This window comes from Halothiobacillus diazotrophicus (assembly GCF_001663815.1).
In the GTDB taxonomy this organism is placed as follows: Bacteria; Pseudomonadota; Gammaproteobacteria; order Halothiobacillales; family Halothiobacillaceae; genus Halothiobacillus; species Halothiobacillus diazotrophicus.
Map to the genome: position 1 here is coordinate 688,748 of NZ_CP016027.1, position 57,671 is coordinate 746,418.

Annotated in this window: 45 protein-coding genes and 1 pseudogene (1 of these 46 cut by a window edge); 26 read left to right on the top strand and 20 right to left on the bottom strand. The window is 60.5% G+C overall.

What is annotated here, in order from left to right; translation table 11 throughout:
* Positions 1-1,075, top strand: the 3' portion of a protein-coding gene (locus A9404_RS03140; protein ID WP_066098586.1) for an Nramp family divalent metal transporter. The gene continues 158 nt to the left of window position 1, outside the view; the window shows 1,075 of its 1,233 coding nt (coding positions 159-1,233); its start codon lies beyond the left edge, outside the window; it ends in the stop codon at positions 1,073-1,075.
* 82 nt (positions 1,076-1,157) lie between these two features.
* Here the strand turns inward: A9404_RS03140 and A9404_RS03145 are convergent, their stop codons facing one another.
* Positions 1,158-1,970 (bottom strand): rhodanese-like domain-containing protein, encoded by an 813-nt coding sequence (locus A9404_RS03145; RefSeq protein WP_197490412.1) that lies wholly within the window; start codon positions 1,968-1,970, stop codon positions 1,158-1,160.
* Between the two features lie 211 nt (positions 1,971-2,181).
* Here A9404_RS03145 and A9404_RS03150 point away from each other — a divergent pair, with 211 nt between their 5' ends.
* Positions 2,182-2,817 carry a hypothetical protein gene (locus A9404_RS03150; RefSeq protein WP_156521216.1) on the top strand — a complete coding sequence of 212 codons (636 nt, stop codon included), beginning with the start codon at positions 2,182-2,184 and terminating at the stop codon, positions 2,815-2,817.
* A gap of 75 nt (positions 2,818-2,892) precedes the next feature.
* Here A9404_RS03150 and A9404_RS03155 read toward each other — a convergent pair whose 3' ends face one another.
* The gene (locus A9404_RS03155; protein ID WP_197490413.1) at positions 2,893-4,506 is read right to left on the bottom strand and encodes a peptide chain release factor 3; all 1,614 of its coding nucleotides are present in this window, start codon (positions 4,504-4,506) and stop codon (positions 2,893-2,895) included.
* A 151-nt stretch (positions 4,507-4,657) separates the two neighbouring features.
* On the opposite strand from A9404_RS03155, the gene A9404_RS03160 reads away from it, so the two are divergent.
* Positions 4,658-5,302: a pyridoxamine 5'-phosphate oxidase family protein gene (locus tag A9404_RS03160; protein ID WP_066098590.1), complete on the top strand. Its 645-nt coding sequence runs from the start codon at positions 4,658-4,660 to the stop codon at positions 5,300-5,302.
* 36 nt (positions 5,303-5,338) lie between these two features.
* Here the strand turns inward: A9404_RS03160 and A9404_RS03165 are convergent, their stop codons facing one another.
* Together A9404_RS03165 and A9404_RS03170 are read right to left on the bottom strand one after the other, a co-directional pair.
* The gene (locus tag A9404_RS03165; protein WP_066098594.1) at positions 5,339-6,703 is read right to left on the bottom strand and encodes an MFS transporter; all 1,365 of its coding nucleotides are present in this window, start codon (positions 6,701-6,703) and stop codon (positions 5,339-5,341) included.
* Between the two features lie 185 nt (positions 6,704-6,888).
* A complete protein-coding gene (locus tag A9404_RS03170; protein ID WP_066098596.1) occupies positions 6,889-7,548 on the bottom strand; it encodes a mechanosensitive ion channel family protein in 660 nt (219 codons plus the stop codon).
* A 236-nt stretch (positions 7,549-7,784) separates the two neighbouring features.
* Here A9404_RS03170 and A9404_RS03175 point away from each other — a divergent pair, with 236 nt between their 5' ends.
* The 4 genes from A9404_RS03175 to A9404_RS03190 are packed head-to-tail and all read left to right on the top strand — an operon-like array spanning position 7,785 to position 12,951.
* Positions 7,785-8,822 (top strand): efflux RND transporter periplasmic adaptor subunit, encoded by a 1,038-nt coding sequence (locus tag A9404_RS03175; RefSeq protein WP_066098598.1) that lies wholly within the window; start codon positions 7,785-7,787, stop codon positions 8,820-8,822.
* Between the two features lie 13 nt (positions 8,823-8,835).
* Complete coding sequence (locus A9404_RS03180) at positions 8,836-10,659, top strand: ATP-binding cassette domain-containing protein (protein WP_066098600.1); 1,824 nt, start codon at positions 8,836-8,838, stop codon at positions 10,657-10,659.
* Positions 10,652-11,836 carry an ABC transporter permease gene (locus tag A9404_RS03185; RefSeq protein ID WP_082922698.1) on the top strand — a complete coding sequence of 395 codons (1,185 nt, stop codon included), beginning with the start codon at positions 10,652-10,654 and terminating at the stop codon, positions 11,834-11,836. The genes A9404_RS03180 and A9404_RS03185 overlap by 8 nt, the downstream gene beginning before the upstream one ends.
* 5 nt (positions 11,837-11,841) lie before the next feature.
* Positions 11,842-12,951, top strand: coding sequence for an ABC transporter permease (locus tag A9404_RS03190; protein WP_066098602.1), 1,110 nt, complete (start codon positions 11,842-11,844; stop codon positions 12,949-12,951).
* A 16-nt stretch (positions 12,952-12,967) separates the two neighbouring features.
* Here the strand turns inward: A9404_RS03190 and A9404_RS03195 are convergent, their stop codons facing one another.
* The 4 genes from A9404_RS03195 to rsmI form a co-directional block, all read right to left on the bottom strand.
* Complete coding sequence (locus A9404_RS03195) at positions 12,968-13,420, bottom strand: YaiI/YqxD family protein (protein ID WP_066098604.1); 453 nt, start codon at positions 13,418-13,420, stop codon at positions 12,968-12,970.
* A 109-nt stretch (positions 13,421-13,529) separates the two neighbouring features.
* A complete protein-coding gene (gene bamC, locus A9404_RS03200) occupies positions 13,530-14,660 on the bottom strand; it encodes an outer membrane protein assembly factor BamC (RefSeq protein ID WP_066098606.1) in 1,131 nt (376 codons plus the stop codon).
* Between the two features lie 71 nt (positions 14,661-14,731).
* Positions 14,732-15,634 carry a 4-hydroxy-tetrahydrodipicolinate synthase gene (gene dapA / locus A9404_RS03205; protein WP_066098608.1) on the bottom strand — a complete coding sequence of 301 codons (903 nt, stop codon included), beginning with the start codon at positions 15,632-15,634 and terminating at the stop codon, positions 14,732-14,734.
* Positions 15,635-15,786: 152 nt separating this feature from the next.
* Positions 15,787-16,770 (bottom strand): 16S rRNA (cytidine(1402)-2'-O)-methyltransferase, encoded by a 984-nt coding sequence (gene rsmI / locus A9404_RS03210; RefSeq protein ID WP_231880938.1) that lies wholly within the window; start codon positions 16,768-16,770, stop codon positions 15,787-15,789.
* Positions 16,771-17,027: 257 nt separating this feature from the next.
* Between rsmI and A9404_RS03215 the strand changes: the two genes are divergently transcribed.
* From A9404_RS03215 to A9404_RS03235, 5 genes are all read left to right on the top strand, one after another.
* Positions 17,028-18,980: a penicillin-binding protein activator gene (locus A9404_RS03215; protein WP_197490414.1), complete on the top strand. Its 1,953-nt coding sequence runs from the start codon at positions 17,028-17,030 to the stop codon at positions 18,978-18,980.
* Entirely contained in the window at positions 18,943-19,416 is a 474-nt protein-coding gene (locus tag A9404_RS03220) for a YraN family protein (protein ID WP_082922701.1), read from the top strand. Before A9404_RS03215 ends, A9404_RS03220 begins: the two co-directional genes overlap by 38 nt.
* 178 nt (positions 19,417-19,594) lie before the next feature.
* A complete protein-coding gene (locus A9404_RS03225; protein ID WP_066098615.1) occupies positions 19,595-20,158 on the top strand; it encodes an SIS domain-containing protein in 564 nt (187 codons plus the stop codon).
* Positions 20,155-21,645 carry an FAD-binding oxidoreductase gene (locus A9404_RS03230; RefSeq protein ID WP_066098617.1) on the top strand — a complete coding sequence of 497 codons (1,491 nt, stop codon included), beginning with the start codon at positions 20,155-20,157 and terminating at the stop codon, positions 21,643-21,645. The genes A9404_RS03225 and A9404_RS03230 overlap by 4 nt, the downstream gene beginning before the upstream one ends.
* Positions 21,646-21,783: 138 nt before the next feature.
* The gene (locus A9404_RS03235; RefSeq protein ID WP_066098618.1) at positions 21,784-22,593 is read left to right on the top strand and encodes a cytochrome C assembly family protein; all 810 of its coding nucleotides are present in this window, start codon (positions 21,784-21,786) and stop codon (positions 22,591-22,593) included.
* 56 nt (positions 22,594-22,649) lie between these two features.
* On the opposite strand, the gene A9404_RS03240 is transcribed toward A9404_RS03235, so the two are convergent.
* Together A9404_RS03240 and A9404_RS03245 are read right to left on the bottom strand one after the other, a co-directional pair.
* A complete protein-coding gene (locus A9404_RS03240) occupies positions 22,650-23,156 on the bottom strand; it encodes a HugZ family pyridoxamine 5'-phosphate oxidase (protein WP_066098620.1) in 507 nt (168 codons plus the stop codon).
* Between the two features lie 155 nt (positions 23,157-23,311).
* Entirely contained in the window at positions 23,312-24,493 is a 1,182-nt protein-coding gene (locus tag A9404_RS03245; protein ID WP_066098622.1) for a methyl-accepting chemotaxis protein, read from the bottom strand.
* Positions 24,494-24,701: 208 nt separating this feature from the next.
* Here A9404_RS03245 and A9404_RS03250 point away from each other — a divergent pair, with 208 nt between their 5' ends.
* The 10 genes from A9404_RS03250 (at position 24,702) to A9404_RS03295 (ending at position 36,397) form a co-directional block, all read left to right on the top strand.
* Positions 24,702-25,616 (top strand): phytoene/squalene synthase family protein, encoded by a 915-nt coding sequence (locus tag A9404_RS03250; protein ID WP_066098624.1) that lies wholly within the window; start codon positions 24,702-24,704, stop codon positions 25,614-25,616.
* 5 nt (positions 25,617-25,621) lie between these two features.
* Positions 25,622-26,389, top strand: a complete 768-nt coding sequence (locus tag A9404_RS03255) for an SDR family NAD(P)-dependent oxidoreductase (RefSeq protein WP_197490416.1) — start codon at positions 25,622-25,624, stop codon at positions 26,387-26,389.
* A gap of 53 nt (positions 26,390-26,442) precedes the next feature.
* On the top strand, positions 26,443-26,745 hold the full coding sequence (locus A9404_RS13745) for a PLDc N-terminal domain-containing protein (RefSeq protein WP_456064522.1): 303 nt from the start codon (positions 26,443-26,445) through the stop codon (positions 26,743-26,745).
* Between the two features lie 90 nt (positions 26,746-26,835).
* The gene (locus A9404_RS03265; RefSeq protein ID WP_066098630.1) at positions 26,836-28,317 is read left to right on the top strand and encodes a helicase HerA-like domain-containing protein; all 1,482 of its coding nucleotides are present in this window, start codon (positions 26,836-26,838) and stop codon (positions 28,315-28,317) included.
* 316 nt (positions 28,318-28,633) lie between these two features.
* Positions 28,634-31,291, top strand: a complete 2,658-nt coding sequence (aceE, locus tag A9404_RS03270; RefSeq protein ID WP_066098632.1) for a pyruvate dehydrogenase (acetyl-transferring), homodimeric type — start codon at positions 28,634-28,636, stop codon at positions 31,289-31,291.
* Between the two features lie 60 nt (positions 31,292-31,351).
* The gene (gene aceF / locus A9404_RS03275) at positions 31,352-32,701 is read left to right on the top strand and encodes a dihydrolipoyllysine-residue acetyltransferase (RefSeq protein ID WP_082922702.1); all 1,350 of its coding nucleotides are present in this window, start codon (positions 31,352-31,354) and stop codon (positions 32,699-32,701) included.
* 15 nt (positions 32,702-32,716) lie between these two features.
* Positions 32,717-34,480 (top strand): dihydrolipoyl dehydrogenase, encoded by a 1,764-nt coding sequence (gene lpdA, locus A9404_RS03280; protein ID WP_066098635.1) that lies wholly within the window; start codon positions 32,717-32,719, stop codon positions 34,478-34,480.
* Between the two features lie 156 nt (positions 34,481-34,636).
* A complete protein-coding gene (locus A9404_RS03285) occupies positions 34,637-35,428 on the top strand; it encodes a sulfite exporter TauE/SafE family protein (protein ID WP_066098637.1) in 792 nt (263 codons plus the stop codon).
* Positions 35,428-35,907, top strand: coding sequence for a pantetheine-phosphate adenylyltransferase (gene coaD / locus A9404_RS03290; protein ID WP_066098639.1), 480 nt, complete (start codon positions 35,428-35,430; stop codon positions 35,905-35,907). Before A9404_RS03285 ends, coaD begins: the two co-directional genes overlap by 1 nt.
* A 244-nt stretch (positions 35,908-36,151) precedes the next feature.
* The gene (locus A9404_RS03295) at positions 36,152-36,397 is read left to right on the top strand and encodes a YfhL family 4Fe-4S dicluster ferredoxin (RefSeq protein WP_066098640.1); all 246 of its coding nucleotides are present in this window, start codon (positions 36,152-36,154) and stop codon (positions 36,395-36,397) included.
* 85 nt (positions 36,398-36,482) lie between these two features.
* On the opposite strand, the gene A9404_RS03300 is transcribed toward A9404_RS03295, so the two are convergent.
* The 6 genes from A9404_RS03300 to dapB form a co-directional block, all read right to left on the bottom strand.
* Positions 36,483-36,761: an acyl carrier protein gene (locus A9404_RS03300; protein ID WP_066098642.1), complete on the bottom strand. Its 279-nt coding sequence runs from the start codon at positions 36,759-36,761 to the stop codon at positions 36,483-36,485.
* Positions 36,758-38,056, bottom strand: a complete 1,299-nt coding sequence (gene serS / locus A9404_RS03305) for a serine--tRNA ligase (RefSeq protein ID WP_066098644.1) — start codon at positions 38,054-38,056, stop codon at positions 36,758-36,760. Before serS ends, A9404_RS03300 begins: the two co-directional genes overlap by 4 nt.
* Before the next feature lie 35 nt (positions 38,057-38,091).
* On the bottom strand, positions 38,092-38,571 hold the full coding sequence (greA, locus tag A9404_RS03310; protein WP_066102709.1) for a transcription elongation factor GreA: 480 nt from the start codon (positions 38,569-38,571) through the stop codon (positions 38,092-38,094).
* Complete coding sequence (gene carB / locus A9404_RS03315; RefSeq protein WP_066098645.1) at positions 38,568-41,801, bottom strand: carbamoyl-phosphate synthase large subunit; 3,234 nt, start codon at positions 41,799-41,801, stop codon at positions 38,568-38,570. Before carB ends, greA begins: the two co-directional genes overlap by 4 nt.
* A 59-nt stretch (positions 41,802-41,860) precedes the next feature.
* A complete protein-coding gene (carA, locus tag A9404_RS03320; RefSeq protein ID WP_066098647.1) occupies positions 41,861-42,994 on the bottom strand; it encodes a glutamine-hydrolyzing carbamoyl-phosphate synthase small subunit in 1,134 nt (377 codons plus the stop codon).
* 186 nt (positions 42,995-43,180) lie between these two features.
* Entirely contained in the window at positions 43,181-43,987 is an 807-nt protein-coding gene (dapB, locus tag A9404_RS03325; protein ID WP_066098648.1) for a 4-hydroxy-tetrahydrodipicolinate reductase, read from the bottom strand.
* Between the two features lie 224 nt (positions 43,988-44,211).
* On the opposite strand from dapB, the gene A9404_RS03330 reads away from it, so the two are divergent.
* Entirely contained in the window at positions 44,212-45,060 is an 849-nt protein-coding gene (locus tag A9404_RS03330) for a sulfurtransferase (protein WP_066098650.1), read from the top strand.
* Between the two features lie 48 nt (positions 45,061-45,108).
* Here A9404_RS03330 and orn read toward each other — a convergent pair whose 3' ends face one another.
* A complete protein-coding gene (gene orn, locus A9404_RS03335) occupies positions 45,109-45,660 on the bottom strand; it encodes an oligoribonuclease (protein WP_066098652.1) in 552 nt (183 codons plus the stop codon).
* 97 nt (positions 45,661-45,757) lie between these two features.
* Here orn and A9404_RS03340 point away from each other — a divergent pair.
* From A9404_RS03340 to rsgA, 3 genes and pseudogenes are all read left to right on the top strand, one after another.
* Positions 45,758-46,024 (top strand): annotated as a pseudogene (locus tag A9404_RS03340) (4a-hydroxytetrahydrobiopterin dehydratase); the annotation flags it as partial.
* 84 nt (positions 46,025-46,108) lie between these two features.
* Positions 46,109-47,554 carry a magnesium transporter gene (gene mgtE, locus A9404_RS03345; protein WP_066098656.1) on the top strand — a complete coding sequence of 482 codons (1,446 nt, stop codon included), beginning with the start codon at positions 46,109-46,111 and terminating at the stop codon, positions 47,552-47,554.
* Between the two features lie 12 nt (positions 47,555-47,566).
* Complete coding sequence (gene rsgA / locus A9404_RS03350) at positions 47,567-48,532, top strand: ribosome small subunit-dependent GTPase A (protein ID WP_066098658.1); 966 nt, start codon at positions 47,567-47,569, stop codon at positions 48,530-48,532.
* Between the two features lie 13 nt (positions 48,533-48,545).
* Here rsgA and A9404_RS03355 read toward each other — a convergent pair whose 3' ends face one another.
* From A9404_RS03355 to A9404_RS03365, 3 genes are all read right to left on the bottom strand, one after another.
* Entirely contained in the window at positions 48,546-48,890 is a 345-nt protein-coding gene (locus A9404_RS03355) for a histidine triad nucleotide-binding protein (RefSeq protein WP_066098660.1), read from the bottom strand.
* Positions 48,891-49,038: 148 nt separating this feature from the next.
* A complete protein-coding gene (gene pbpC / locus A9404_RS03360; protein ID WP_231880939.1) occupies positions 49,039-51,399 on the bottom strand; it encodes a penicillin-binding protein 1C in 2,361 nt (786 codons plus the stop codon).
* A 95-nt stretch (positions 51,400-51,494) separates the two neighbouring features.
* Positions 51,495-57,605 carry an alpha-2-macroglobulin gene (locus A9404_RS03365; RefSeq protein ID WP_082922703.1) on the bottom strand — a complete coding sequence of 2,037 codons (6,111 nt, stop codon included), beginning with the start codon at positions 57,603-57,605 and terminating at the stop codon, positions 51,495-51,497.
* Positions 57,606-57,671: the final 66 nt, after the last annotated feature.

A 57,671-nucleotide genomic window follows, 5' to 3' on the forward strand; every position in this document is an offset into this window, starting at 1 on the left:
CGTCGTCTGGGCCAATCTGATGGCGGCGCTGATCCAGTTGCTGTCCGCCAAGCTTGGGCTCGCTTCAAACGAGTCCCTGGCATCGCTGCTTGGCAAGCGTCTCCCACGCTGGGCGGTTTACCCCTACTGGATCCAGGCGGAAATCCTGGCCATGGCTACAGACATCGCCGAGTTTATCGGTGCCGCGCTGGGCTTCAAGCTCCTATTCGGATTCACGCTAATGGAAGGGGCCGTGATCACGGCCATCATCAGCTGGGCGGTGCTTAGCCTGGAGACCCGCAACCTGAAGACCCTTCAGATGGTGATTGGTGCCATGCTTCTTTCCGTGGCATTCATCTACGTCATCGAACTGATCTTTAGTCACCCGCACCCCGTGTCCGTATTCGAAGGCGCATTGATCCCTGGATTCAGCGATCGGGACAGCGTGTTCCTCGCCGCCGGCATCCTGGGGGCGACCGTGATGCCGCACGTGATTTATCTCCACTCGGCCCTGAGCAAGGCGGATCTCGTTAAATACGGCAAGATCCATCGGAAGACCATGTTTCGCAGTACAAAATGGGACGTGGCGTTGGCCATGACGATTGCCGGCTTTGTGAATCTGTCCATGCTGGCCATGGCCGCCGCCGTGTTCTATGGCGACCCGCGGGCCGACTCAGGCAGTATCGAAACGGCTTATGAGACTCTGACACCGCTGTTGGGACAACTCGCCGCTCAAATCTTCGGCGCGAGCCTCCTGATTGCCGGGCTTGCTTCGACCATTGTCGGCACCTTGGCCGGACAGGAAATCATGAGTGGCTTTGTGCGTTTTCGGATTCCCCTGGCACTACGCCGACTCATTACGATGGCGCCTTCGTTCGTCATCATTGCGATGGGGCTGAACGTGACAGAAGTCCTCGTATTCAGTCAGGTCGTCCTTTCCTTCGGTATCGCACTGGCGCTCGTTCCGCTGATTCTGTTTACAAGCGACCGGAAGCTCATGCGTGGCTACGTCAATCCGACGTGGGTCAACTGGTTGGGCTGGACCACGGTCGTCATTGTCGTATCCCTCAATGGGTACCTGCTGATCACGAGCTGACCGGTGTCGCATCATCCTGAATGGCACCTTATCAGACTTCGGAAAGGTGACGGTGAACGCCCTACCCCGAGGGACGCAACCTTCACATGCTGGATTCGAAGGCCTTCGCGCCCCCCTTCATGAACCAGTACAGCCGAACGCCCTGAGCCTCGAGAAAGTACTGAAGCCAACGCACCTGATGGCCGGTAGCGTCGACGAAATACAAGGGCCTGCTCTCGGATTTCGCCTTGTCGACCCAGACCTTCAATTGGTCATTGTCCAGGGGCACGTGAATATCGCGCATCTGGAACAGCGAGATCCCGGCACGCTGTGCCGGATCGCGGATATCGATGACCAGCGCCTTGCTGTTCCCCATCACTTCCTCGTAGAACGTCCGGGGATTGAGCATGTGCGACTCGAAACGCGGCTCCGAGATCAATTGCATGGGCGATTTCATCGGATCACCGAGCAATACGGTCTTGGTCGGCTCTGCTTCTGCCCAGGCAAAAATACCCGCGTCATAGGCCAGCGTATGCTTCATGTCCTGCTGCAACGTCTTGACGACGGCCTTGTAGGATTTTGCACAAGTCGTTCCATTGCAGTAGAACACCACCGGTTTGTTGGCCTCCTTCGCCAATGCGCGGACCTGCTCCACAAAATTGGGACTGGATAAGGGAATGCTATGGGCAGCAACGATATGCAGTGTCTGATATTCATACTCGGAGCGCACATCGATGACCACGTACTGATCCAGATGGGCTGCCAAATCCTTCGTGGAAATCGTCTTGACCCCCACAACGGCATATTCACTACGCAACGGAAAGTCCGTCCCATTGGCCCCATATGCCAGGGGGGAGACGCTAACCATCAACCCCATGAATACGCTTGCCCAAACGAACTGCCTACGCACCTGCACGGTCACCTCCTGAGGATTTCTGTTAGCTGAGCGGCAATGCCATTGGTCATGAAAGTCGCACGAGCTATTGCCCTGAGTGATCGATTCCATGTCCTAGCGAGCCGCATCTGATACATTGCTCGCTCTTTCACAGAATGATTATGGGTTGTATGACATGGTGCGTCACATAAAGATTAATCGGCCATCCCCTTGGCGGTCCTTATGGTTGCCGATGGTGGTGGGGCTCCTTCTGGCCGCCTGTTCAAGCCAGGCGCCGAAGCACCCCTTTCTGCCTTGGGATATCACGGTGCATCCCGATGGCAGTTCATCCGTATTCGGCGTACAACTGGGCAAGGACTCTTTGTTGCGCTTCAAGCGGTTGTATGACCAGAAGGCAGATCTGGCCATTTTCGTCGATCCGGACCAGAAAACGACGCTGGAAGCCTATTTCGGGACCGTGCAGGTGGGCGCACTTTCGGCGAAAGTGGCTATCGTTGCTCAGGCAACACCGGACATGCTGAAGTCCTGGATCGAAAGCTCACACGTTTCCGGAGATGCCACGCCCAGTGGCGCGCGCAAATACCCGCTGACGGACGATCAACTGTTGAAGGCGCAGGACTTCCCTATCGAATCCATCACCTACCGACCGGACGCGGACTACACAGAGGCACTGATCGAACGCCATTTCGGCAAGCCGGAGACGATTCTTCATCCAGATGCGCCTAATCAGTATTGGCTCTACCCAGGCAAGGGCCTGATGATCACCGTGAATAAAGACGGTCGAGACCTCTTCCAGTACATCGCACCGAAGGATTTCGGTACGCTCAAGGCCAGCATCCCGCCCCTGAAGGCACCAACAAACTCGTGACCCCTAGCTCTAGCCCTGGCCCTAACCCTGGCCTTGCGTCACGGGAATCCCTATCCCGAAACGCAAGGCACGCGATCAGGCATCTGCTGCGCTGGTGTAATCCCCATGCTCTCGCGTGGAGAGGAACCGTACGTCCTTCCAGCGCTCTTCCGCCATCTGAAGGTTCACCCGGGTTGGTGCGATGTACACCAGATCCCCGGCGTGATCCAGGGCAAGATTTGCTTCGTTCTTACTCTTGAATTCTTCAAGACGTTTGGGATCGTCGCATTCGATCCAGCGTGCCGTGGTCACGTTGACCGCCTCGAACTGGCAATCCACGGAATATTCGGCCTTCAGCCGCTCCGAAACCACATCGAACTGCAACACACCCACAGCACCGAGAATCAGGTCGTTGTTGATCAGCGGCTTGTAGAGCTGCGTGGCGCCCTCCTCACACAACTGACTCAATCCCTTGAGCAACTGCTTGGATTTCAGGGGATCTTTCAGTCGCGCGCGACGGAAGAGTTCCGGGGCAAAATTGGGAATCCCCGTGAACGCCAGTCGTTCACCTTCGGTAAAGGTATCGCCGATACGGATGGTTCCATGATTGTGAATACCGATGATGTCGCCCGGATAGGCTTCTTCCAGACGCTCCCGGTCCGATGACATGAACGTGAGCGCATCCGGAATCTTGATATCCCGCCCCAGACGCACATGCTTGACCTTCATCCCACGCGTGAACTTGCCAGAGCAGATACGGAAAAATGCAATCCGATCACGGTGTTGCGGATCCATGTTCGCCTGAATCTTGAACACGAAACCGGAAAATTTCTCTTCGGTGGGCGCAACCTGGCGTGCCGTACTCTCCCGGGGTTGCGGCCGTGGCGCCATGTCGACGAAGCCATCCAGCAATTCCTGCACACCGAAGTTGTTCATGGCGGAGCCGAAATACACCGGGGTCTGCTCGCCACGAAGATAGGCTTCCAGATCGAACTGATCGGCGGCACCCTGCACAAGCTCGATTTCCTGGCGCAATTCGTCAGCCTGATCGCCAAGCAAGTCGTCGAGCTCGGGGTTATCGAGTCCCGCGATCGTGGTCTTGGATTGTGCCCGGGTCGGCAGGGACGGACCGTAGAGAATGACGCGATCCTCGATGAGGTGGTACACCCCCTTGAACCGCTTGCCCATCCCGATGGGCCAGACGATGGGCGCGCAACGGATCTTGAGGACCGACTCGACTTCATCCAGCAGACTCAGCGGTTCAATACCTTCCCGGTCCAGCTTGTTGATGAAGGTCATGATGGGGGTGTCGCGCAGCCGGCAGACCTCCATCAGTTTGATGGTCCGGGCCTCGACGCCCTTCGCTACGTCGATCACCATCAGCGCGGAATCCACCGCTGTCAGCACCCGGTAGGTATCCTCGGAAAAGTCTTCGTGACCCGGTGTATCCAGGAGATTGACGATGCGATCCTTGTAGGGAAACTGCATGACGGAACTGGTCACGGAGATGCCCCGCTCCTTCTCCATCGCCATCCAGTCGGAAGTCGCGTGGCGCGAGGATTTGCGACCCTTGACCGTACCGGCCATCTGGATGGCGCCGCCGAAGAGCAGCAGCTTCTCGGTAATCGTGGTCTTACCCGCATCCGGGTGCGAAATGATCGCGAAGGTGCGACGGCGATTCATTTCGGTGGCAAAATCAAGTGCAGTCATGAACATCCAATGGCGAACACGCCTAATGTGTAGGTTGAAGCGAGCCTGCCGCCTGGTGGCCGCAGTGCCCGCATACCCAGTGAGCGAAACCGGTTATTTTCACTGAATCGCCCATGAGAAACAATCCAGAACGCCCAGGATGGGAAACGCTATGACCGATACCAACACCACAGTGCAGCACGATCGCCATGAAATCTCGACACTGGCAGCACTCGAAGCAATCTACCCGCCTGTCGGCACGGCAGCCCGACGCAAGGAAATCGACTATCTCCACCCCGTCTATCAGGCGATGATCGCGGCGTCTCCGTTTGTCGTCCTGGCTACGAACGGTCCCGAAGGACCGGACTGCTCGCCCCGTGGCGATCCGGGCGGCTTCGTGCAGATTCGCGATACACAAACCCTGTGGCTGCCCGATCGGCCAGGCAACAACCGCATCGACAGCCTGCGCAACCTCCTGCACGATCCGAACATTGCGCTGCTTTTCCTGATTCCGGGTCGCAATGAGACGCTCAGAGTGAACGGTGTTGCCCGGATCACCCGGGATCCGCAGATCCTGAGCGCCTGTGCGATGGACGGCAAGGACCCGCGTTGCGTCATTGTGGTTTCCGTTAGAACAGTGTTTTTCCAGTGCGGTCGAGCCGCCCTGCGTGCTGGCCTTTGGACAGAACCAAATCAGGACGTGCTGACAGCAATGCCCAGCACCGGGCGCATGCTCGAAGAACTGACGCAGTCGGAAATCAGGGGACAGGACTACGATCGGGACTTGGACGCCCGTCAGAGAAACAGCCTTTATTGACGGTCGACGGCACGCGGCCGTCCGCAGCCGGATGCATCAGCGGGAACGCTTGTCCCCCGCGTCATCCGCTTCAGCGCCGTCGGATGGGTCTGGTGATGGCGGGGAATCCGCGCGCTGTACAGACGATTCGTTTGGGCCGTCCTGTTCCTGCATTTGGTGAGCGGCTTCCTCGATACGCGGATCGAATTCGGCCGCGACCGGCGAGGTCCGCGTCGATACCACGAAATCAATCCGCTCGGCTTCAGGCACTGGGGCATCATTCATCACCCGGTAAACGACATAGCCCATCAGGGACAACAGCGTGGCAAGAATGAACAACGGGAAACCCGACACCCCCAGCCATTGCATGAACAGACCACTCAGTACCGGCCCCAGAATGGCCCCCGCACCGTTGAGCAGCAGAAGGCTGCGGGTTCCCTCCAGAACCTGATCGGGCCCAAGCCGGTCATGGGTCTGCGCCACGCTGAGGGCATACAGCGAAAATGAAAAACCGCCGAAGAGCAGCACGCCAACCCAGAATAGATTCATCACATGGCCATCCGTGGCAATAGGCGGGATGATCAGCAGAAAGATGCTGGCCAACACCCCAGCGCCGGCAACAGCGACAAGCATCTTGCGCCGATCGCACAGATCGGAAATCCGTCCCAGCGGCCACTGGAGGAAGGCACCGCCGAAAATGAGCAGTGCCATGAACATTGCGATTTGCGACACTTGGAGCCCGATACGACTGGCATAAACGGCCGACATGCCCCACAAGGCACCCGTCACCGTGCCTGAAATGAAGGCACCGATAGCCCCTGTCGGCGCCAGCCGGTACAGCCGGACCACGGACAATCGAGCCGTCTGAATCGGCGTGGGTTGCTTGACCTGGGTGAGCGCCACAGGCACCAGGCCCAGCGTGAACAAGAGGGAGACCAGGGCAAAACTGCCAAGTGCTTCCGCACCATAGATGCCGATGAGAAACTGCCCTGCCCCCAGGGCCAGCAGGCTGATCGTCATGTAGAAGCCGAAGATCTGCCCGCGGACGTGGCTTGATTGCTCGTTCAACCAGCTTTCGATGACCATGTAGAGACCCAGCAGGGATATGCCGCTGATCACCCGCAACGCGAGCCAAACCCAGGGATCAAGCCAGAGGCCATGGATGAGTGCCGCAGCGCTTGAAAGGGCCGCCATCGCGGTAAAGCTTCGTACATGCCCGATACGCCGAATCAAGGACGGAATCCAGGCAGTGCCGAGAATGTACCCCACGTAGAAACCGGACATGATCAATCCGATCATTCCATCGGAGAATCCATCCAGATGCGCCCGAATGCCAAGCAGCGTGACCAGCAGTCCCGATCCGGCCAGAAGGATGCCCATGCCAAGCAGCAGGGACTGAATGGAGATAATCGTCGGTAACATAAGATTCTACTTTGGATCGACACGAGATCGGGGGAGGCCCGAACCCCGGGTCAATATGCCAGCCATACTCTGCCGACAGGGATTCACGCAGTGTTCGCACACAGACGCGCGGCGATTAGATCGTCCTCACTCATTCACGCATATCGACGCGGTCATCAGAAACCCGTCGCGACAATGGGCACCTCTCAGTTTGCACCACCGCCTGCCGGGCCCTCCACCACATCAGTGGCACTGACAGTCGTTTCCGTCGCGGCGTGACCGGAGCGGGAAAGCACGCCACCCGGCTGCTCCTCCTCCCAAGCCTCGTATTCGGTCAAACGGTGGATGCTTGGCTTTCGACGGACAATGCGCTGAAAGAACATATTATTGGGAATCATCAGCACGGATCCGTCCTCGGCGCGTAATGCCGTAAACATCAGATTACGATCCACCGCGCGCCCTGCAATCTCGTCCGGCAACAATTCGAGATGATCGCCCATCTCGTAGGGACGCCAGATCCAGATGAACAGACTGGCCGTAATGTTCGACGCCATGGTCCAGACGGCCAGCAAACCGACACCGACAACAGCGAGGGTACTGGCCAGCAACGCCCAGATACCATCGACATTCACCCCGACCTGACGGAGCAATAGCAGAATCAGCACGACCCACAGCGCGGAAACGATACCCCGTCGCAGGAACACCGCGGTCCCAGTCGACATGGGGCTGTGCAGCGCAATTCGTCTGAGATAGGTTGCCAGATAGCGTTGCACCACCAGAATCGTGACGATCCCGATGACCAGGAGCAGAATGGCCGGCCCAATCACCTGCCATGCTGGCTGACCGTGCAGTGTCCACTCAGACATAAACGCTTCCTCTCAACTGAAGTAACCCATAAAAATGCTGCGCAACACCCATTTTCGGCACAGCAGAACAGCAATCCATACCTTTTAAATACTAGCCATGTTCCGAGCCGGGCGCCAATCCTGCGCCATATTCTCTTCGTAGGGTTCGGCAGGCTGTCATCCCTTACGGGGATATGGCAAAGTGAGTCTTGATCGATCAAGCAGTTTCTCGCGACGCCATGACAGCAGGGAACGATATGTCCAAGAAGCCGTTCGTGATTCTTATCCTCGTCGCGGCAGTCGCCACAGGCGGCGGATACGTCTGGATGAAACAGCGACCGAATCCCCCTACGCAAGCCCTGAAGCTGTACGGCAACATGGATCTGCGTCAGGTCGACCTGGCGTTCGACGAATCGGCCCGCATCACACAGATCGACGTGCAGACCGGTGACCGAGTCAAGCAGGGACAGCCCTTAGCACACCTGGATGCGCGACGGTACCAAACGGCACTGGACGCGGCACTGGCCAATCAGCGAGCCAGTCAGTCCGCTCTGGACCGGCTGCTCGCCGGCTCTCGGCCTCAGGATATCGAACGGTTGCGTGGTGTCGTCGATGCGGACATGGCAAACCTGAAAACCCGCCAGCTGACCTACGAACGAACCATCAGACTCGTGCGCCAGCACATGGCACCCGTCCAGTCCGGTGACGAAACACGCGCAGCGCGCGACGCCGCAGCCGGACAACTTAAGGCCGATCAGGCGGCGCTTGAACTGGCGATCATCGGACCACGCCCGGAGGATATCGCACAGGCCAGAGCCGCCCTTGCCGCGGCAAAGTCGCAAGTGGACGCAGCCCGGATCGCCCTGGCCGACACCGTGCTCAAGGCACCCAGCCCCGGCACGATCCAGAATCGGATTCTCGAGCCCGGTGCCATGGCCTCGCCGGCACAACCGGTACTCACGTTGGCCCTGACCGATCCGCGTTGGGCACGGGTATACGTCGACGAGCAGAATCTCGGCCATATCCGGGAAGGCATGACGGCGACCCTCAGCAGCGACAGCTTTCCCGGAAAGACGTTCACCGGCTGGGTCGGGTACATATCCCCCTCTGCGGAATTCACCCCCAAGACCGTCGAGTCCCCAGCCGTCCGAACGGATCTGGTCTATCAGGTGCGTGTGTATGCCTGCGATCCCGATGCCAATCTGCGTTTGGGCATGCCCGTCACCGTCAGCATTCCCTTCGATGCCAAAGTGCGGGATCGCGGTCAGGATCCCTGCGCGCCCCCGGCCCTCTGATTCCGTACGCCCCATGGTTCATACGGCACCGCAACGGCATCACAATCCGGACGACGCGTCACCGGGCGACCCGATCGCCGTCATCGACATTCGGAATCTGTACAAATCGTTCGGCAAGCCCGATAGCGCGATTCACGCCATCGACGGGATCTCCCTCGCAGTTCAACCCGGACAGGTCACGGGGCTCATCGGTCCCGACGGGGCCGGCAAGACGACTCTGATGCGCCTGATCGCCGGTCTGCTGACCCCCGATCACGGCGAACTCACGGTCCTGGGCATGGATGTCCGCGCTCGGGCACTCGAGGTTCAGTCCAGCCTTGGGTACATGCCACAGCATTTCGGTCTGTATGAAGATCTGACCGTCCAGGAAAACCTGACGCTGTACGCGGACCTGCAGGGGGTTCCGCACGAACAGCGCCCCCCCCGTTTTCGACAATTGCTCGACATGACCGGACTCGGTCCTTTCACGAATCGGCTGGCCGGACGATTGTCCGGTGGGATGAAACAGAAGCTTGGGCTGGCCTGTACCCTGGTTCATCCCCCGAAGCTTTTGCTGCTGGATGAACCGACGGTCGGCGTCGATCCCGTCTCCCGCCGGGAACTCTGGGAAATCGTCTATCAGCTCGTCGAGGACCAAGGGATGAGCGTACTGCTCTCCACGGCCTATCTCGATGAAGCGGCACGCTGTGCGGATGTCATCCTGATCCATGAGGGCAAGGTGCTCGGCCAGGGCGAACCGGCCGGTTTCACGCAATTCCTGACGCATCGGGTCTATTGTGTTCGACAGAAAAGCGGCAAGAAACGCCATTTGCAAAAGCGCGTCTCGGCCGCGTCTGCCGTGCTGGACGCCGTGATCGACGGCGACTGCGTGCGGGCCATTCTCCGGCCGGATACCCCCCCGCCCGATCTGGCTCAGAGTTGCTGGCGCGCACTCGCACCACGCTTCGAGGATGCCTTCGTCGTACAGCTTCAGGCAAAGCAATCCCGCCCCGACACCGAAATCCACGCGCAGGATTCATCCGGCACGGCGGAATCGATCCCCCGGCCTTCGGGTGACGATCAAACCGCACCGTCCGCCGTGATCGAAGTTCGAGACTTGACCCGCAGATTCGGCACGTTCGTGGCCGTCGATCGGCTGAACTTCAGCGTTGAACGTGGGGAGATCTTCGGCCTCCTTGGCGCCAATGGGGCCGGAAAGTCCACGACCTTCCGCATGCTCTGCGGACTGCTTCCGGCCAGCGCCGGCCAACTCTCCGTGGCAGGCGTCGACCTGCGCACGGCAGCCGCGAAGGCACGAGCGCGTATCGGCTACATGTCGCAACGATTTGCGCTGTATGAAGTGCTGAGCTGCGAACAGAACCTCCGATTCTTTGCCCGAACCTACGGCTTGAAAGGTCGCCGCCAGAACGAACGTATCGACTGGGCCCTGAACAGTTTCGATCTGCGGCATTACCGTCATACCAACAGCGGACTCCTGCCACTTGGTTTCAAGCAACGGTTGGCGATGGCCGCCGCACTCATGCACGAACCGGACATCCTGTTTCTGGACGAGCCGACCTCGGGTGTCGATCCGATCGAACGACGGGCATTCTGGAACCGGATCAACGATCTGGCCGATCAGGGCGTCACGATTCTGATCACGACTCACTTCATGGATGAAGCCGAATACTGCGACCGTCTGGTCATCATGAATCGCGGCACGATTCTGGCCTCAGGTAGCCCGAAGGAAATCCGTGATCAGGCCCGAACCGACGCGCTACCCAACCCCCGGATGGAAGACGCTTTCATCCACCTGGTCACGCAGGGTGCCGATCCGGAGGAAAAAGGGCATGACTGATTGGCCGACGGACACCGCACGGCGTGTACCGGATGGGGTGCACACTGCATCGCGCGGTGGCGGGCGCATGCGATTGCTCGGCCTGATCCGCAAGGAGACCGGTCAGATTCTCCGCGATCCGTCCAGTATCGCCATCGCCTTCCTGATGCCCGTGATCCTGCTTCTGCTGTTCGGTTATGGGGTATCGCTGAATGCCCGGGAGATTCCGATCGCGGTGGTAGCCGATGCACCGGATGCGCAGACGGCCGGACTCTTTGCCGCCTTCCGTCAGTCACGCTATTTCGATATTCGCGAGGAAACGGATCTGGCCGGAGCACGGCTCGCTCTACGCCAGCGCAAGATCCAGGCGATCATTCATGCCCCCGCCGATTTCAGTACGAAACTCCTGAACCCGCAGCATCAGGCCCCGGTTCAGCTGATCGTCAATGGCGTCGATGCCAATCAGGCGCGACTCATCGAAGGGTATGTCACCGCAGCCTGGCAGGGCTGGATGGCGGCTCGGGCAAAACAGCAGGGACTGGACTTCAAACTGCCCGTGTCGCTTTCCGCCCGGGTCTGGTTCAACCCGGAGCTCCGCAGCCGCGACTATCTGGTACCCGGCCTGATTGCCGTCATCATGACCCTGATCGGGGCCCTGCTCACGGCGTTGGTCATGGCGCGGGAATGGGAACGGGGCACACTCGAAGCCCTGATGGTGACACCGTTGCGCCTGAACGAATTGCTGCTGGGCAAACTGATTCCCTACTTCGTGCTCGGCATGGGCGGCATGGGGCTGTCTGTGGTCATGGCCCTCTGGCTGTTCGACGTCCCCCTGCGCGGCAGTCTGTGGGTGCTTATTCTGACCGCTGCCATCTTCCTTTCGGCCGCACTCGGCATGGGACTGCTGATATCGATTACGGCACGCAACCAGTTCGTGGCCAGCCTGCTCGCCATCATCACCACCTTTCTGCCCGCCTTCATGCTCTCCGGTTTCATCTTTGACATCGGCAGCATGCCCGGCTGGTTGCAAGTGCTCACCCACGTGATTGCCGCCCGCTACTTCGTGGTCATCCTGCATACGGTATTCCTGGCGGGTGACGTCTGGCGCGTGATCATCCCCAACACCCTGGCCATGCTGGCGCTCGCGATGTTCTTTCTCGGCATCAGCCGGCGGCGTATCCGAAAATCGCTGGAGTAGGCGCAATGTGGCAGCGGATTCTGGCACTGGCCATCAAGGAATTTCAGGCATTGCTTCGGGACCCCAAGGCACGGGTGGTCATCATCGTGCCCCCCCTCATCCAGCTTGTCGTCTTCAGCTTTGCGGCCACCTTCGATCTGAACCATGTCCCGTTGGCCGTCTACGATCAGGATCGCGGTGCGGCCGCACAGGCACTGGTTGCCCGCTTCACCGGATCGCAACATTTTTCGGTGGTCGCGAATATCGATCGATCCGGCGCCATCGATGCGTACATCGACAACCGCAAGGCCCTGATGGTGTTGACGATCTCGTCCCGCTTCACTCAGGAGCTGATGAGCGGGAATCCCGCCCCGGTACAGTTGGTGATCGATGGTCGGAATTCGAACACGGCGGCCATCGCCCTGAGTTACGCCAACAGCATCGTCCAGCAATTCAATACCGACTGGGCGCGCGATCACGGGCGCCCGCGTCCGCCATCGACCCTCGACGTGCGCGCCTGGTTCAACCCGAATCTGGAGAGTCGCTGGTTCATCATTCCCGGCATCGTCGGACTGCTGATGCTGGTGGTCGTCATGGTCGTCACCGCCCTGTCGGTCGCACGGGAGCGCGAACAGGGCACCTTCGACCAACTCCTGGTCACGCCCCTGCGTCCCGTCGAAATCCTGATCGGCAAGGCGATACCGGGCCTGGTCATCGGCATGCTGGAAGCAACGGCTATCATCATCGTGGCCGTCTTCGTGTTTCACATTCCACTTCAGGGCAGCCTGCTCACGCTCTATGGCGGCATCGCCCTCTTCCTGCTTTCCGCGACGGGCGTGGGACTGATGATTTCCTCACTGGCCGCCACCCTGCAGCAGGCTGTTCTGGGCGTATTCCTGTTCCTGGTCCCCGCCATCATTCTTTCGGGGTTCGCAACACCCATCGCCAACATGCCGCCCCTCGTCCAGGATCTCACGCTGATCAACCCCCTGCGCTACTTCATGGTCATCCTGCGCAGCGTCTTTCTGGAGGGAAGTACGTTCGACGACCTGATCGACACTTTCTGGCCCCTGGCGCTGATCGGCCTCTGCTCGCTGGCCATCGCCGGCTGGATGTTCCGGCACCGGATGAACTGAAGCACCTCGGGACAGCTCAGGAATGGGGTAAGCGTGACAGCCATCGATCGAGCTGACCGGCGAACCGTTTGCGATCGGCCTGGCTCAGGGCCGCCACCCCGCCGGTCTGTATCCCGCTCGATCGCAGGGTCTCCATGAAGTCGCGCATCGTCAGGCGGGCCCGAATCGTGTCCGCCGCATATTGCTCGCCTCGGGGATTCAGCGCATGCCCGCCCTTCTCGATGACTTCTGCCGCCAGGGGGATGTCCCCCGTGATGACCAGATCCCCCGCCACCAGGCGCCGAACGATTTCGTTGTCCGCCACATCAAACCCGCGTGGCACCTGAAGGCAGCGAATCCACGGGGAATTGGGAATCCGCAGGGATTGATTGGCGACAAGCACCAACGGCACACCGCTGCGATCGGCTGCCCGAAACAGGATTTCCTTGATCACGACCGGACAGGCATCGGCATCCACCCAGATTGTCATTGCGCCATCCACTTCCCTTAACGATTGACAAGGCACCGACCGGTGCCCGGAATGAACAGGCCCCGCAAATGCGGGGCCTGATGCGTGCACAGGTCACCGAGAACCGTGATTATTCCATCTGTGCGTTGATCTTGCTCAGAATCACGAAGCGATCCTGCGGCAGACTGCCACCGTCGACCTTGATGTTATCCACGTCGATACGGGTGGTGCCATCCTTCTGCGGGATGACTTTCAGCGTCAGCATCAGCTTGAGGGACTGCTTGGGATCCACCTGCTCGCCGCGCAGGGCCACATCGGCATACAGTGCCTGCGGGTGATTGTGGCTGACCTCGATCACGCCATCCTTCTGGTTGCTCTTCACCGGATCGAATCCCAGTCGATCCAGTGCGAGACCCAGACGGTTCCATACGCGCGGATAAGGCTGACTCACCATGATGTAGCGTTCGTCCTTATCCTTGTTGAAGAACAGCTTGGCCCGGGGAGCGAAACTCGCGTTCATCATGGCACGGGATTCGGCCTCGCTCTTGCCGGACAGATAGGCAGTCAGGCGTGCCAGAACATCCGCGGAAAGCGTGGGATCCGGCTGGGCGTCGGCATACTTGTAGGAATCCTTTTCATCGCCCGGGAACAACGGCTGATCACCCGTCAGCGGCATCTTCTGACTCGTGACGAAAACGAGAGTCTGGTTGGCAGTTTCGCCCTGCTCGATTCGGAGTCGCACCTTTTCGATGTTGTCCGGCTTGAAGAAGGTGTTCTTGGTGAGCTTCAGCAGTTTCATGAGGCTGAAGCCGTTCTGATCGGCAGACTGCGAACCGGTCCAGTCCGTTTCGATCAGGCCGACACCGGGCTCCACCTTCTTGACGGTATAACCCTCATCCTGCAAAAAGGTCTGAAGCTTCGGCCAAACCGCATCGGGACTGGCATCGACAGAAAGGTACCGGGAATCGGGACCGCCCATCACCTTCACGCCCTCGCCACGTACCAGCACCCCACCGGTGCCGCCATCCTTCTTGCTGGCCTCGGCGGCACGGGCGGATGCGATCGCGGGCATGGCCAGCCCAGCCTGCGGGGTGGGCATGGTGAAGGTCGGCGGGACGTCCAGACGCGCGGCAGGATAATCGTCGCTACCCGAGGAGAAGAACGGAATGCTGGAACAACCGGAAAGCGAGGTGGCACTGAGGATCAGCGCGGTCATCAGGGTGAGTTTCGGACGAACGGAAGGCAAAACACGCTGGATCATTGGGGGACTCGCAATAATTAAACGGATCAGGTTGGTTGGGCAACAGGGTAGCCGATACCGCAACGTCGACACTAGCGGCAAATTGTTGCAGAAATACCCGCCGCTTGCATCGCGGCGCATACTCGGGGTTCGAATTCACTCATCAGGGGCACCAGCGGAAGGCGAATTGCCGACTCGGCAAGCCCCATGGCCGCAACCGCCCATTTGACCGGGATCGGATTGGGCTGACAGAAAAGCTCGCGGTGCAGCGGCTGCAACTGGTCATCGATTGCACGCGCCTCATCGGCCTGGCCGGAAAGGGCCGCCGCGGTCATTCGATGCATCAGGGAAGGCGCAACGTTGGCCGTAACCGAGATCGTGCCCTTCGCACCGGCAAGGATCGCCGCACAGCTGAGATTGTCCTCGCCGCTGTAGATCGCGAACCCTTCAGGCGCCCCGTCGATCAGGGCCTGCATGCGCGCCAGGGAACCGCTCGCCTCCTTGGTGCCAATGATCCGGTCATGGCCGGCAAGCGCCAGGGTGGTCTCGACGGACATGTCCACGCCGGTACGCGACGGCACATTGTAGAGAATCAGGGGCAGATCGACGGCGTCGGCGATCGCGCGAAAATGCGCCATCAGGCCTGCCTGCGGCGGACGATTGTAATAAGGGGTGACGGACAGGTGCGCGTCTGCGCCAGCCTCCTTCGCAGCCTGCCCGAGGTAGATCGCCTCACGCGTGTTGTTCGCACCGGTGCCGGCGATCACGGGTATCCGTCCCGCCACCTTTTCCACCGTCGCCCGAATGACAGCGACATGTTCATCGAAATCCAGGGTGGCGGACTCGCCCGTCGTCCCGACGGCCACGATTCCATCGGTGCCCTGCTCGATATGAAACTCGATCAATCGTTCCAGCCGGGGATAATCGACCGCGCCCTGCGGGGTCATTGGCGTAACCAGCGCCACGAGGCTGCCGGCAATCTGTTGCGTGCTCATAAACCGCCTTTGCGAAGAAAAACCTGAACGATGCGATCGGACGCCTCGCCACAAGAATCGACTGGGTAAGATACCACGTTCAATCCGATCTAACCCGCCATAGTAGCGATACGTCACCGCAACTGACAAGCCGTGGGCATCGGCACCTCACTTCAGTCCTGCTCGCCGCGAACCCGCGACATCAGCGACTCGTAGACCGCATTGCGTTTTCTCGAGGTCAGGCTAGCAACGACCCTAGCGATCATGCTGGGCGCCGCCTGCTCCGCCAACAGGGCTTCGATCAACTGATCGACCGGTACCGTCTCCTCCGCGTCGGTCTCGTTATCCGATGCACCCGCCACAAGGACGACGAACTCGCCTCGGGCCGGAACTCTACCCTCGGCAAGGGCGGCACGTAATTCATCCAGCGTACCGGAATCCAGCGACTCGAAACGCTTGGTCAACTCTCGAGCCAACACGGCTTCACGCGCACCGCCCAGCACCGAGCACAGGGACTCGACGGTGGCCTGGATTCGATGTGGCGCCTCATAGAATACGAGGGTCGACGGTTGCCCGTGCAGATACTGAAGACGTGCCTCGCGAGCACGAGACTTGGCGGGCAGGAAGCCCTCGAACCAAAAATGCGTGCTGTCGAGTCCGGCAGCGGACAAGGCGGCAATGGCGGCACAGGCACCGGGAATGGGACTGACCCGATGCCCCTGAGCCTTCAGCGCCCGTACCAGCAAGCCCCCGGGATCGCTGATGGCCGGTGTACCGGCATCGCTGATCAGGGCAATGGATTCCCCCGCAGCAAGACGCGCACCGATCTCGGCGGCACGGGCCGCCTCATTATGTTCATGGAGGGAGAAAACGCGGTTGCGGATGCCGAAATGATCGAGCAGTTTGCGTGCATGCCGGGTATCCTCACAGGCGATCGCATCCACCGTCTTGAGCACGGCGATGGCGCGTTCGGTCATGTCGGCGAGGTTACCGATCGGCGTAGCGACGAGATACACTACGCCAGGTTCCACCCAACGGCCCGATTCCTTATGTACCGGGACATCCCACATCGTATCCGGGGATTCATCCGCAACAGAAATCGCCGCCAGCGCCTCATCGCGACCTTCCGTTGCCGCGGGTTCTAAAGGATTAGACATTCTTGATACTCGATTTTTTTTTCATCATCATAGCGTCTGCTGCTTCCGGCACACGTCTTAACACAAGCGAGAACACGTTATCCATGGATCGATTCCCATCGCTTCGCACCCAGCCGGCCGTGGCCGCATCTGCCGCGTCCTCAAATTCGGATTGGCGACGGAAACGCCTGCTCCGGTATGCCTTCAACCTTCTTGGACTGCCCCTGATTCTGGGCACACTGCTGCTAACAGGCTGTGCGCAATCGCCTGAATCAAACGTGGGACAGACGCCCTCGCCCGCCGAAGCTCGATTGAATCAGGCAATGGCCAGTCAGGATCCCAAACAGATTGCCCAGGCGCAAATGCAGCTCTCCACCCGGCTGAAGGGCACGCAACGGATCGAAATGCAGATGCGTTCCCTCGAGACGGCCATCGATGCGAGCGATTTTACACTGGCAAACAACCTTCTGGCCCAGGCGGATACCCGTCCGCAATGGTCCGACTATGCTCCTCGGCGCGCCCAACTGCTTGCCGGGTTTGCGCAATGGCAGGCGGGACAGACCGATCAAGCGTTGAATTCAGTCAGCAACTTGCCCCTCCCGCTCACCGCCGAGGAAGGAATCCGTCGCTTGAGCCTCATGGCCGCCATCGAGGAAGCGGCACATCGCCCCATCGATGCGGCACGCCAACGCACAGCGCTTGGCGGCATGCTCAGCGGCGCGGAGGCCGACACCAATCAGGCGGCCCTCTGGAACGATCTTAACAGCGCACCGCCCCAGGCGATTGCCGACGCCATCAAGTCGGAATCCAATCCAGTATTCATCGATTGGCTCGGCCTGAACCTCGTCTACCGGACCCGTCCCGGCGAGCTCCAGTCCTGGATCCAGAACCATCCGAACCATCCGGCGGTCACCTCCGGATTCGCCAACATGCTCACGGGGCAGGCGAGCGCCACAGCGATACCGATGCCGACCGGCAATGGTCCCATCATTGTTCTGCTTCCCCTGTCTGGTGACTATCAGACCATCAGCAAAGCCATCAGTGACGGGATCAACTTTGCCCATGACCGCCTGGGACTGGCGGGCGATCGCAGCGTACAGATCATGGACAGCGGAGAAACATTAGCCAGTTTCTCACAGGCACTGAATACCGCCCTGGCAGCCCAGCCTTCCGTGATCATCGGACCATTGCTCAAGGAACAGATCCCTGCGCTGAACAACATACCGGGCAATGCGCCACCGATTATCGCTTTGAATACGCCGAGCGACGGTACGGCGCTCCCGCCGGGCATCATCAGCTATTCCCTGTCCCCGGATGCAGACGCGCGCGCCACAGCTGACCAGATGATCAAGGATCACAAGATGACGGCGCTGGTCTTCGCCGCGGACAATGGCCTCGGCCATCGGATCGCCGATGCGTTCACACATGAATACACGCTTCTTGGCGGACAGATTCTGGACAGCGCATATTTCGACCCGAGCGCCACGGATTTTTCCACACAACTCCGCTCCCTGCTTCAGGTGCACGCGCCCAGAACGGGGGTGTTCCAACCCACGATCCGGACCGATGCCGAAGGCATATTTCTGGGGGCCACCAGTCAACAGAGCCGGATGATCGTGCCGCAACTGGATTATTTCGGCGCAGATCAACTTCCCCGGTATGGCGTTGGCATGATCTACAACGGCACGCCGAATGTGCTTGCCGATCAGGACAAGAACGGCCTGGTGATCCCGGTAGAACCCATCCTTCTGGCGGCCAATGCCGGTCCGAACGATCCGCTGCTCGGCACCTATGAGCGCGCCAGTCTCTCCCAGTTGCCCCGGTTGTTTGCATTCGGTTCGGATGCAATGCTCATCGCCAGCGACCTCAAGACCTTACTCGGGCACCAACCGCTCACCGGCCTGACTGGCACGCTCACGCTCTCCCTGACGGGCGAGATCGATCGCAAACCGGCTTGGGGGCGATTCAAACAGGGGCTGCTGCAGCCTTTGGAGGGCACCGATACCCACAATATTCCGAGTACCGTCCTATCCGATCCCGACACCCCGACGAAGGCGGCTCAAGACAAGGCGGCCATACCTGCCGTGCAACCAGGGGCAGAGCAACAGGATCAGACAGGCACCCCTCCTGCCGCCCAGCCCCCGGTCCATCCGGACGACCGGCCATCGGAAACCGCGGTACCGACATTCACGGATGGCGGAGGACTGGCACCTGCCCCCACGACTCACTGATCGCTTGCGCACCTTGCTGAAGGGCAACAGGCAGGAGGGACGCCTGCGGCATGATGATCCGGGAAAGCCATCCACGCTCACGCGCGGACACGAAGCCGAATCCCGGGCCGCGGATCATCTTGTCCAACAGGGGCTGACATTGGTCGCACGAAACATTCGCGCGGGACGAGGCGAGATCGACCTGCTCATGGAGGATGGGCCAACCCTAGTCTTTGTGGAGGTACGCGCACGACGTGCACGGGCGCTCGTTTCTCCGCTGGACAGCATTTCCCAAAACAAGCGATCGAAGATCATCGAAACCGCAACGCGTCTCCTGCAATCCCGAGGCGATTGGCAAAATCGTCCCTGTCGGTTCGATGTAGTTGCCGTCCATATAGACCCCGAGCGCCGCACCGATCGCATCGACTGGATCAGGGATGCTTTTCACGGGGAGTGAGAATGCACGGTCAAATCAAGAAATTTACCGTCAATGGACGCTTCGCAACACCCGGTCTAGAATTTCCGAAAATCGACCACCACACAGCCGAACGAATATTGCGGCGCCCCCCAAAGTTCGGAGAACAGATGCCATTTCCCCACCGACACGCCCCTGAAGCATTCCAGGAACGTCATCCATGACCGACATGCTCTCCATCGTCCAGAACCGACTACACCAGACATTGTCCCAACTGGACATCGTCCTTGCACCGCAGGTCGAACCGTTGCTGCAAGCTGCAGGCGCCATGCTTCACACGGTATTGAATGGACAGAAGATTCTTGTCTGCGGCGCACGGGAACGCTCGCAGTTGGCCGCACATTTCGCCCGACTGATGGTCGGCCAGTTCGAACACGAACGACCGGGGTTACCGGTCATTTCCCTGCAGGAGTTTCCCGGCGGACACGAACCCTACGCCAAGGCGATTCGGGCATTGGGCGCCCAAAATGACGTCCTGTTCGCCATTGCCCGACATGATTCAGACGGGCTGCAACCCGCCCTGAAAGCCGCGCGCGAACGGGGTATGGTGATCGTTCTGCTCACGAGCGGAAATACGGAACGGCTCATGGCGGAAATGAGCACGCAGGACAGCCTGCTCTGTCTCGAATCCAATGGAGAAGGCATCGTGCACGAGGCACAGTTGATTCTGATCCATGCCCTGTGCGACCTGATCGATCGACAATTGCTCGGCATCACCGAATGACAGGCCCCAACGATCTAAATACAGAGCAGGAAGGCTCACCGGATGCGCTAGAGGCGCTTTATGCGACATTACGGACGAATTTCCCCGACGAAAGGCTCAGTCGCGAACCGGGAACACGATGGGCCTACGGCATGGACAACAGCCGTCTGCACCATCCGGCCGATATCGTCGCATTCCCCCTCAGCCACGAGGAAGTGGTCGTCCTCGTCCAGGCTGCCCGAGCACATCGGGTACCCCTGACGACCCGCGGACGCGGCACCGGTACCGCCGGTGGCAGTGTCCCTGTGCACGGCGGTCTGGTCGTCGTCATGGATCGCATGAACGCGGTCCTTGAATTCCGACCGGAAGATCGCTTGATTCGTATCCAGACAGGCATGATCAACGCCGAATTACAACGGATCGTGGCTGCGGCAGGATTTTTCTGGCCCCCCGATCCCACCAGCAATGCCCTGTGTACCGTCGGTGGGAATCTCGGTTGCAATGCGGCCGGCCCACATGCGGTGAAATACGGCACGACGCGCGAAAACGTGCTGGGACTCAAGGCAGTGGCAGGGACCGGCGCAACGATCATTGCAGGTACCGAGACGACGAAGGGGGTGGTCGGCTACGACCTCACGCGTTTGCTGATCGGAGCCGAAGGCACGCTCGGCATCATTACCGAAGCCACCTTGAAACTGACGCCCTTGCCGGACGCGCGATGCCTGATCCGTGCCTTCTACCGGGATATGCATGCTGCATCCCAGGCGGTCTCCCGATTGATGAACCAACCCGCGACGCCGGCCGCCATCGAATTCATCGACGGCAACGCCTTGAATCTGATGCGCAATCATGCCCAGAATCCGGACGCGCTCGCCATCCCCGATACCGCCGGCGCACTGCTCATGATCGAGGTGGACGGCACCCGCGACGCGCTCGAGAGTCAAACGAAAATGATCCAGCAGGCCGCGTGTGGGCCGTTAACCCCGGATCGGCCGGAATCCGCCGAAGGAGCTTCGGCAGCGGATCCAAACGCGCCGCTGAGTCTCGTCATCGCGCATACACCCGAGGAAATGGCCACGCTCTGGTCGGCCCGAAAAGCCCTATCGCCGACGCTCCGTCACGTCGCACCCAAGAAGATCAACGAGGACGTGGTCGTGCCCGTGTCCCGCATACCCGTGTTGATCGGCGAACTGGACAGGATCTCGCTGCGTCACGCGGTGAAGATCGTCAATTTCGGTCATGCGGGCAACGGCAATATTCACGTCAACCTGCTCATCGACCCGGAAGATCCCGACCAGCGGGCATCAGCCGAAACGGCCCTAGCCGAAGTTTTCTCCACCGTACTCTCACTGGGCGGGACACTGTCCGGTGAACACGGCATCGGCGCCGTCAAACGGGAATACATCCGAAAAGAAATCGCCCCCGAGTCCCTGACCCTAATGCATGGCATCAAGCGGGTTTTCGATCCCGATGGCATTCTGAACCCGGGAAAGAAAATCCCGGATTGAACGGTAGGGCAGCGCCGTCGCCGAACCAGTACACGCAGCCCCCGGGGAAATTCCGTCGCAAAATGTCTGGATACCTGAACAACGGCCGCGATATGTCGTATCCTGCCGTCTGAACATCAATCAGTCGTCAACGCAACCATGACCAGCATTGCATTACTTACCATCATCGCCTATCTCGGTGCGGCATTTCTGCTGTGGCTGACGGCGCGCCAGACCGACGCACGGCTGCATTTCCGTTTACCGGCATTCAGTGCCGCCTCGCTGGCGATGGTCGGCAATGCCATCCTGATCTACCAGAATGCGTATCTCGAGCATGTGATGGGACTGAACATGAGCGTCTTCAACGCCCTGTCGGCCATCTTCTGGCTCTCTTCGCTCATCACGATCATCACCAGCCTGCGCAGCCCCGTGGAAAACATTCTGCTCGTTCTACTACCACTGACGTCCCTTTCCGTATTTCTTGCCCAGTTCTTTCCCGATCACAGCATCGTGCTGCATGCCCGAAACCCGGCACTGGATGCACATATCTTCATATCCCTCGTCGCCTATGCACTGATTACCTTGGGTGCGGTACAGGCACTCATGCTGGCCTGGCAGCATCGCGCCCTGCATGACCGCCATCCCTCGGGGCTGGTGCGGCTGATGCCGCCCATGGAGTCCGTCGAGCAACTCATGTTCCGATTCATCACCGTAGGGTTCATCCTGCTGACCCTGGCGCTGGCAACCGGATTCTTGTTCGTCGACAGCATCTTCGCGCAGCATCTGGTCCACAAGACCATTCTGTCGGTCATCAGCTGGGTGGTGTTCTTCGGGCTGTTGATCGGGCGGCATTTCGCCGGATGGCGGGGAAAAACAGCCGTCTACTGGACACTGACCGGGTTCAGCACCCTCATTCTGGCGTATTTCGGTACCAAGATTGCCTTGGAGTGGGTCTTTCACGTCCGCTAAGCCGGCTCACTTTCACGCCCGCCAAGGCGGCTCAGGGGCTTCGTTGTGCCCGCAGCTCAGCCGCCACGCAGATGCTCGACCAGATCGAACCCGTCGATTTTGAATGCCTTGCCAAACCCGTTCACCAGACGACCGGAACCGGGGGCGATCCGGTGCAGGTGAAAATCAGGCAACTGGAGCAACACGTCAACGATCTTGCCATGCCGCTCCCGGAGACTCGATAGCACCTCGTCCGCACGGGAATCGCTGCGCTCAACCCGGTTGACATCAGCGCGCCAGGTCACCCGGGCCCGATTGTAGATATTGGAAACCTCGCTCTCGTCTTCCATCAGCATGATTTCCACGGTTGGGCTGACCCGGACATGACGCGTATGCGGCGACAGGTCGCTCATCAAAACCCAGAAGGCTTCATTGAGCCACACGAATGGCAGGGCACTCAGACTGGGAAACCCATCCTCGTCAATGGTGGCCAGGATCAATGCACGCAGCTCGTCGCGCAACGACAGCAATTTGGTCAGATCGGGGTTGGTCGACTGCAGGAATTGATCAGGTGACTGGGTCATGTTCTAGATCCCGGCCCGGGATGGGCACTAAAAAGCATACGGACAGAAAGGGTTTCTCTGATTGTAGACCGAATTCCATGCAATTCGGCAATGACGCATGATTGGCAGCATATTCCCCCTGAGCGCTCATCGAATGACCCGAATCGGGAAGCACGTCAGATGCGGAATCCATGAACCAGGGTCGCCAACAGCTTGCTGTCCTCCTGCACGGAATCCACGGCATTCTTCGCCAGGTTCAGGTTTTTGGCGCCCGATGCGATCACGTCGACAAGCGCGCTCAGATCGGTATGCAGCCGTTCGATACTCTGCTGATGGCGCATGTTGTCCGCTTCGACATCATAGGTCGCAGCCAGAGATTGCTCAGTGGCAGACAGGATTTCCGACAATTCGTTCTGGGCACTGCTCAGTGCCGTCTCCGCCTGCTGGGAATAGGAGACAACCTCGCTCATGGCGCGATCGGTATTATTGACATCCCGGGTCAGGCGATCCATCACGGAGGCAATCTCGACGGCCGCATCACGGCTGCGCTTGGCCAGGGCACGAACCTCCTCGGCCACAACGGCGAAACCACGTCCATGCTCTCCTGCACGAGCGGCTTCGATCGCCGCATTCAAGGCAAGAAGATTGGTCTGATCGGCCACGGAACCAATGGTCAACGCCATACGCTCGACCTCATCCTTGGCGGAAACCAATGCACGTATATGCATCGTCGACTCCTCAACGCGGCCGATCGCCTCTTGGATGGACGCCACGCTACGACCGATCTGCCCCTGTCCCTGTTCAGAGCGGTTCTTCATGGCCCGGACCTGATCGCTCACGCGCGACAGTGCGGCTTCCAAAGCGGTGCCGCTTGAGGACAGGTTGTCTACTTCACTGATCACCCGACCCCGTTGGGATTCGACGCGACGCTGACCGGATAGAACCTGCTCAATCAGGTTATGCAACATCTCGGATGCCTCGTTGAGCGAAGCGCTCCCGCGATTGATGTCGCCGATCTGCTCATGCAGGGTCTGAATCATGCCATTGACACTATCGGATATCTCGCCCACCGAATCGGCGCTCACCACATCGCATTTCCCAGTCAGGTCGCCCTGGCGGACGGCGGTCGCCAGACAGGCGATCTTCATCAGCTGACGCAGGATAACGACATGGGTCACCCAATAGTTTACGACGCCGACCGTGATACCGGAGACGATGCACCCCAAAACGAACCATTCCAGCATGCCCGTTCGGAATGTCACGAAGAAGCTGGCAAACACCGGAAATATCAGCCCCATCAGAACGCCCATGCCAATGAATGACCATTTCAGACGACGCAGGATGCTGGGTTTTTTCATGAATTCTTCCGAGTTGCTTGGGACAGGACTGGCCAGAGTATAAACAGGGATAACCTAGCGGCATGGTAGGGTATCGTCATGGACGGCGCATACTTTAACGCCAGGATCGATTGCAAAGCCAGCCCAGGCAAGCGGGCATGACCCACAGCAGTCCGCGTGCGTCATCCTGAGCGTGAAAGCGCCGCAACTTGTGTCGCAGGTTGCTATCATGGCGCGCATGAATGCTTCATTGAGCCATCCGGCCTCCCCTCCCGCAAACATCGACGAGGAATGCAGCCGAATTGCCACGCCCATCGGCAGTGGGTTCCGTTATGCCTGCGTCCCTCTCAAGGATGTGGATCGTCGCGCCATCATCGCCCTGCGCGCCCTTGACCTTACGCTGGCCGAAATCACGAGTACACAATCCGAATCGCAGGTGGCCCGTCACAAGCTCGAATGGTGGCGTCAGGCCCTGCACCAGGCCCTCTCGTTTGATCAAGCCGAACACCCGATACTTCTGGCATTGCACGCCTGCATGCACGAAAACCTCCGCATGGCGCTGATTCCCTTGGTTGAGCTTCGCCTGGGTGCGGCCGTCATCGAGTTGGATTACCAAGGATTTGAAACGCAGCGCGATCTCCTCGCCTACCTGGACGGCGCCGGTGGAACGATGCATGAAGCCTATGCCCGTATTCTGCAAATTCCGGAAACGCAGCATGCGGCCTTGCGGTCTATCGGTGCCCTGCATCATCGACTGCAACGCCTGACCTATCTGGGTCGGCACAGTCGTCAGGGACACATTTATCTGCCCGCCGAACAGCTGGCGAAAGCGGGCGTATCCGAAGCGGATTTCCACCGGCCGAATGCCGCAGATCATCTGGGCCCTCTCCTCCAGAACGAACTCGCCGATATCCAGAAACAATACCAGGACGCCATTCAGGAACTCCGCGCGATTACCCGCCGCCCCGACGCTTTTTTTCGGATACTAATCGCTCTGGATCGCGCACAGATCGACCTTCTCCATCGCCACAAGGCGGCCGTTCTGACCACCCGGCCGGAAACGACACCCTTTCAGCGACTGGTGACGGCCTGGTGGTCCAGCAAGCGTTCGCTTCCTCAATTTCCTAACGCAAGCAAAGAATGAGCACCATGTCCGACCTGACCCAACGCGTACCGACTGAATCGAAACTGACGGATCGCGTCATTGTGATCAATGGCGCCACCGGCACCTTGGGCGGCGCCATGGCCCGCGCCCTGCAGCCTCAGGGCGCCCAGCTGGTCCTTTTCGGCCGCAAAAGCGACGTATTGAACCGCTTGGCGGACGACCTCTCGCCAATCACCGGCCCAGATGGCATGGCCCGCCCGCCCTTGATTCAGCCTGTGGATTTTTCCGGCGCAAAGATTGAGGACTACCAGACCCTGGCGGATGCCCTATCCGCATCCTTCGGCCGGGTCGACATCCTGATTCATGCGATGGGTCAAGGCGGACAGCTGTCCCCCCTCGCCCATGCCGATCTGCTCAAGTTCCAGGAAAGTCTTCATGTCAACTTCACGGCTCCCTTTGCACTCAGTCGTGCGCTATGGCCGCTTCTGGAAGCTGCTGGGCAACATGGCCGCGCCAAGGGGCAAATGCTGTTTTTCATCGATCGTGGCACACCGGCTTTCGGCAATGCCTATGGACCTGCGCATGCGGCACTGACCCGATTGATCGAGCAATGGACCAATGAAGGGGATACGGTGCGCATCAATGCGCTCGACCCAGGCCCTACGCACAGCGGCCTGCGTCAGTATCGCTTCCCCGGCGAATCCCCCGGGGAGCGCGCGCAGGCAGAGGATATGCTGCCGGAAGCGTTTTCATTGCTCCTGGACGAATCCGCGCATGGGCGAATCATCCGGCGCCAAATCGAAGCCTCCTGAGCCTGCAGCGCGCGACACAAACCTGCGATAGCGGGAAACGATCCGGCAGATTCGTGGACAACGACACCCAACGGCATAATCCCCATAATCATCTATGCTCGTTCAGCGGCCCCGCGACGCAATTTCCCGAAATCGATGGCGCGCCGCTCAAAACAAACGAGAGGAGTAGGGATATGATAGATATGCAATTTGGTGGTTTGCTCGGCCTGATCATCCTGTTTTTCGATATCTGGGCCATCATTCGTGTCATTCAAAGTTCGGCGGGTGCAGGTGCGAAAGCACTCTGGATCATCCTCATCCTGCTCCTGCCAGTCCTGGGTTTGATTCTTTGGTTCTTGCTGGGCCCCAAGAACTGAGCACGACTCGCTACCGGGTGGGGCGATGATTCATCCGTTGGCGCTGCCAACCTGTTATTGTCTCTCCACCACTCCAATCGAGCCCAAACCATGAAGGATTCAAAAACCGTATTGCTCGGTGCCGGTCACCAACTGTCCTATCTGAATAGCGGCATGATCAACCGCCACGGCCTGATCGCCGGGGCAACGGGCACGGGTAAGACCGTCACCCTGCAGGTGCTTGCCGAACAGTTTTCCCGCCTCGGGGCCCCGGTATTCGTCGCCGATATCAAGGGCGATCTCTCGGGTATTGCAGCTGCCGGCAAACCGCACCCGAAGATCACCGAGCGTGCGGTCAAGATGGGGCTGGAGCCCATCACGTTCAGTGCCAATCCGGTGATTTTCTGGGATGTCTATGGCGAACAAGGTCATCCGCTACGTTTGACCATCTCGGAACTGGGACCCGTGGTACTGGCCCGATTGCTCGGCCTGAACGAGCTTCAGGAAGACATTCTGCAGATCGTCTTCCAGATCGCCGACGATCAGGGTCTGCTCCTGCTCGACCTCAAAGATCTCGACGCGCTGCTCAGGCATATCGACGAAGACACCAACCAGTATCAGAGCGACTACGGACGGATTTCCCGGCAGAGTCTCGGCGCGATCATGCGCACCGTCACGGCCTTCAAGCGAGAAGGGGCCGAACAATTGTTCGGGGAACCGGCCATTTCACTGGATGATCTGCTCATCCAATCCGAAAGCGGCGCCGGGATGATTCACGTTCTGGCCGCCGATCGGCTGTACCGAGAGGGCCCGCAGGTCTACGCCGCATTGCTACTGTGGCTACTTTCAGAGCTGTTCGAGCAGATGCCGGAAGTTGGCGATCCGGAAACACCAAAATTCGTCCTGTTCTTCGACGAGGCCCACCTGTTGTTCGACGATGTTCCGAAGCCGCTGGTGGACAAGATCGAACAGGTGGTCCGTCTGATCCGCTCCAAGGGCGTCGGTGTGTACTTCGTCACACAGAACCCGCTGGATCTGCCCGAAACCGTACTCGGTCAATTGGGAAACCGTATCCAGCACGCGCTGCGGGCATTTACCCCCCGCGATCAGAAAGCGGTCCGGGCCGCGGCGCAAACCTTCCGCAGCAATGCCGCCGTCGATGTGGAAACCGTGATCACCACGATGGGTGTCGGTGAAGCGCTGGTCTCGACACTGGACGTCAAGGGCATGCCCACGCCCGTCGATCAGGTACTTCTTCGACCGCCGGTCAGTCGGATCGGGCCGCTGACCTCAGAGGAGCGATCAGCCATCATCCTGCGATCCCGATATCGGGGACGATTCGATCAGCCGATCGACCGCGAGTCGGCTTTCGAACACCTCAAGGCACGGCGCGATGCAGCCGAACGGGCCGAAGTCCAGGCCGAACAGGAAAGCGAACGCGCGACTGCTCGCCAGAAAACCACGGAGCGGCCTGAGCCCAGAAGCCGTCGGCAGAGCCCGATGGAAGCCTTCGTCACCAGTGCCGCCCGGGCCATCGGCAGCCAATTGGGACGTCAACTCCTGCGCTCATTGCTCGGCAGCCTGAAGCGCTAACGCCCACGACAACGCGTGCCTTATCCCCACAAAGCAATCGCGGAGAAATCGGTTCGGCGATCCGCCTGGGGAGCCGATCGATAGGAAAAGGGGAAAAATTTACGCATAATGCACGCAACTAACCGGTTCACGCTCCACGCATCGCCAAGGAATTTCGGCGACTCGTGGGTCGTCGGATGGACGCCTAACGGCCCCATCCCCGGCTAACCATTTGTTTTAGAAATCGCCGAACTGCATGGGCAGTAATCCGGCGAGGTGTGCAACAGGCAAAACCTCGCCGTTGCCGCATGTGTTTCGTTTCCGAAGGAGTATCCGTGTGACCCAATTTCAAGATCATGATCCGCAAGAAACCCGCGAATGGCTCGATGCCCTGGAGGCCGTCGTCGCCTTCGAAGGCACCGACAAGGCGCGTCATCTGATCGGCTCCTTGATTGAAGCGGCCCGCAAACACGGTATCGATACCCCTTACTCAGCTACCACGCCCTACATCAACAGCATCCCGACCGAGAAAGAGCCGCCCTACCCCGGTGACCGGCAGATCGAACAGCGCCTGCGCGCGCTCGTCCGCTGGAATGCGATGGCCATGGTGGCACGTGCGAACAAACATACGTCGGTCGGCGGGCACATCGCGTCCTACCAGTCCAGCGCCACCATGTACGAAGTCGGTTTCAACCACTTCTTCAAGGGACCGGATCATCCGGAAGGCCCGGACATGGTGTTCTTCCAGGGCCACGCCGCACCCGGCATGTATGCTCGCGCCTTCCTTGAGGGGCGCATTTCCGAAGAACAACTGATCAACTTCCGTCAGGAAGCGCATAAGAAAGGCCTGTCCTCTTACCCGCACCCCTGGTTGATGTCCGATTTCTGGCAGTTCCCGACCGTCTCCATGGGTCTGGGTCCGTTGATGGCGATCTATCAGGCGCGTTTCATGAAGTACATGGACGGACGTGGTCTGACCAAGGCCAACACCCGCAAGGTCTGGGCGTTCCTCGGCGACGGCGAGATGGACGAACCCGAGTCCCTGGGCGCCATTGGTCTAGCCGTCCGCGAGAAGCTCGACAATCTGGTCTTCGTCGTCAACGCCAACCTGCAGCGTCTCGATGGCCCCGTGCGCGGCAACGGCAAGATCATCCAGGAACTGGAAGGCACCTTCCGCGGCGCCGGCTGGAACGTCATCAAGGTTCTTTGGGGTCCGGGCTGGGACGAACTGCTGGCCAAGGACACCTCCGGCAAGCTCATGCAGCGCATGATGGAAGTGGTCGATGGCGAATACCAGGCCTACAAGGCGAAGGATGGCGCCTTCGTGCGCGAGAACTTCTTCGGAAAGTACCCGGAAACGGCGGAACTCGTGAAGAACATGACGGATGACGAAATCTTCTCACTCACCCGTGGCGGTCACAGCCCGCGCAAGATGTACGCAGCCTACAAGGCGGCCACCGAACACAAGGGTCAGCCTACCGTCATCATCGCAAAGACCGTCAAGGGCTACGGCATGGGCCCGTTCGGCGAAGGCGCCATGACCGCGCACAACCAGAAGAAGCTCGACGTGAACGGCCTCAAGTACTTCCGTGACCGGTTTGGCCTTCCGATTTCCGACAGTCAGCTCGAGAACGAGGTCCCGTTCTACAAGCCGGACGACAGCAACGAACTCATCAAGTATCTGCACGAACGCCGCCAAGCGCTCGGCGGCTACCTGCCCTCGCGTCACGATCGCGCCGAATCCCTGCCCACGCCGGCCCTCGAAGCCTTCGACATGATCCTCAAGGGCACGGGCGAGCGCGAAATGTCCAGCACCATGCTGTTCGGCCGGATTCTGGCCATCATCCTGCGCGACAAGGCGCTGGGTAAGCGCGTCGTCCCGATCATCCCCGACGAGGCGCGCACCTTCGGCCTCGAAGGCCTGTTCCGCCAGGTGGGTATCTATGATCCCGCAGGCCAGCTGTACGAGCCTGTCGATGCCGACCAGGTCTCTTGGTACAAGCAGGCAACCAACGGGCAGGTATTGCAGGAAGGCATCAACGAGGCCGGCTCCATGTCCTCCTGGCTGGCGGCGGCCACGGCCTATGCCAACTACGGCGAGGCCATGATCCCCTTCTACATCTACTACTCCATGTTCGGCTATCAGCGGGTGGGCGATCTCGTCTGGCTGGGCGGTGACATGCGCGCCCGCGGATTCATCATCGGCGGCACCGCGGGACGAACCACACTGGAAGGCGAAGGCCTGCAGCACCAGGACGGCCACAACCTCGTATTCTTCAGCGCGGTGCCAAACTGCAAGGCCTACGATCCGACGTACGGCTACGAAATGGCCGTCATCATTCGGGCTGGCCTGCAGGAAATGTTCACCGAGAAAAAGGATCTGTTCTACTACATCACCGCGATGAACGAGAACTACCCGCACCCCGCGATGCCAGAAGGCGTCGAGGAAGGCATTCTCAAGGGCCTGTACCCCCTGCGCACGTCCAAGGCCAAGCACAAGCCACGCGTTCAGCTTCTGGGTTCCGGAACGATCCTCCGCGAAGTCGAGCAGGCGGCCCGATGGCTCGAGGCCGACTGGGGCGTCACGGCCGACGTCTGGTCAGCCACGAGCTTTAGCGAGCTCGCCCGCGAAGGTCAGGAATGCGAACGGGAGAACCGCCTGCATCCCGACCAGGCCGCGCGAATTCCCTACGTCACCCAGACTTTGGCTACGACCAAGGGTCCGATCATTGCGGTGACCGACTACATTCATCTGTACACGGAACAGGTACGCGCCTATATGCCCCGGCGTTATGTCACGCTCGGTACGGACGGCTTCGGTCGGTCCGACACACGCGAGGCGCTTCGCCGCTTCTTCGAAGTGGATGCCGCGCACGTCGTGGTTGCCGCGCTCAAGGCGCTGGTGGATGAAGGCACCCTGGATGCCAAGGTGGTCTCCGATGCCATCCAGCGGTACGGCATCGACCCCGACGTCGCGACGCCGCGTGCCCGCTGATTTGCACCCGAACCATTCGCACTCCGCGTCCTATTCACGCGGAGCTCACGACTCAAGCCTATGGAGCCATCACGCATGACCGTGAAGTCAGTCACCCTGCCGGATATCGGCAACTACAAGGATGTACCCGTCATCGAAGTACTGGTTGCCGTTGGCGACCGTATCGAGAAGGAACAATCCCTCATCACCCTTGAATCCGACAAGGCGACGATGGAAATCCCCTCCCCCTTTGCAGGGATTGTTCGACGCGTGATGGTCAAGACCGACGACAAGATGAACATTGGCGACGTCATTGCCGAAATCGAAGCCACCGAAGAAGCCGCCGATCCGGCCCCCGCACCAGAAACATCGCCATCGGCTGAATCTTCCCCTTCGACGCCGACCCCGTCCGAGGCGCCGCAACCGGTCCCTCCTGCAACCGCCCCAGTGCCGGCAACGGCTACAGCACCTGCGGCAGCACCCTCGTCCGAAAGTTATCCGGTCAACGCACCCACCAGTGGTGCCCGCTTCCATGCCAGTCCCTCCGTCCGGGCCTTTGCCCGGACGCTCGGCGCAGACCTGAGCAAGGTCGTTGGCACGGGCGTTAAGAATCGCATCCTCAAATCCGATGTGGAGGCCTTCGTCAAGCAGGCCCTGACCGCTGCCAGTGCTTCGCCTGGGACCACGGGCGGCGCTGGCATTCCGCCGTTGCCCACCATCGATTTCAGCCAGTTCGGCGAAACCGAGACCGTACCGCTCTCACGGATTCAGAAGCGTTCGGGCAAGCACCTGAGCAGCTGCTGGCTGAACATCCCGCACGTCACCCAATTCGACGAAGCCGACATCACCGACCTTGAAGCCTTCCGCCAATCGCTCAAGACTCGCGCCGAAAAGGCCGGCGTCAAACTCACGCCGCTCGTGTTCATTCTGAAGGCCGTGGCGCGCGTCCTCGCGGAACAGCCGAAATTCAATGCCTCCCTCGATGCCACCGGCGAGAACCTGATTCTCAAGAAATACATCCATATCGGTGTTGCCGTCGACACGCCCAACGGGCTTGTCGTACCCGTGATTCGCAATGTGGATCAGAAGGGATTGTTCGCCCTATCCGCCGAGCTGGCCGAAGTCAGCAAGCGCGCGCGTGACGGCAAGCTCAGCCCGGACGACCTGTCCGGCGGCTGTTTCTCCATCTCCAGCCTCGGCGGCATCGGTGGAACGCAATTCACCCCGATCGTGAATGGTCCCGAAGTCGCCATTCTTGGCGTCTCGCGGGCGAAAATGGCACCGGTGTGGCAGGGCGACGCCTTCGAACCGAGACTCATGCTGCCGCTGGCACTCTCGTACGACCACCGTGTGATCGACGGCGCCCAGGGCGCGCGCTTCATCACCGCACTTTCGAGCGTTCTGAGCGATCTGCGCGAACTGATTCTGTAAGAAGGCACGCATTCCATGGCTACGACTGAAACCCTGAAGCTCCCCGATATCGGCAATTTCGACAAGGTCGAGGTGATTGAGGTCCTGATCGCACCTGGCGACCTGATCGAGGCTGAAGCCTCCCTGCTGACCCTTGAGTCGGACAAGGCGACGATGGAAATTCCCGCCCCCAAAGCCGGAAAGATCGTCGACGTATTGGTCAAGGTGGGCGACAAGGTCGGCAAGGACGATCCCATTGCCACCTTGGAGCCTGTGGCCGCTTCTGCGGATAGGCAAAGCACCGAAACGGAGCCGAAACCCATCGAAACGCCCGCTGCGACGCAAGCTGCGCAGGCCCCCACCCCCGCATCAACAACGCAGGCCGACCATCACTGCGACGTCCTCGTGCTCGGTGCAGGCCCCGGGGGTTACACCGCGGCCTTCCGAGCGGCCGATCTGGGCAAGCAGGTCATCCTCATAGAACGCTACGAGCAGATTGGCGGGGTCTGCCTGAACGTGGGCTGCATTCCCTCCAAGGCGCTGCTGCACGTTTCCAGCATTCTCAACGAGACCCGCGAGATGGCTGATCACGGCGTAACCTTCGCCGAACCGACAATCGACCTCGACAAGCTGCGCGGCTTCAAGAACGGCGTGATCAGCAAGTTGACGGGCGGCCTCAAGCAGCTGGCGAAGCAGCGCAAGGTCACCATCCTTCAGGGCGTCGGCCAGTTTTCCGGCCCCAACCTCCTGACCGTGACCGCAGCCGACGGCAGCCAAACCACGGTCGGCTTTACGAATGCGGTGATCGCCGCCGGCTCCCAGCCCGTCAAACTGCCCTTCATTCCCCATGACGACCCCCGTGTTATGGACTCCACCGACGCCCTGGACCTTGCCGACATCCCGGCGCGGATGCTGGTGATCGGCGGTGGGATCATCGGCCTGGAAATGGCACAGGTCTATGCCTCGCTGGGCACCAAGATCACCATCGTCGAGCTGGCCGACACCATCATTCCCGGTGCGGACAAGGACATGACCCGCCCGCTGCTCAAGGCCATCCGTAAGCGCTACGAGAACATTTATCTCGGCAGCAAGGTCACCGCCGTCACGGCGACACCCGACGGTCTCGACGTCAACTTCGAAGGCAAGGACGCGCCTGCCACCGATCGCTTCGACAAGATCCTCGTGGCGGTCGGCCGAGCGCCCAACGGCAAGAAGCTCAACCTTGAGGCAGCCGGGGTCAATGTGGACGATCGCGGCTTCATCGCCGTGGATCAGCGCATGCAGACCAACGTCCCGCACATCCATGCCATCGGCGACATCGTCGGCCAGCCCATGCTGGCGCACAAGGCGGTTCATGAAGGCAAGGTGGCTGCGGAAGTGATTTGCGGCCACCATGCCGCCTTCACACCCATCACCATTCCCAGCGTGGCCTACACTGACCCCGAAATCGCCTGGGCAGGTCAGACCGAAGAACAACTCAAGGCCGCCGGTGTCGACTACGAAAAAGGCGCTTTCCCCTGGGCAGCATCGGGTCGGTCGCTCAGCCTCGGCCGCGACGAGGGGATCACCAAGGCCCTGTTCGACAAGGAAACGCATCGCCTGCTCGGCGTGGGCATCGTCGGCCCCAATGCGGGCGAACTGATCGCGGAAGCTGTCTTGGCCATGGAAATGGGTGCGGACATGACGGATATCGGGCTCACCATCCATCCGCACCCCACCCTGTCCGAAACCCTGGGCTTCGCAGCGGAAATGGCCGAGGGCACGATCACCGACCTGATGCCACCCAAAAAGCGGGGTTGATCGAACGTCCACAGGGGGTGAATGTTTCCGGTACATGACAAGGGAACAGCCCAGCAATCAGAGTTTTATCTTGATAGATAGAAACGATTGAGTGGGGTTTCCCGCCAAAATTGGCTAGGCTTACCGCCCATTCCCATTCCATAGGATGCGTGTATTTTGACTGCCTACCTATTATTCGCCCTGCTGGGTGCATTTTCCGGCCTTCTGGCCGGATTGTTGGGCATCGGCGGCGGACTCATCATTGTTCCCGTCCTCCTCTTCCTATTCCCGATCATTGGCCTGGCAGACTCCGGTCACCTGGTACACATTGCCATCGGGACCTCATTGGCAGCCATTGTATTCTCCTCGATCTCATCCGTACTCGCCCACCATCGGCATGGCGGCGTGATGTGGTCCTTGTTTGCCAAAATAGTCGGCAGTGTGGTGATCGGGGCGATACTGGGCTCATCCATTGCGCACCTGCTACCGGGCGAAATCCTGAAGAAGGTATTCGGCGTCATCGAAATACTGATCGCCATCCAGATGGGTGTCGGGCGGCAGCCTTCAGCGAAGCGCAATCTTCCCGGCATCATTCCCCTGAATATTTTCGGCACGGGCGTCGGAGCAACGGCATCCATCATGGGCATGGGTGGCGGTGCACTGACGACGCCATTCTTTCTCTGGTGTAACGTAGCTGCACGGAATGCCATCGCGACCAGTGCCGCAATCGGACTGCCCACATCTGCCGCAGGCGCGTTGGGTTATGTGCTGACCGGTTGGGGCCAGAGCGGTTTGCCTGACTGGTCTTTCGGTTATGTCTATCTCCCCGCCCTGATCGGGATCGTCATCCCCAGCTTCATCTTCGCCCCTATTGGCGCGGGTTTGACACAACGCCTGCCCGCCAAGACCCTGAAACGAATTTTTTCGGTAGTCTTGGCCATTCTGGGCATCAACATGCTGGTGCACTGATGAGAGTCGCTATCTACCCTGGCACCTTCGATCCGATCACCCTGGGACACGTGGACCTGGCGCGACGGGCAACCCATCTGTTCGATCGTGTCATCGTCGCGGTTGCCGCAGCCTCGACGAAGTCACCGCTCTTTACCCTGGAAGAACGCACCGAAATGGCCCGGATCGCGTTATTGGAGCTACCGAAAATAGAAGTGAAGCCCTTTTCCGGTCTGCTGGTCGATTTCGCGCGCGAAGAACAGGCCAGTTCGATCGTACGAGGCTTGCGCGCCGTCTCCGACTTCGAATACGAAATTCAACTGGCGGCAGTCAATCGACGCCTGGCCCCGGACATCGAAACCGTATTCCTCTCGCCTGCGGAAGAGTTGGGCTTCATTTCCTCGAGCATTGTGCGTGAATTGGCACGCCTGAAGGGCAATGTACAAGGTTTTGTGCCACCCCATGTTGCGGCGGCATTGGCGCGCGTGCACGCCAACTGAGGCAAAACGGCGCTATATTCTGTAGAATCACCGCTCAGAACGTGGATCATCCTTGACCCGGTCAAGACGTGCCCCTCGAACGGTCCATGATGGCGGCCCTGCCGCAACATGCCGCTCAGGGAATGGTCAGGATGAGCCGCATTGCCGTACGACAGTTAGGACTGCGGCGCAAACAACCCATACCCGCGCGGCGATCGCCTTCATGGCGGTCCTGCCCCACGACCATCTGCCGGGAGGAACTTTAATGTCTCTACTGATTACCGACGAATGCATCAACTGCGACGTCTGCGAGCCGGAATGCCCGAATGGCGCCATTTCGCAAGGCGCTGAGATCTATGAAATCGCGCCGAACCTGTGCACCGAGTGTGTCGGGCACTACGATACGCCGCAATGTGTGGAAGTATGTCCGGTGGACTGCATCATCCTGGACCCGGAAAATCCGGAAACAAAGGATGAGCTCATGGAGAAATATCATCTGATCAACGACTGATCAGCAGTATCCGTCATCCGGATAAAGAGGAAATGCGAGCGTCGAAGCTGAACCGTTAGGCGATCACTTCGACCAGAGACGGATGTCAGACCCCTTCTGGGGTAATTCGCGCAGCAACCGCCTCGGTCAACGTGCCCAAGGTCCGAAACCATTCGGCATCAACGTCATCATCGGACAACGTCAGTCCGAAACGCGATTCCAACGCCGTCAGCAAAAGCACCACTCCCATCGAATCGAGTTCGGGTATCTCGCCGAGCAAGGACACATCTGCGTCTACGGCAATTGCTTCGTCGGACAGCCCCAGAGTATCAATAACCGTGTCCCGAACTTCGTGCAGAAGTTCAGCCTGGACCAGGATCGTCATGCCTTAGACGCACCATCACCGGAAGCGCAACTGATGACCCGCACGCCGCCCATGTAGGGTTGCAACGCATCCGGAATCAGGACACTGCCATCGGGCTGTTGGTAATTCTCCAGGACCGCGACGAGGGTTCGGCCCACAGCCAGACCAGACCCATTCAGGGTGTGAACCAACTGCGGTTTGCCCTCCGCATCTCGGACGCGCGCCTGCAGACGGCGTGCCTGGAAATCCCGGAAGTTGGAGCAGGAAGAAATTTCACGGTAGCAATCCTGGCCCGGCAACCAGACTTCCAGATCGTAGGTCTTGGCCGCCGAGAAGCCCATGTCACCCGCACACAGGCTCATGACCCGATAAGGCAATCCGAGGGCCTGCAGAACAGCCTCGGCGTGACCGGTCAATTGCTCGAGCACCGCATCGGATTCCTCCGGATGGACAATCTGCACCAGTTCTACCTTGTCGAACTGATGTTGACGGATCATGCCGCGCGTATCGCGACCGGCCGAACCTGCCTCAGAGCGGAAACTCGGTGTGTGCGCGACGAACTTCTGTGGCAAATCGGACGCGGACAACAGGGTGTCTCGAACCAGATTGGTGACCGGTACCTCGGCGGTCGGGATCAGATACCAGTTGGCATCCCCTTTCAGGGCAAACAGATCCTCGGCAAACTTGGGCAGCTGACCGGTACCGTACAGACTATCCCCATTGACGATATAGGGAACGTAGACCTCGGTATACCCGTGCTGCTGCGTATGAAGATCGAGCATGAACTGGGCAAGGGCGCGATGAAGCCGAGCCATTTGGCCGGCAAGGCTGACGAACCGCGCGCCGGTAATTTTCACCGCTTTTTCAAAACTCATGCCCAGTTCGGCGCCCAGTGCCACATGGTCTCGAACCGGGAAATCGAAGCGTGTGGGCTCACCCCAACGACGGACTTCGACGTTGCCCGACTCATCCGCCCCATCGGGGACATCCGCCGCCGGAACGTTCGGCATCTGTGCCAGCAAACGTTCCAACTCGACCTGGATTTCAGCCAGGCGCTGCTTTCCCGCATCCAGGCGGCTGCCCAAATCCCCGATCTGGGCCATCAACTCGGTCGTATCCTCGCCGGATGCCTTCATCTTGCCGATCATCTTCGAACGCGCGTTACGCTCGGCCTGGAGTTGCTCCGTCTCGACCTGTACCGCCTTGCGCTCGGATTCCAGCGCATTGAACGCGGCCACGTCAAAGTCGAAACCACGACGCCGAAGTTGATCGGCAATGGCAACCGGATCAGCGCGTAATATTTTGGGATCAAGCATTTGGGGGAAAAACCTTAGGTAATTTGCTCAGCGAATCAAGCAATATAATCGACTTGCATGATCTCGAAATTGCGTTTGCCGCCAGGCGTGGTCACGACGACTTCATCCCCTACGGACTTGCCAACCAGCGCACGCGCGATGGGGGAATGCACGGAAATCATGTTGGACTTGATATCGGCCTCGTCGTCGCCAACGATCTTGTAGGTGATTTCCTCGTCACTATCGACGTCCAGCACCTGGACGGTGGCGCCGAAGATCACCTTGTCGCCGGGCGGCATCCGGCTGACGTCGATGATGTTCGCATGGGACAGCTTCGACTCGATTTCCTTGATCCGCCCCTCGACGAACCCCTGCTCCTCACGAGCAGCATGATATTCGGCGTTTTCCTTCAGATCCCCAAGCTCGCGCGCCTCGGCAATGGCCTGGATAATCCGGGGCCGTTCCACGCTACGCAGATGCTTGAGTTCGGCTTCGAGTTTGGCCGCACCAGCGGCAGTCATCGGGGTTTGCATTATGAAACACACTCCTTATGGAGATCCTGCAGTCGGTTGACGGTAATGGATTGCTTCAGATAAGCCAGGGCCAGAACCATCGCCTCCGCACCCGCAATCGTCGTGAAGTACGGCACGCGCTGATGCAGGGCCTCGCGACGGATCTGGAAGGAGTCATGGCGAGACTGATTGCTGCTGGTCGTCGTATTGATGATCAGGGCAATTTCCTTGTTCTTGATCATGTCGACGATATTGGGGCGACCCTCCGTGACCTTGTTCACCACATCGACGGTCAGGCCCGCTTCCGACAAATGGCGCGCGGTGCCCCGCGTCGCGCAGAGCGTGAAGCCTTGCTTGGTCAACGCACGGGCCACTTCGGTGGCTGCCGCATAATCATGCTTGCGGACGGAGACGAAGGCCAGACCTTCCGTCGGCAACGAGTTGCCGGCGCCGGCCTGCGCCTTGGCAAAGGCTTCGCCGAACTCGCGACCGATGCCCATCACCTCGCCGGTGGACTTCATTTCCGGTCCCAGCAACGGATCCACGCCGGCAAACTTGATGAACGGAAAAACCGCTTCCTTGACCGCATAGAACGGCGGTACGCACTCGCGGGTAACCCCCTGCTGACTCAACGTGCTACCCGCCATGGCCCGAGCCGCAATCTTTGCCAGGGCCATGCCCACAGCCTTCGAGACGAACGGCACCGTACGGGATGCACGCGGGTTGACCTCGATAATGTAGATATCGTCCCCCTGGATGGCGACCTGGGTATTCATCAGACCGACAACATTCAGCGCCTTGGCCATGGCGGTCACTTGTTCGCGTACCCGTTCGAGAACGGGGGCAGCCACCGTGTAGGGCGGCAATGAGCAGGCAGAGTCGCCGGAATGGATACCTGCCATTTCAATATGTTCCATCAGACCGCCGATCACGACGGTTTCCCCGTCGCAGACGGCATCGATGTCCATCTCCGCCGCATCGTCCAGGAAGCGATCCAGCAGGACCGGGGAATCGTTGGAAACCTTGACGGCATCGCGCATGTAGCGTTTCAGGGACTCTTCGTTATGCACGATCTCCATCGCGCGGCCACCCAGAACGTAGGACGGACGCACGACGAGCGGATATCCGATCTGAGCGGCCAGATGCATGGCCTCCTCGGCGGAGCGTGCCGTCCGGTTCGGCGGTTGCTTGAGACCCAATTCCTGAATCATGGCCTGGAACCGTTCCCGATCTTCCGCCCGGTCGATGGCATCGGGGGTGGTACCGATGATCGGAGCGCCGGCCTTTTCCAGATCGCGCGCCAGTTTCAGCGGCGTCTGGCCGCCGAACTGGACGATCACGCCCTTGGGTTTCTCGACCTCGATGATTTCGAGCACGTCCTCGAGGGTCAGCGACTCGAAATACAGACGATCGGAAATATCGTAATCCGTGGACACGGTTTCCGGGTTGCAGTTGACCATGATGGTCTCGTAACCGTCTTCGCGCAGAGCCAGTGCCGCATGCACGCAGCAATAGTCGAATTCGATCCCCTGGCCGATCCGGTTCGGACCGCCGCCCAGAATCATGATCTTGTCGCGACTGCTCGGTTCCGCCTCGCAATATTGCTCGTAGGTCGAATACAGGTATGCGGTATCCGTCGGGAATTCGGCCGCACAGGTATCGACGCGCTTGAACACGGGGCGTACACCCAGCGCATAACGATGCGCGCGAACGGTGCTCTCGGTCTCATCGAGCAAACGGGCCAACCGCCGATCGGAGAAGCCCATGCGCTTGATGGACAGCATCTCGTCGCGGTCGATCTGGCTCAGCGAGCGGCCACGAAGCGCCTGCTCGCGCTGGATGATCTGCTCGATCTGCGTCAGGAACCACGGGTCGATCATCGAGTGCTCGAATACATCGTTCAGACTGAAGCCGTTTCGGAAGGCCTCGGCGACATACCAGAGCCGGTCGTGCCGCGGTTCGCGCAACTGGCGAATGATTTCGTCCTCGGCATCCTCGGCATCGAGATCGCGATCCAGCACCTCATCGAAGCCATCCATGCCGATTTCCAGACCCCGCAGCGCCTTTTGCAGCGATTCCTGGAAGGTACGGCCGATCGCCATGACCTCGCCCACCGACTTCATCTGGGTCGTCAGGCGGCTATCGGCCTGCGGGAATTTCTCGAAGGTAAAGCGCGGCACCTTGGTGACCACGTAGTCGATCGTCGGCTCGAAGGATGCCGGCGTCGCGCCCTGCGTAATCTCGTTGCGCAGCTCATCCAGGGTGTAACCCACGGCCAGCTTGGCCGCGACCTTGGCGATCGGGAAACCGGTCGCCTTGGAGGCCAGTGCCGAGGAACGGGACACCCGCGGGTTCATCTCGATCACGATCATCTGACCATTGACCGGGTTCACCGCGAACTGAACGTTCGAACCGCCCGTTTCCACACCGATCTTACGCAGTACCGCCAGCGAGGCGTTCCGCATGATCTGATATTCCTTGTCCGTCAGGGTCTGGGCGGGCGCCACGGTGATCGAATCGCCGGTATGCACGCCCATCGGATCGAAGTTCTCGATGGAGCAGATGATGATGCAATTGTCGTTGCGATCGCGCACGACTTCCATCTCATATTCTTTCCAACCAAGGACGGACTGCTCGATGAGAAGCTCGCTCGTCGGCGACAGGTCCAGACCGCGGCGCGTAATCTCCTCGAACTCCTCGCGGTTGTAGGCAATGCCGCCACCCGAGCCGCCCATGGTGAAGGAGGGACGGATGATCACGGGGTAACCAAGCTTGGGCTGCTCGGCAAAGGCTTCTTCCAGCGTATGGACGATAAAGGACTTGGGCGTGGAGAGTCCGATCTCGGTCATCGCCTCCCGGAACCGCTCACGGTCCTCGGCCATATCAATGGCATCTTCGCTCGCACCGATCAGCTCACAGCCGAATTTTTCCAGGACGCCGTGACGTGCGAGATCCAGCGCGCAGTTCAATGCCGTCTGGCCGCCCATCGTCGGCAGGAGTGCGTCGGGGCGTTCCTTTTCGATGATTGCCGCAACGGCTTCCCAGTTGATCGGCTCCACGTAGGTCGCGTCGGCCATGTCCGGATCTGTCATGATCGTCGCAGGATTGGAGTTGATCAGGATGACCCGGTAACCCTCTTCGCGCAACGCCTTGCAGGCCTGGGCACCCGAATAGTCGAACTCACAGGCCTGGCCGATGACGATGGGGCCGGCGCCGATGATGAGAATGCTTTTTAGGTCGGTACGTTTTGGCATGGGTAATTCACAAATTTGCGGTCAGGGGCATCGTTCGGACGGATCCGGATGGGGCGGTATCAGCGCTTGTGCGCGTCGATCTGTTCGACGAACTGATCGAAGAGCAGCCCGAGGTCATGCGGACCGGGGCTTGCCTCCGGGTGCCCCTGAAAGCTGAACGCCGGACAATCGGTTCGACGAATGCCCTGAAGGCTACCATCAAACAGCGAGCGATGGGTGGCCTTGAGATTGGCGGGCAGACTCGTTTCATCCACCGCGAAACCATGGTTCTGGCTGGAGATGAACACCTTGCCGGACTCGATGTCCTGCACCGGGTGGTTCGCCCCATGATGGCCGAACTTCATCTTGAGTGTTTTCGCGCCGCTGGCCAGGGCGAGCAACTGATGCCCCAGGCAGACACCGAAGATCGGCACCTGATGCTTCAGCACTTCGGTAATGGCCTCGATGGCATAGTGACAGGCCGCAGGATCCCCCGGGCCATTGCCCAGGAGAATTCCGTCCGGGTTCATGGCCAGAACCTCTACGGCAGGCGTGGCCGCCGGCACCAGGGTCACGCGGCAACCCCGGTCCACGAGCATACGGAGAATGTTGTGCTTGATGCCAAAATCCCAGGCCACGATTTCGCGCGTCAAGGGCGGGCGGCTCGGGGGATTTTCCGGATCGAGGAACCAGGTACCCTGTTCCCACACGACCGTTTCGGGCGTCGTGACTTCCGGAACGAGATCCATCCCGTTCAATCCGGCAAAACCGCGCGCCTCGGCCAGGGCCCATTCAGGATCGAGGTTGTCGCCCACCTGAATGCAGCCATTCTGTGCGCCCTTGTCGCGCAATACGCGCGTCAGGGCACGGGTATCGATGTCGGCGATGGCGATCAACCCATGGCGCTTGCAGTAGTCCGGCAGCGATTCACGAGCACGCCAGTTGCTGACGGCCGCCGAAGAATCACGAATCACCAGGCCTGCGGTATGCACCGACAGCGACTCGGCATCGTCGTGGTTCACGCCGACGTTCCCGATGTGCGGGTAGGTCAGGGTCACGATCTGGCGGCGATAGGAAGGATCGGTCAGGATTTCTTGATAACCGGTCAACGCGGTATTGAACACCACCTCACCCACGGTTGATCCCGAGGCGCCAATGGACGTGCCATAAAACAGGCTGCCATCTGCCAGAGCCAGTAGCGCAGTGTGTTTCAAGAAAAATCTCCCGTCTAACCGATAGACGAACGCGTTACCGCGGCAACCCGTTCATTTTGATATTTATAATTGTGCAGACCCAAAGCGCGGCGCCGCAGCGCTGCCTGGTTCGAAGCAGGATATGGGCGGGAATTATGCCCGATTAACGCCATTTCTGTCCATGCGCGCCCGGTCTTGCGGCCGCCCTCACTTCAATCCCAGGACATCGGTCATGTCATACATGCCGGGTCGCTGATCCATCAGCCACCGGGCGGCGCGCACCGCACCCTGGGCGAACGTCATGCGGCTCGATGCCTTGTGGGTCAGTTCAATGCGTTCGCCGATACCTGCAAAGAGTACCGTATGGTCACCCACCACATCGCCACCCCGGATGGTCGAGAAACCGATCGTCTGCGCATCCCGTGCGCCGGTATGCCCTTCACGGCCATAGATTGCCACCTCGGACAAATCGCGACCATACGCCTTCGCGACGACTTCACCCAGACGCAGGGCCGTACCGGACGGCGCATCCACCTTGTGGCGATGGTGCGCCTCGATGATCTCCACATCGTATCCCTCGCCCAGCAGGGCCGCCGTTTGGGCCAGTACGCGCTGGAGCACGTTGACGCCGATACTCATGTTCGGTGCGAACACGATGGGGACATCTCGCGCGGCGTCCTGCAGAAGGGCCTTCTGCTCGGGAGAAAACCCCGTCGTGCCGATCACCATGGCCCGACCAGCCTCCCGACACACGGCCAGGTTGTTCAGGGTGGCCTCGATCGAGGTGAAATCGATCAGCACATCGAAGTCCGCACAGGCGGACGAAAGATCGTCACGCACCGGGCAGTGCAAGGTGCCGATCCCGGCAATGAGGCCCGCATCCTGGCCGAGGGCGGCACTGCCCGGGCGAACAAGCGCAGCGCCCAGCGTACATTCGGCATGCTGGACCGTCGCCTCGACCAGAACGCGCCCCATTCGCCCATTGACCCCGGCCACCCCGACTCTGCATGACATCCGCAATACCCCTCAATAACTGACTAACAGGTTAGGCATCATACCGTGAATCGATGGCCTGCTGTGCGAACCACGGGCACCCCGACGCGTGCCAATTTCGCGATTGGCCGCACGCGATCGACACCTGACCTCGATATCTGCTCTCGACATCTGACCCGGGATGAAAATGCGATCTCGATCATTTATCTTTGAGATCCAGCCCACTTCCCTCTCGGTTCTTATTCATGTCCAAGATTCAATTCATCGATCGAGACCAGTTGGCAGCGCGTCTGAAGGAAACCGGCGATGACGCGCGACCGATTCTCCTGATTGACGTGGCCGGAAACGCGCAGGAGGCAACGCTGCCCTGCGCTCACCGGGTGGATTTCGAACGGATCGTTCTGAACCGGGGCGATCGAGCCGGGCTGCTACCCGAAATCAGCGATCTGAACGCCGCGCTTGCTCATACCGGGATCGCGGCGGATCGTCCGGTCGTGCTATTCGATGCCCAGAACGGTCTGGCGGCCAGCCGTCTGGCCTGGACCCTGGCGCTGTGCGGGATCCGGGAAGTATTACTGGTGGATGGCGGACGGACCTCGGTGACAGAACTACAGGATCAGATCCCTGCACCTCAGCCCGAGGCGACCGAACCGCTCCGATACGACTTGGGAAGCCATCATGCCGATGCGGAAACCATCGCCGGGCAACTGGACCGCTGGCTGATCGTGGATGCACGCAGCGAAGCCGAATACGCCGGCAGCGATCGGCGTTCCAAGCACGCCGGGCACATTCCCGGCGCCATACACTTTGACTGGAACTGGTGCATGGATCCGGCACGCCCCGGTTATTTGCGCCCGATCGAAGAGATACGGGCACACATGCATCAACTGGGTATCCGGCAGACCGATGCGGGCAGACCGATTGCCGTGTACTGCCAGAGTCACCGTCGCTCCAGTCTGCTGTTCTGCGTGCTCAAGCACCTGGGATTCGACGATGTGCGCGGCTACCCGGGCGCCTGGTCGGACTGGGGGAATCGAGACGATATGCCGATTACCTGCGCCTTGGCGGAATCGACGCCGGAATCGGAATCCTGAGAAACCCAACTTGGGCTGTTGCGTGGGCGAATGAGGTGTACGCCCGCATCAACTCCGGAAAAAATGCTCCCGGTAATAGACCAGCTCGCCGATGGAGCCGCGAATATCATCCAGTGCCTGATGGGTCGCGTTCTTCTTGAGCCCCTGGAGCAGCTCGGGATGCCACCGGCGGGCCAATTCCTTCACTGTCGACACGTCCAGATTGCGGTAGTGGAAAAACTGTTCCAGCTGCGGCATGAGACGCACCATGAACCGGCGGTCCTGACAGATGCTGTTGCCGCACATGGGCGACTTGCCCGGAACCGCCCAGGATTGCAGGAATTCCAGAGTCTGCAATTCGGCCTGACGCATGCTCACCTGACTTGCCAATACCCGCGCGATCAAGCCGCTTTCGCCATGAGTCCGCTGATTCCACTCGTCCATGCCATCCATGACGCTTTTCGGATGATGAATCGCAATGACCGGCCCTTCGGCCAGGATATTGAGATGCTTGTCGGTCACGAGGGTGGCCATTTCGATGATCGTATCGGTCATCGGGTCCAGCCCCGTCATCTCGAGATCGATCCAGACGAGATTTTCCGTGGGTTCAACAGTGTTCATGCGCGCTCTTCTGAGGGTTCGGTGGCTTACAATTCGCTCAGCAGACTAACATGAAAACTGCGGTCATCGAACCCGAAACCATCCGCTCGCGAGGAGATCGATCATGGAAACACACACCCCGCTTCACGCACGATGGCACATCGAAAATGCGCATCTCGCCACCACGATTCAAACCGGGGACTACAAGAGCGCCGTGCTCCTGGTCAATGCCATTGCCTACCTCGCCGAACAACACCAGCACCACCCGACGATGACCCTTGGGTATAATCGACTGGATATCCGCATCACGACCCATGATGCGGGCCGTCTGACGGAAAAAGACCATCGCTTGGCATTCGAGATAGACCGTTTGCTGGCACACTGACGCCCCAGCCCGCCCCATTCGCAACGGGACAAGCACGGAGCCAGGTCCGTAAACCCTCGGAAAAACCCTGTCAGGAAGCACTGCATGACCGAAGTCATCGATCAGGAACACCAAACGGAGATCGCCGCCCTCATTCGCGACATTCGCGACGTGATGGCCCGCAATCGTCTGGTGGAAGGCCTGGTCGATCGCGCCCAGGAGAACAATCATGCCCTGGTCGAGAAGATCGTCCACAAGCAGAATCTGACCCGCCTCTCGAAAAAGCTGGAAAAACTCCATCCCGCCGACATCGCCGTGATTCTCGAAGCGCTGCCACACGAGGAGCGGATGGCGATATGGGAACTCGTGCATTCGGACATCGACGGCGAAGTCCTGCTTGAAGTTTCCGATGCCGTCCGGGAAAGCCTGCTCGCTGCGATGGACCGGGACGAGCTGGTCCAGGTCGCCAATAATCTCGATGCGGACGAACTGGCCGACCTGGCGCCCGATTTGCCCGAACAGATCATGCAGGAGGTATTCACCGCCCTGCCCCTGGCCGACCGGGAAAAGCTGAAATTTGCACTATCCTACGGCGAGGACACGGTGGGCGCCCTGATGGACTTCGACCTTGTCACGGTCCGGGCGGACGTAAACATCGACGTTGTCCTGCGCTATCTCCGCCGGATGGACAACCTGCCGGATCATACGGACAAGCTCTTCGTCGTCGACCGCTATGGTCAATTCGAAGGCGTCCTCCATCTCAAGACCCTGCTGCTGAGCGATCCCGATGCAGAGGTCAGCCAAGTGATGGCCCGCGACGTGGTTCGATTCCACCCGGAGGACAAGGCCCGCAACACGGCAGATGCCTTCGAACGCTACGACCTCATCAGTGCGCCAGTCACCGACGAGAACAACCGACTGATTGGCCGGGTCACCGTGGATGCCGTGGTCGACTTCATCCGCGAGGCCAGCGACGAAGAACGACTCGCCCAGGTCGGTCTTCGAGAGGAAGAGGACATTTTCGCCCCGATTCTCAAGAGCGTACGCAACCGGGCACCCTGGCTCGCCGTCAATCTCGTCACCGCTCTAATCGCTTCCCGCGTCATCGGCCTGTTCAGCGGCGCGATCGAACAGCTCGTTGCACTGGCTGCGCTGATGCCCATCGTGGCCGGCATGGGGGGCAATGTCGGCAACCAGACCATCACCATGATCGTCCGCGAACTGGCGTTCCGCCAACTGGGCAACGACGACATCCGCCTGCTTTACAGCAAGGAGATGCGCATTGCCCTGATCAATGGCCTCGTCTGGGGCTTCATCCTGGGACTGATCACCTTTCTCCTCTACCAGGGACTCGCCCTGTCCGCCGTGATGATGGCGGCCGTAACCCTCAACTTCCTGACGGCCGCCCTATTTGGCGTCACCATACCGGTCGTACGGATGAAACTGGGTCGGGATCCGGCGCTGGGCAGCTCCGTGCTGATCACCGCCATCACCGACTCCGGCGGCTTCTTCATCTTCCTGGGGCTCGCAACCCTCTTCCTTTTGCGCTAATTGCCGGTTTCGATGAAATCCAGACTGACCGATCGTCAAAAACACCATATCGCGACACGCCAGGCTACCTCGTCGCGCGAGCTGGAACCCGGCACCGTCGTCACGCATCACGGCACCGAACTGATTATCGAAACGCGCGATGGTGTGCTCCGGCGCGGCAAGGCCCGCCGCACTCTCGGCGCACTGACCACGGGGGATCGGGTGGGCTGGCACACCGGCGAGGACGAGCGGATCGTCATCGAACAGCTCCACCCACGAAGCAATACGCTGATTCGCCCGGATACCCATGGCAAACCCCGGCTGATGGCCGCGAACATCGATCAGGTGCTGATTGTCGTCTCGTCCAAACCCTGGATGAATCCGAGCATCATCGAGCGCACGATCGTCGCCACACTCGATCTGCCGGCCACGCCACTGATTCTGTTGAACAAGATCGACCTGCTCGACGAGACCGACCCGGCCATCCGGCAGGAAATGACTGAAGCACTGGACATCTGGCGGCAGCAGGGCATCGAAATATTGCCGGTCAGTACGAAAACCGGCGTCGGAATCCCCGAGCTGAAGGCGGCACTCGCCGACAATGTCTCGATGATGATCGGACTCTCCGGCGTCGGGAAGACCTCCCTCGCCCGATGCATCACCGCCCAGGCCTCGAAGGCCGCCATCCAGGCACTGTCGGAACACAGCCAGGAAGGACAGCACACCACGCGCAACAGCACGCTCTACCGACTCGACGATCTACCTGGCGGCCTGATCGACGCGCCGGGCGTACGGGATTTCGCCGTTGCGGCACAGAACCCGCAAGCCATCGACCGGGCCTTTCCGGATATCGTGGAACTGGCCGCCGGTTGCCGTTTTCACAACTGTACCCACGACCAGGAACCGGATTGCGCCGTCCGCTCGGCCGTCGCCGAACAGCAACTCGATGCCCGACGCTTCGAGAACTACCAAAGTCTCAAGCGCGAGCGTGTCCGCTGAACCGCCACGTCGATCAGCCGGGCGGCCAGGTCATCTGTCGTCCACCCAGCAGATGCAGGTGCAGGTGATACACCTCCTGACCGCCATGATCCCGACAGTTGAACACCGTCCGGTAGCCGGACTCGGCAATACCCTCCTGACGGGCCAGATCGCCAGCCACCACGAACAACTCACCGATCAGTGCCGCATCCTCGGGCTGTACATCATTCAAGGTCGCAATCGGTTTCTTGGGGATGATCAGAATATGTACCGGCGCCTGGGGATTGATATCCCGGAATGCCAGAATCCGATCGTTTTCAAAGACGATCGTTGCCGGAATCTCGCGGCGGATGATCCGGGAAAAAATGGTGTCGCTCATGGGCGTGTCCTTGGTATCTGAAAAAAACGGTTGAGCATTCGCTATACGCACAGCGTTTCGGGGAAAGCCACTGTAGTAGCGACAAGTCAATGGCGTCAATTGCATCCTGACCCGATCACCCCGATAGTGATTGGATGCTCTATAGAGATCAGGGAACCCGTGCCACCCGCAGCAGCCGCTCGTCGGCACGGCCGTGGTCGTCCACCGCCCGAATCGTATAACTGCCCGGTTGCGACGGTGACCAGAAAAGCGTCTGTCCGGGTTCAGCCTGACCGATATAGCTCTTGTCGGCAAACCAGTACACCCGATGGACATCCGCATCGGTCGTCACGGTGAGCGGGATGCGCGCCTGGGCCGGATGGGTCAACTGCTGGGTATAGACGTTCCCGGCAAGGGGGCTGGTGATCTGTGGCGGGCTCCCGCCGATCGTGTCGGCCAGCGAAAGGGGACCGCAGGCGGGGCTTCTGGGCGGCTGCGTACGCGGGATCCCCGCCAGGGCAAACAACTGCTGGAGATCGCTGGGCCAGTAGGCAAAGACCTTGCGCTCGTCCTGGACGGGATCGAAGGGCGGACAGACGGCCGCCCCTGTAACCCGATTCACCATCACCGGCCGGTACACGTCGTCCACGCGGATGGGCGAGACGCCGGGGATAAACCAGCTTTCGCCGGTACGCGGGCACCAGGCCGTGGGCAGCGCACCGCTGGACAGACATACCAAAACCTTGCGCAAGCGCGGCGGAATGGGCGCGGGCAGGTCGTGTAGCCCGGGATTCTCCGCCTTGAGGGCCGCCACGATATTGAAGAACAGTGGCCCGGCCATCTCGCCGCCCACAAAGGCGGGGTTGGGGCTGCCATCGAAATTGCCGACCCATACCACCAGCACGTAGGGACCGAACACCCCCACACTCCAGGCATCACGAAAGCTCGACGACGTGCCGGTTTTCCAGGCAACCGGCAAGGGGCTGGGCTGCCCCGTCGGCGCGAGGCCCGGGGGCGGGTTCTGACGAAGGATATCCAGCACCATGAAGCTTGCCGCCCGGCTCAGGAGCCTCGTGCCCTGCGCTGCCAGCCGGTGCGCGGTCTGGTTGCTGGCGGCCTGCACGAACCGCAAGGGCTTGATCACCCCCTGATTGGCCAGCATGGCATACAGCTTGGCCATCTCCTGCATCGTGACCTCCCCCCCGCCGAGCACCAACGCCAAACCGTAATGCTCGGGACGGGCCAGATCGGCGATGCCGGCCGACTGGAGAAAATGGTAGAAGTCCGGATGCGAAAGCTGGGCGGCCACATCGAGGGCGGGAATGTTGCGGCTGCGAATCAGTGCCTGCGTTACGGTGACCGGCCCCTCGAACCGTCCATCGAAATTCTCCGGGGCGTAGGCCCCATAGGCGGTGGGCACATCGCGCAGTACAGTGGCGGGAATGACGATCCCCTGATCGAAGCCCAATCCGTAGATGAACGGCTTAAGCGCCGAGCCCGGCGAGCGCTTGGCATTGGTGCCGTTCACCTGCCCGGCGATGGGGGTGTCGAAATAATCAGCCGAACCGATGAGCGCCTTGATGCCCATGTCCCGCGTATCGACCAACAAGGCCGCGGCGTTGTGCACCCCCCGAATGGCCTGTTGCGCCACATAGGCCTGAACCTGGCGATCCACGGCCCGTTGCAGGCGCAGATCCACCGTACTGTGGATCCAGTCCCTATCCGGAAGCCCGAGGGATGAGGGTTGAAGCAACATCCGATCCGCCAGCAATTGATCTACGAACCAGGGTGCACGGAATGGCAGCCGGTCTGCCGGCCGCAGGGTCATGGGCAAGGCGAACAGGGCTCGTTCCGAAGCCGATACCGGGTGCATGTGCGCCCACCGCCGAAACAGCCGATTGCGCGCCGCCAGCAATTCAGGCCCCGCGAGGCCCGCCGGGACTCTGCCCCGCACACTGGGGTTCTGCGGCATCACGGCCAGGGCCAGGGACTCGGGCAGGCTCAGATCAAGCGGGGCGTGGTCGAAGTAGATCAGACTGGCCGCGCCCACGCCCTGGATATTGCCACCGAACGGCGCGTCATTGAGATAGGCTTCGAGAATCGCCTGCTTGCTGTACTGCAACTCGAGCTGGATAGCCCGCGCCACCTGTTGCATCTTGCCCCAGGGCGAGCGGGTATCCAGGTGCCAGAGCAACCGGGCCAACTGCATCGTAATCGTCGATCCGCCTTGCGGATGCCGGCGCAGCACATAGGTCTTGAACGCCCCGCGCAGCAGGCTGTAGGGGTTGAAACCGGGCTCCAGATAGAAATGCCGATCCTCGTGCAGCAGCACCGCCTGCACCAAGGTCGGCGAGAGCTGGTCGAGGGGGGTCCAGAGCCGGTACTGCTGATCGGCAGCCAGGGTCAGGCGCAGTAACCGGCCCTGATCATCCAGCACGGCCGTGGAGGACGGCAGCCAGTCTCGAAGGGGTATGGGCGGATGGAACCGATACCAGACGCGACCCCCCGCCAGCACGACAGTGACCAGCACGACCAGGATCAACAACAAGGCCAGAAGGCGCGGTATTACCCGCCGGATTGACCCGTACCGATGCCAGCCAGCGGGCCGAACCTGCAGGTCGCCGCTCACGGCCGATCGGGCGACGTAGCCAGATCCGACGCCGACATCGGCTGCTCGGGCGCCGGTGGCTCGATCGTCAGCGTCCCCGTCCCCGGTGTGTAGGCCCGCAAGGCCCGGTCGTACATGGACTCTGCATAGGCGGGAGGTACGATGAACCGCCCCTCGTTGGTCGCCCGGATCCGATAGACGAACTGCTGAACATCCCGATTGGCCGTCGCATAGATCAGCACCCGATCCTCCCTGGGTTCGACGTAGCTCGTCTGCAGATCGCTGCCCGGCTGGGCCAGGGCAATGCCGCCGGCGACGGACGCCGGGGGTGCTTCGGCGTCGGCTGTCCCGGCTGGCGAATCGGGGTCCGGCCCCGAGGCGGCCGGATGCACGATTTCGAAGCCCCCCGGCAGGATATCCACGATTGCCACATCCCCGACGGCACGATCGCCCAAGGCACGCAGGCTCAGGTGGACATTGACGGTTTGTCCCAGATGCACCGTCGTCACCGGCTTGCCAGCGTCATCCGTGTATTCCCGAACGATCTCCAATCCGTCCTTGATCGTCGACGGGGGCGGCACCCGGTCATACCCCGCCTGGGTCAGGCTGTACCAGGCCGGACGCGTCCCGTGGTTCACGAATCGCATCATGCTGCTGCCGGGCGACAACGCGCCCGCAAGCAGTACGCCATCCACCTGACCGAAGGGGCTCATCGCGCCCGGCTCCGTCCCTTCCACCATGGACAGGGACGCGGGATCGGCCTGCTCCCTGGGCAGCCCCGACAGCGCCAGCATGGTCATGGCGGAGGACAGGGTGTTGTAACGCCCCTGATGGATGGGCTGCACGATATTCAACAGCGTATCCGCCGGCAGGGTCCGGGCCCGATCGGGGAAGTATCGCTCGATGGAGTACAGCGTGGTCGCATCGAAGATCAGCGGGTCGTAATAATCGGCATACGACCAGGGCAAGGACGCAGGCCGTGGCTTGGTCAGTTCCTTGAGCGGCGCATCGATCAGCCGGTTGGCTGCTTCGTCCTGTTTCAGCAGGTGGTAACTGGTCGCGAGATACACCGCCGCCAGATCCTGATGCCAGACCGATGGGAACTGGTTCTCGAGACGTTGCTGGACCAGGGCGATCAGATTGGTGGTCACCATGCCCGACTCCGTCAGCAATGCGATGGCAAAGGCGCGCGCCCGGAGCTCGGGGAGACTGCCCAGTGCCTCGTCGGCGGCCAGATGACGCAGGTAATTCAAGCCGCGATCGATCATGTCCGCCGAGACGGGAATGCCGGCCTGCCGCGCCAGCAGCAGATACTGCATGGCATAGACGGAAACAAAGGGGTCGGAGATGGGGGTGGCCGACCAAACACCGAATCCGCCCTCCGCATTCTGGCGGCTACGCAGGGTCGCCAGAGCGCGGAGCACTGCCGGTTCGGCACGACGGACGTCGGCGGGGCTCCGGGCGAACTCCGGCTGTCCCGCCACGATCAGGGACGGCGTGGCCGCACTGATCGTCTGTTCGGTGCAGTAGTTCGTATAGTTGGCCAGATAGGTGCCCAGGCCCCGCATCAGCACGAGGGGCAGATAGGAGATCGCCGCCTCGCGCTGCGCCCGTGCGGCAAAGAGATCGCGCAGGTCCGGCATATCCACCTGACCGCCGGGCTTCACGGCACCGACCGCAAGCTGGGTCTGGAACGGAACGGCCGGGCGCACGGAGATATCCATGCTCCGTCTGGCCTGCTTGTCCTGATACTGGGCGAAGAAGCCGAGGGGCGCGGAGCCGAGATCGGCACGGGCGCGCAACCGGAACGTCACCACGCCGGAATGCCCCGACGCCAGCGAGATCGTCTGCCGCCCGGGGGTCAGCACATCGAAGGCGGATGACGCTTCCAGCTGAACCGCGACCGGCACCGGCGGGTTCTCCGCCCCCTTTGCCAGCGCGATATTGTTGGCCACGTTGACGCTGGCCACGAACTCGTCACCCGGCGCAACGGCCGTGGGCAGATTGGGTGCCAGAACGAAATCGCCGCGCACCGTGGTGTCTTGCTGGGCGATGCCGATCTGTTCCGGGGTCACGGCCACCGCCATCACCTTGAGGGCCCCGTTGAAGCGATCGGGGACCGGGTAATGGAATACGTGGGTGCCCGACACCGTGGTGATGCCGGACCAGTAGGCCACCGGTTTCTCATGCTTGCGCCGGAACGGATTCAGCTGCTGCTTGCGCAGGCTGTCCTCATCCCCGCCCGGCGATGCCATTTTCGTGAACTGATCGAACGACGGCAGGATAAGATCGAGGATCTGCCCCGTACTGACCTGCAGCATCCGTTTACGGAAGAAATAGCTCAGCGGGTCCTTGAGTTCGTACCCGGCGACCTGAAGGATGCCCTGATCGACCGCGAACACGGCCACCTGGGTGGGTTTGTCCGTGTGCACGGTGATGTCCAGGTCTTGCCCCGGCTTGATCAGCTTAGGCACATCCAGCCCAATCGTTGCGCGATGGCTGGCCAGATCCACCGAGAACGGCACGACACCGTAGCTCAGGGGGCTCATGTAGATGGCGCGAGATGCCGGATCACGGACGAACTGCACATTGATGTAGCCGTTGCCCTCGAAGTCCTTGGGCACGGTGATGTGCTGTACGGAGCTCGCCGTATCGCTATGGAACCAGGTCCAGGCAACCACCTTGTCGCGCTCGATGGTGATGATCCCGTTGCCGGCATAAGGCGCTCGCACGGCCACATCGATGGTCTCACCGGGCGCATAGTCCTTCTTGTTGAGCGAAAGCTGCAATTCCGCATTTCGCTCGAGAGACCGGCTCACGTTGGCGTTGCCGGCCACGTCGAAGTCGACCCGGTTCAGCGTTGTGCCCTTGGCCGACTCGATCACCAGCGCGTAGCTGCCGGGCGTGGTGGTGGGCAGATCTACGTCCGTGCCCCCGACCGCCACATCCAGCGGCCGGCTATCGATGGGCGTTTCCTTGAGCTTGGACGTGTACTGGTACAGGCCGGACGGCTGACGCGTCAGCACCGACACGTAGCGCCGCGCCAGAATCACGGCCTTGAGACCGCCGACGGCACAGGAAGCCACCTCGGGATCGATGGCCAGCACATTGACCTTGCGGGGCGTGTCGCGCGGGATGAAATCCATCGGTCCATCAGGCTTGATGCCGATCAGGTAATCCGCACTGGATACCAGCGCACGTGCCGCCGAAGCCACATTGCGCCCGCTGTTGGGCTCAAACACCTGGGCATAGAACCGCAACTCATACGTGGCATTGGCGAAACTGGAGAGGTCGATCGGGAAATTCGCCGCGCCCTTCGCATCGGTCTGTTGGGTCTGCAACGGTTCGCTGTACCCTTCCTTGGCGCGATGCGGATCATAGAAATCATAATCCGCGAACGCCGGGAAGCTCGGGAAGGCCGGACGGAGCGTCAAGGTGGCCGTTACCCGACGGTTGGCCGCCGGCGTGCCGTACAAGGTATCGGCCTGGATCAGCGCATGAAGATCGGTGGGCTTGATCCATCCGACGCCGCCATCCGGGTCTAAACGCGTGGTGACGCGAGTCTGATCGGGCTCGAATTCCCGGACCATGACCGACGTCGATCCCAGCAGCGTATGGACGCGATCATTCTTGATCAGATACAGATTCACCGACCAGCTACCCGTGGGCGCCGTCTCGTCCGGGGTGTACTGCCACTCCATGAATCCGCTGCGATCCGGACTGAGGCGCTGCTTGGTCACGGTCATCCCGCGGGGATCCACCAGTTCGACCATCAGAGGCACGCCGGCGATGTCCTGTTTCCAGTCGGCGGCGCGCAGAATCATGCCGATATGAAACTCATCCCCGGGGCGATACAGGCCGCGGTCGGAAAACAGATAGGCACTGAGTTCGCCCGCGCTCTGGGCATTGGGCGCCCCGCCGATATCAAATCGGCTGTAATTGAGTTGCCGATCGGTGGCCCCGATGGGCAGGAACGAAAAGTCGGTATCCGTCGCGTCCGTCCCTGACGGGGAGGAGGCGTTGCCCGGCGTTGCCTCAGCCGGGGTGTGAACCGGGGTGTCCGCATGAGTGACGGTAAACATCACGGGTTTGAGCTCACGCTGGAACCCCTTGAGCGAGGCAAAATGCACATGGCCGTCGGCACCCGTCGTCTCGGCCAGCAGGGTCTGGCCATTTTCCGCGATCACCTTGACGACCGCATGATCGACCGGCCGCCCGGTATGAATGGATTGCACGAATACGTCATAACTGCCGTCCAGGGATCGCTTGACCAACAGCCCGAGATCCGTGACCACGATCAACCGGGCATCCTGGGTGTCACTCTGGGATGCGCCCTGGTAGTACCCACCCTGTTCGGCACTGAACGGACTCTCGTCATCGCTGCCGAGCGCCCCCGAGTCACTCGTCGATCGCGGATCCCAGGGGGACAGTCGGACCAGGAACACCCCCCGCCTGGCGGTGGCCTCGCCCGCCTTGCCCGTGCCCAGGAAGCGGCTCAGATCGACCCCCGCGTATACCGCCTTGGTCGGGTCCTGATCCGGCAGGGGTTGGGTTTCCACAAAGCGCGTGGTGATGTGGTCGGGGCCGATGGACAACAGCGGATGGGAGAAATCTCCCTGATTGAACGCCACGAGATGCTGGATCTGGTGGGGCAGGATCTGCGCAATACCCACCCGCATCCCCGGGACGTTACGCGCCACCACGGACAGCCGGTGATCGCCGGTCATCGACAGCAACGATCCCTGCCCGAGGAATTTCAGCATCTGGGGATAATCGGGCACCGACAGCACGGACCCTTGGGATTTACCCAGCAGATACCCGCCGAAACTGCTCAACCCCTTGTCGATCTGGACATAGATCAGGCGCCCCGGCTCTGCAGAGAACGTCAGACCATGAACCTCGTCGGCGTCCCGCTCCGAAGGCTGCATCGTGAGAGGTAGCGGCTCGGCCTTGGCCAACACCTGCTGACTGACGATCCCGGTGTACCAATCGTGATGGTCATGGCGCTTCGGCAACAGCCAGGCGTGGACCTTCCCCGTAAGCTCCTTGGCGGTGACCGGCGCGGAGGTGGATACGATCAGCGTCTGAACAGGCTCATGCTCGGCGTTGTCGACCAGTTGGATCGACACATCGCTAAGCGCCAGGGAGTACAGACCGGGAATCAGCGCCATCCCACTCAGGGGGTTTTGCGCCCCCGGCCCGCCCCGGCTGCTCTTCACCCCCTTGGCGATCGTGGCCCGCAGGCGTTGCTCATCCAGGGGCACGCCCAACGGACCGGAATGGACGTAGGCATTCAGATGACGCAGGTCATAGGTGATCGTAAACGATTCCGGACGTCCGGGATTTCCCTTGGCATCCAGCATCGTCAGCTTCACGGCGCGCTCGAAAGAGGTCGGGTCAACCGGATAGGTGAACTGAACCCCAAACAGAGCCGATTTCTTGAGCGGGTCCTGCGGGTCCTGATAGAAGGACTGATCCGTGAGGGTCATGGCAAAGGGCGCGGTGTCGAACGTCAGTTGCGTCTCGGCCAGTCGCGTGCCCGGGGTGACGGCGGTACGGGGATCCAGTGTCAGCGTATAGGGCTGCCCTACCGGCCAATCCACCGCCGGGGTGAAGACAAGCTGGCGATCGGTGGCCCAGCGCCAACTGCCCGCCATTCTGGGTTCAAGGGTGATCCCGGCATGAACCGGCTTGCCGACCAGGGCAATGGGCGCCACCGAGGCGGAAAAATCCAGGGTCAGGGGATGAATGACCATCGGCGTCTGGGTGTAGTCCGTCGCCGCCGGAGCCGTCAATTGCACGGCAACCCTGGGGGGCTCCACCGGCTTGGGCCGATTCTGATACCAATGATAGCCCCAGCCAGCAGCTGCACCGAGCAAAACCACCGAGAGCAAACTGCCGACAACCCGCCGTGGATGCCGGCGCATGTACGCCAAGGTGACGTTTGGCCAGGTCGGCGGCTGCCACTGGACTTGCCCGATACAGCGTCTCAGGCCGATCTTCAGATGAGCGCCGATCCCACCCAGAACGCGACGGAACCGGCCAGGCACACCGGGGGAAGGCTCAGCGGGTTCGGTGCCATCCGGAGGGGTAGCCGGGTCAGCGGGCGGGTGGTTGGTCTCGTCCATGATCCAATCCTGAAAGTTGGGGTGCCTGAGGCAAAGCCGGAGACTGAAAGTCAAACCGATTACTGG

Excerpts from the sequence above, each read along its gene's own strand:
- A9404_RS03185 (WP_082922698.1), top strand. The coding sequence starts at position 10,652 with ATGACTGATTGGCCGACGGACACCGCACGGCGTGTACCGGATGGGGTG.
- rsgA (WP_066098658.1), top strand. The coding sequence starts at position 47,567 with ATGAAATCCAGACTGACCGATCGTCAAAAACACCATATCGCGACACGC.
- A9404_RS03230 (WP_066098617.1), top strand. The coding sequence starts at position 20,155 with ATGACAGGCCCCAACGATCTAAATACAGAGCAGGAAGGCTCACCGGAT.
- lpdA (WP_066098635.1), top strand. The coding sequence starts at position 32,717 with ATGGCTACGACTGAAACCCTGAAGCTCCCCGATATCGGCAATTTCGAC.
- A9404_RS03150 (WP_156521216.1), top strand. The coding sequence starts at position 2,182 with ATGGTGGTGGGGCTCCTTCTGGCCGCCTGTTCAAGCCAGGCGCCGAAG.
- A9404_RS03170 (WP_066098596.1), bottom strand. The coding sequence starts at position 7,548 with ATGTCTGAGTGGACACTGCACGGTCAGCCAGCATGGCAGGTGATTGGG.
- A9404_RS03300 (WP_066098642.1), bottom strand. The coding sequence starts at position 36,761 with ATGACGATCCTGGTCCAGGCTGAACTTCTGCACGAAGTTCGGGACACG.
- bamC (WP_066098606.1), bottom strand. The coding sequence starts at position 14,660 with ATGATCCAGCGTGTTTTGCCTTCCGTTCGTCCGAAACTCACCCTGATG.
- A9404_RS03240 (WP_066098620.1), bottom strand. The coding sequence starts at position 23,156 with ATGACCCAGTCACCTGATCAATTCCTGCAGTCGACCAACCCCGATCTG.
- A9404_RS03255 (WP_197490416.1), top strand. The coding sequence starts at position 25,622 with ATGTCCGACCTGACCCAACGCGTACCGACTGAATCGAAACTGACGGAT.
- coaD (WP_066098639.1), top strand. The coding sequence starts at position 35,428 with ATGAGAGTCGCTATCTACCCTGGCACCTTCGATCCGATCACCCTGGGA.
- A9404_RS03250 (WP_066098624.1), top strand. The coding sequence starts at position 24,702 with ATGGCGCGCATGAATGCTTCATTGAGCCATCCGGCCTCCCCTCCCGCA.
- A9404_RS03160 (WP_066098590.1), top strand. The coding sequence starts at position 4,658 with ATGACCGATACCAACACCACAGTGCAGCACGATCGCCATGAAATCTCG.
- A9404_RS03175 (WP_066098598.1), top strand. The coding sequence starts at position 7,785 with ATGTCCAAGAAGCCGTTCGTGATTCTTATCCTCGTCGCGGCAGTCGCC.
- A9404_RS03265 (WP_066098630.1), top strand. The coding sequence starts at position 26,836 with ATGAAGGATTCAAAAACCGTATTGCTCGGTGCCGGTCACCAACTGTCC.
- A9404_RS03235 (WP_066098618.1), top strand. The coding sequence starts at position 21,784 with ATGACCAGCATTGCATTACTTACCATCATCGCCTATCTCGGTGCGGCA.
- A9404_RS03365 (WP_082922703.1), bottom strand. The coding sequence starts at position 57,605 with ATGGACGAGACCAACCACCCGCCCGCTGACCCGGCTACCCCTCCGGAT.
- serS (WP_066098644.1), bottom strand. The coding sequence starts at position 38,056 with ATGCTTGATCCCAAAATATTACGCGCTGATCCGGTTGCCATTGCCGAT.
- A9404_RS03220 (WP_082922701.1), top strand. The coding sequence starts at position 18,943 with ATGGCGGAGGACTGGCACCTGCCCCCACGACTCACTGATCGCTTGCGC.
- A9404_RS03180 (WP_066098600.1), top strand. The coding sequence starts at position 8,836 with ATGGTTCATACGGCACCGCAACGGCATCACAATCCGGACGACGCGTCA.
- rsmI (WP_231880938.1), bottom strand. The coding sequence starts at position 16,770 with ATGTCTAATCCTTTAGAACCCGCGGCAACGGAAGGTCGCGATGAGGCG.
- orn (WP_066098652.1), bottom strand. The coding sequence starts at position 45,660 with ATGAACACTGTTGAACCCACGGAAAATCTCGTCTGGATCGATCTCGAG.
- A9404_RS03195 (WP_066098604.1), bottom strand. The coding sequence starts at position 13,420 with ATGACAATCTGGGTGGATGCCGATGCCTGTCCGGTCGTGATCAAGGAA.
- aceF (WP_082922702.1), top strand. The coding sequence starts at position 31,352 with ATGGAGCCATCACGCATGACCGTGAAGTCAGTCACCCTGCCGGATATC.
- A9404_RS03295 (WP_066098640.1), top strand. The coding sequence starts at position 36,152 with ATGTCTCTACTGATTACCGACGAATGCATCAACTGCGACGTCTGCGAG.
- A9404_RS03355 (WP_066098660.1), bottom strand. The coding sequence starts at position 48,890 with ATGAGCGACACCATTTTTTCCCGGATCATCCGCCGCGAGATTCCGGCA.
- A9404_RS03165 (WP_066098594.1), bottom strand. The coding sequence starts at position 6,703 with ATGTTACCGACGATTATCTCCATTCAGTCCCTGCTGCTTGGCATGGGC.
- A9404_RS03190 (WP_066098602.1), top strand. The coding sequence starts at position 11,842 with ATGTGGCAGCGGATTCTGGCACTGGCCATCAAGGAATTTCAGGCATTG.
- A9404_RS03330 (WP_066098650.1), top strand. The coding sequence starts at position 44,212 with ATGTCCAAGATTCAATTCATCGATCGAGACCAGTTGGCAGCGCGTCTG.
- mgtE (WP_066098656.1), top strand. The coding sequence starts at position 46,109 with ATGACCGAAGTCATCGATCAGGAACACCAAACGGAGATCGCCGCCCTC.
- carB (WP_066098645.1), bottom strand. The coding sequence starts at position 41,801 with ATGCCAAAACGTACCGACCTAAAAAGCATTCTCATCATCGGCGCCGGC.
- A9404_RS03155 (WP_197490413.1), bottom strand. The coding sequence starts at position 4,506 with ATGACTGCACTTGATTTTGCCACCGAAATGAATCGCCGTCGCACCTTC.
- A9404_RS03225 (WP_066098615.1), top strand. The coding sequence starts at position 19,595 with ATGACCGACATGCTCTCCATCGTCCAGAACCGACTACACCAGACATTG.
- A9404_RS03245 (WP_066098622.1), bottom strand. The coding sequence starts at position 24,493 with ATGAAAAAACCCAGCATCCTGCGTCGTCTGAAATGGTCATTCATTGGC.
- dapA (WP_066098608.1), bottom strand. The coding sequence starts at position 15,634 with ATGAGCACGCAACAGATTGCCGGCAGCCTCGTGGCGCTGGTTACGCCA.
- dapB (WP_066098648.1), bottom strand. The coding sequence starts at position 43,987 with ATGTCATGCAGAGTCGGGGTGGCCGGGGTCAATGGGCGAATGGGGCGC.